32 protein-coding genes, 2 tRNA genes, 1 rRNA gene and 3 CRISPR repeat arrays are annotated in these 43,445 nt (G+C 63.7%); of the genes, 32 read left to right on the top strand and 3 right to left on the bottom strand.

Annotated features, from left to right (window positions below; all coding sequences use genetic code 11):
• Nucleotides 1–41: 41 nt before the first annotated feature.
• Nucleotides 42–461: direct repeats of the CRISPR family, unit length 36 nt; unit sequence CAAGTCTATCAGGAAGGGAAGAAGCTAATTTCCAGC.
• Between the two features lie 211 nt (nucleotides 462–672).
• The 27 genes from B1400_RS08400 to B1400_RS08275 all read left to right on the top strand — a co-directional run bounded on the left by B1400_RS08400 (nucleotide 673) and on the right by B1400_RS08275 (nucleotide 35,234).
• Nucleotides 673–981 carry a hypothetical protein gene (locus B1400_RS08400; protein ID WP_095613955.1) on the top strand — a complete coding sequence of 103 codons (309 nt, stop codon included), beginning with the start codon at nucleotides 673–675 and terminating at the stop codon, nucleotides 979–981.
• Nucleotides 978–2,183, top strand: coding sequence for a HipA domain-containing protein (locus B1400_RS08395; RefSeq protein WP_095613954.1), 1,206 nt, complete (start codon nucleotides 978–980; stop codon nucleotides 2,181–2,183). The genes B1400_RS08400 and B1400_RS08395 overlap by 4 nt, the downstream gene beginning before the upstream one ends.
• A gap of 334 nt (nucleotides 2,184–2,517) precedes the next feature.
• Nucleotides 2,518–5,583 (top strand): CRISPR-associated helicase Cas3', encoded by a 3,066-nt coding sequence (gene cas3 / locus B1400_RS08390; protein WP_157909660.1) that lies wholly within the window; start codon nucleotides 2,518–2,520, stop codon nucleotides 5,581–5,583.
• Nucleotides 5,584–5,617: 34 nt separating this feature from the next.
• Nucleotides 5,618–7,342 carry a type I-E CRISPR-associated protein Cse1/CasA gene (gene casA / locus B1400_RS08385; RefSeq protein WP_095613953.1) on the top strand — a complete coding sequence of 575 codons (1,725 nt, stop codon included), beginning with the start codon at nucleotides 5,618–5,620 and terminating at the stop codon, nucleotides 7,340–7,342.
• On the top strand, nucleotides 7,332–7,961 hold the full coding sequence (gene casB, locus B1400_RS08380; RefSeq protein WP_095613952.1) for a type I-E CRISPR-associated protein Cse2/CasB: 630 nt from the start codon (nucleotides 7,332–7,334) through the stop codon (nucleotides 7,959–7,961). The genes casA and casB overlap by 11 nt, the downstream gene beginning before the upstream one ends.
• Nucleotides 7,962–8,016: 55 nt before the next feature.
• Nucleotides 8,017–9,147 (top strand): type I-E CRISPR-associated protein Cas7/Cse4/CasC, encoded by a 1,131-nt coding sequence (gene cas7e / locus B1400_RS08375; RefSeq protein WP_095613951.1) that lies wholly within the window; start codon nucleotides 8,017–8,019, stop codon nucleotides 9,145–9,147.
• 7 nt (nucleotides 9,148–9,154) lie between these two features.
• Nucleotides 9,155–9,883 carry a type I-E CRISPR-associated protein Cas5/CasD gene (cas5e, locus tag B1400_RS08370; protein ID WP_095613950.1) on the top strand — a complete coding sequence of 243 codons (729 nt, stop codon included), beginning with the start codon at nucleotides 9,155–9,157 and terminating at the stop codon, nucleotides 9,881–9,883.
• 11 nt (nucleotides 9,884–9,894) lie between these two features.
• A complete protein-coding gene (gene cas6e / locus B1400_RS08365) occupies nucleotides 9,895–10,602 on the top strand; it encodes a type I-E CRISPR-associated protein Cas6/Cse3/CasE (protein ID WP_095613949.1) in 708 nt (235 codons plus the stop codon).
• Between the two features lie 19 nt (nucleotides 10,603–10,621).
• Nucleotides 10,622–11,623: a type I-E CRISPR-associated endonuclease Cas1e gene (gene cas1e / locus B1400_RS08360; RefSeq protein WP_095613948.1), complete on the top strand. Its 1,002-nt coding sequence runs from the start codon at nucleotides 10,622–10,624 to the stop codon at nucleotides 11,621–11,623.
• A 15-nt stretch (nucleotides 11,624–11,638) separates the two neighbouring features.
• Nucleotides 11,639–12,022 carry a type I-E CRISPR-associated endoribonuclease Cas2e gene (cas2e, locus tag B1400_RS08355; RefSeq protein ID WP_081664144.1) on the top strand — a complete coding sequence of 128 codons (384 nt, stop codon included), beginning with the start codon at nucleotides 11,639–11,641 and terminating at the stop codon, nucleotides 12,020–12,022.
• A 96-nt stretch (nucleotides 12,023–12,118) separates the two neighbouring features.
• Nucleotides 12,119–12,513: a CRISPR direct-repeat array (repeat unit 29 nt; unit sequence GTGCTCCCCGCAAGCGCGGGGATGATCCC).
• Between the two features lie 93 nt (nucleotides 12,514–12,606).
• Nucleotides 12,607–14,100: direct repeats of the CRISPR family, unit length 29 nt; unit sequence GTGCTCCCCGCAAGCGCGGGGATGATCCC.
• A gap of 112 nt (nucleotides 14,101–14,212) precedes the next feature.
• Entirely contained in the window at nucleotides 14,213–14,713 is a 501-nt protein-coding gene (locus B1400_RS08350; RefSeq protein ID WP_162288204.1) for a hypothetical protein, read from the top strand.
• 315 nt (nucleotides 14,714–15,028) lie between these two features.
• Nucleotides 15,029–15,976 (top strand): peptide-methionine (R)-S-oxide reductase MsrB, encoded by a 948-nt coding sequence (msrB, locus tag B1400_RS08345; protein ID WP_095613946.1) that lies wholly within the window; start codon nucleotides 15,029–15,031, stop codon nucleotides 15,974–15,976.
• A 181-nt stretch (nucleotides 15,977–16,157) separates the two neighbouring features.
• The gene (locus B1400_RS08340; RefSeq protein WP_026645593.1) at nucleotides 16,158–16,724 is read left to right on the top strand and encodes an NADPH-dependent FMN reductase; all 567 of its coding nucleotides are present in this window, start codon (nucleotides 16,158–16,160) and stop codon (nucleotides 16,722–16,724) included.
• Nucleotides 16,725–17,208: 484 nt separating this feature from the next.
• Nucleotides 17,209–17,895: a MarR family winged helix-turn-helix transcriptional regulator gene (locus B1400_RS08335; protein WP_235607398.1), complete on the top strand. Its 687-nt coding sequence runs from the start codon at nucleotides 17,209–17,211 to the stop codon at nucleotides 17,893–17,895.
• 110 nt (nucleotides 17,896–18,005) lie between these two features.
• The gene (locus tag B1400_RS08330; protein ID WP_095613957.1) at nucleotides 18,006–19,934 is read left to right on the top strand and encodes an ABC transporter ATP-binding protein; all 1,929 of its coding nucleotides are present in this window, start codon (nucleotides 18,006–18,008) and stop codon (nucleotides 19,932–19,934) included.
• Nucleotides 19,935–20,020: 86 nt separating this feature from the next.
• Nucleotides 20,021–22,009 carry an ABC transporter ATP-binding protein gene (locus tag B1400_RS08325; RefSeq protein ID WP_201260214.1) on the top strand — a complete coding sequence of 663 codons (1,989 nt, stop codon included), beginning with the start codon at nucleotides 20,021–20,023 and terminating at the stop codon, nucleotides 22,007–22,009.
• Nucleotides 22,010–22,155: 146 nt separating this feature from the next.
• Nucleotides 22,156–23,010: a tyrosine-protein phosphatase gene (locus B1400_RS08320; protein ID WP_095613944.1), complete on the top strand. Its 855-nt coding sequence runs from the start codon at nucleotides 22,156–22,158 to the stop codon at nucleotides 23,008–23,010.
• Nucleotides 23,011–23,120: 110 nt separating this feature from the next.
• Entirely contained in the window at nucleotides 23,121–23,333 is a 213-nt protein-coding gene (locus B1400_RS08315) for a hypothetical protein (RefSeq protein WP_095613943.1), read from the top strand.
• Between the two features lie 309 nt (nucleotides 23,334–23,642).
• The gene (locus B1400_RS08310; RefSeq protein WP_095613942.1) at nucleotides 23,643–24,731 is read left to right on the top strand and encodes a glycoside hydrolase family 5 protein; all 1,089 of its coding nucleotides are present in this window, start codon (nucleotides 23,643–23,645) and stop codon (nucleotides 24,729–24,731) included.
• 181 nt (nucleotides 24,732–24,912) lie between these two features.
• Entirely contained in the window at nucleotides 24,913–25,188 is a 276-nt protein-coding gene (locus tag B1400_RS08305) for a hypothetical protein (RefSeq protein ID WP_095613941.1), read from the top strand.
• 94 nt (nucleotides 25,189–25,282) lie between these two features.
• A complete protein-coding gene (locus B1400_RS09535; protein WP_133064666.1) occupies nucleotides 25,283–25,495 on the top strand; it encodes a hypothetical protein in 213 nt (70 codons plus the stop codon).
• Between the two features lie 54 nt (nucleotides 25,496–25,549).
• Nucleotides 25,550–25,840, top strand: a complete 291-nt coding sequence (locus tag B1400_RS08300) for a hypothetical protein (protein ID WP_095613940.1) — start codon at nucleotides 25,550–25,552, stop codon at nucleotides 25,838–25,840.
• 256 nt (nucleotides 25,841–26,096) lie between these two features.
• Nucleotides 26,097–27,338: a hypothetical protein gene (locus B1400_RS08295; protein WP_095613939.1), complete on the top strand. Its 1,242-nt coding sequence runs from the start codon at nucleotides 26,097–26,099 to the stop codon at nucleotides 27,336–27,338.
• Nucleotides 27,338–28,021: a PspA/IM30 family protein gene (locus tag B1400_RS08290; protein WP_095613938.1), complete on the top strand. Its 684-nt coding sequence runs from the start codon at nucleotides 27,338–27,340 to the stop codon at nucleotides 28,019–28,021. Before B1400_RS08295 ends, B1400_RS08290 begins: the two co-directional genes overlap by 1 nt.
• A 361-nt stretch (nucleotides 28,022–28,382) precedes the next feature.
• A complete protein-coding gene (ileS, locus tag B1400_RS08285) occupies nucleotides 28,383–31,703 on the top strand; it encodes a mupirocin-resistant isoleucine--tRNA ligase (protein WP_095613937.1) in 3,321 nt (1,106 codons plus the stop codon).
• 443 nt (nucleotides 31,704–32,146) lie between these two features.
• Nucleotides 32,147–34,090: a SpaA isopeptide-forming pilin-related protein gene (locus tag B1400_RS08280; protein WP_162288205.1), complete on the top strand. Its 1,944-nt coding sequence runs from the start codon at nucleotides 32,147–32,149 to the stop codon at nucleotides 34,088–34,090.
• Between the two features lie 172 nt (nucleotides 34,091–34,262).
• On the top strand, nucleotides 34,263–35,234 hold the full coding sequence (locus tag B1400_RS08275) for a class C sortase (protein ID WP_095613935.1): 972 nt from the start codon (nucleotides 34,263–34,265) through the stop codon (nucleotides 35,232–35,234).
• On the opposite strand, the gene B1400_RS08270 is transcribed toward B1400_RS08275, so the two are convergent.
• Nucleotides 35,185–36,777 carry an MFS transporter gene (locus tag B1400_RS08270; RefSeq protein WP_095613956.1) on the bottom strand — a complete coding sequence of 531 codons (1,593 nt, stop codon included), beginning with the start codon at nucleotides 36,775–36,777 and terminating at the stop codon, nucleotides 35,185–35,187. The genes B1400_RS08275 and B1400_RS08270 overlap by 50 nt on opposite strands.
• 408 nt (nucleotides 36,778–37,185) lie before the next feature.
• Here B1400_RS08270 and B1400_RS08265 point away from each other — a divergent pair, with 408 nt between their 5' ends.
• From B1400_RS08265 to B1400_RS08250, 4 genes are all read left to right on the top strand, one after another.
• The gene (locus B1400_RS08265) at nucleotides 37,186–37,683 is read left to right on the top strand and encodes a hypothetical protein (RefSeq protein WP_133064663.1); all 498 of its coding nucleotides are present in this window, start codon (nucleotides 37,186–37,188) and stop codon (nucleotides 37,681–37,683) included.
• Between the two features lie 104 nt (nucleotides 37,684–37,787).
• Complete coding sequence (locus tag B1400_RS08260) at nucleotides 37,788–39,299, top strand: basic amino acid/polyamine antiporter (RefSeq protein ID WP_095613933.1); 1,512 nt, start codon at nucleotides 37,788–37,790, stop codon at nucleotides 39,297–39,299.
• An 83-nt stretch (nucleotides 39,300–39,382) separates the two neighbouring features.
• Complete coding sequence (locus B1400_RS08255) at nucleotides 39,383–41,494, top strand: elongation factor G (RefSeq protein ID WP_095613932.1); 2,112 nt, start codon at nucleotides 39,383–39,385, stop codon at nucleotides 41,492–41,494.
• A 132-nt stretch (nucleotides 41,495–41,626) separates the two neighbouring features.
• Entirely contained in the window at nucleotides 41,627–41,845 is a 219-nt protein-coding gene (locus B1400_RS08250; protein WP_095613931.1) for a hypothetical protein, read from the top strand.
• A 63-nt stretch (nucleotides 41,846–41,908) separates the two neighbouring features.
• Here the strand turns inward: B1400_RS08250 and B1400_RS08245 are convergent.
• Nucleotides 41,909–41,984: transfer RNA gene (locus tag B1400_RS08245), tRNA-Gly, on the bottom strand.
• 24 nt (nucleotides 41,985–42,008) lie between these two features.
• A tRNA-Val gene (locus B1400_RS08240) sits at nucleotides 42,009–42,080 on the bottom strand.
• Between the two features lie 951 nt (nucleotides 42,081–43,031).
• Between B1400_RS08240 and B1400_RS08235 the strand changes: the two genes are divergently transcribed.
• Nucleotides 43,032–43,445: ribosomal RNA gene (locus B1400_RS08235) — 16S ribosomal RNA — on the top strand; the annotation flags it as partial.

Genomic DNA, 43,445 nt, shown 5'->3' with positions numbered 1-43,445 from the left:
TCCTAGGAAATGTTGAAATTCTCCCCTTCCTGAGCGGCTATCAAGTCTATCAGGAAGGGAAGAAGCTAATTTCCAGCCGTAAGTGGATCGCCCCATTTGTGAAGGCAAGTCTATCAGGAAGGGAAGAAGCTAATTTCCAGCGCTTTTCGAGCTTGGCTTCGACCTTGGTCAAGTCTATCAGGAAGGGAAGAAGCTAATTTCCAGCTTCGCGGTTTTGATGGCGTCGGTGAGCTCAAGTCTATCAGGAAGGGAAGAAGCTAATTTCCAGCGTCGCCTGAGTGCGCTAGTCCGGTTATGCAAGTCTATCAGGAAGGGAAGAAGCTAATTTCCAGCTTCGTCATTATCCAATGGCGGAGTGCTTCAAGTCTATCAGGAAGGGAAGAAGCTAATTTCCAGCTTGAGCCTGGGCGATGCCGACCTGTTCGCAAGTCTATCAGGAAGGGAAGAAGCTAATTTCTGGTAAAGCTATCACGACCAAGGTGAATAAGAAATAAAGTGGTCGGAAGAATCTAAAACAGAATTCGCAAGGAGATGCATCTGACGCTGACGGAGGGGATTCCAATGATGTAGAGCTAACCAATGGGTAGAGGTTCGATACCGTACACGACGCATGTCATGAGATAGGATTGTAGCGGATAATGTGCTCGATCGGGCTGAGGAAGGAAGCAGACGATGCATACGACGTTGGACCTGAGCCGGTATGACGCTGTAACGGCGTATGACGATCTGCCTCGTTCATCGGTGGCTCAGGTAGATTATCTGCCGACTCCGCAGGCCGTAGCATGTCGCGTGCGTGAGATAATCGATAGCCGCCGTTTGGATGAGGAGCAGGTGGCCGAGGAAGCGCATGTCAACGTACGGGTAGTGCGCTCATTGTATGAGCATGGGTTGGCGAACCTGCGTGATGCGCGCCGCGTGTTCGCTGTGTTGGGCATTCATGTGCATGAATACCCGATCGAGATGGTGGCGATGTCACTATGACCGATATCCTGCATGTGTGGATGAGCGACCGCCGTCATGTGGGCGTGTTCTCTCGCGATGATGGCGGCCGAGTGGTGTTCCAGTATGATTCCGATACCGATGTGCCGATTAGTGTGAGCCTGCCGTTGGACGGTAGCTGGAGCACAGGTGCACCGGAGGCGTTTCTGGACAATCTGCTTCCCGATGAGGAAACCGCTCGTTATGCCATGATGCATCGTCTGGGGGCGGCGTCGACCGACGTGTTCGATTTGTTGGATGGCGTGGATTCCACCGGCGGTCTTGTGTTCACCCGATACGAAGACGAAGATGTTTCCGCGCAAATGATTGAGCCTGCTGAAGAGAACATGTTGGCTGATCAGATTGCTCTGATAGAACGACGGCCTCATTCGTGGTGGAACGAGGAAGGGGTGCATGAGCGATTCTCTCTGGCCGGGGCACAGGGCAAGTTTTCGCTGGCCCGGATTCAAGACGAATGGTATTGGCCAAATTCCGCCGTGCCTTCGACGCATATCGTCAAACCGCAGCCACAGAATCTGCGCGATTTGCGTGATATCGAACTCGCGACGATGCAATTGGCCCAGTTGTGTGGTCTCCCAGTGCCTGCATGCGGGGTGTTGTCGGTACGTGGGCATGACGCGTATATCGTGGAACGTTTCGATCGTGCAGTGAGCAACGGGCGTATCACCCGTTTGCGTCAGGAGGATCTGCTGCAGGCTATGGGACGGCCGGGACGCCTGAAATATGATGTAGGCGTCGATGATGTTCTTGAGCTGCTGCATCGTGTGGATGCGAGTGATGAGCTGTCATATGCATGGCTTGAGCGGTATGCGTTTAACGTTTCGAGCGCAAATAGCGACGCCCATGCGAAGAACTATTCACTGATGCTGGACGACGATGCCGTGCGGTTGGCTCCGGTGTACGACGCGGTGGCTACGCGATTCTGGCCTGAGTTCGTGCAGGAATACGCGATGCCGATGGATGAGGACGCGCCGTTTGCCGAATGGGTGACGCCGGGGCAATGGGCTGATCTGGCTCGCCGACATCATTTGGATGAGGATCGGGTGGTGCTGTGCGCTCGAGTCATGGCTGCTCATGTGCTGACGCAAGCGGAATCACTGTCGCCGATGCTTGCGCCGTCTGCGTTCGACCGACTTATGGTTTGCCTCCGCAAGGTCAATGAAGCGATTGAGCCGCTGTTTTGATGACCGGTACCGTGCGAGCATGTGGTGGTTGGTACACACTCATGTGCACGTACTGGCTTGGCCAGATTGAAGAGAAACCCCGCGTTTGCGGGGAACACTGTCGCGCAATCCGCTTTAGTGGATCATCCCCTGAGGCGATTGGGTTGGAGGGGAAAGATGCGGACATGAATGAGCGTACCAGAAATGTGGATGCTTGTGTCTCGTGACTTAGTAAGAACCTAAAACGTATAGCGCATATATTGTCCACATTATGAGATGGTTTCAATCTACTCGGTATTTATCGCCTATGCTTGGTGACCATCATAGGCGATGACAACAAAAAGGGGTGGGGACGATGAGAGAAGGACATCATTCAAGGGCAGCCGGCATGCGGCTTTCGCAAGCGGCGTGCTCCGTCTGGGGGAAAACGGACCGAGGCGACGGAGAGGAATGGCTGCCGCTCTACGTGCACATGTCGGATTCGGCGCGCGTAGCCGCACATATCTGGGATGATTGGCTTCCTGAGGGAACGCGCGAGATCATCGCATGTGACGTGGAAGGGCATGAGGATGTCGCGAAGAAGGTCGTCATGTTTCTCGTCGGCGTTCATGACCTAGGCAAAGCGACGCCCGTATTTCAGGACAAGCCGATTCGCTACGGCGATGGGGCATCGATGTCGTGGATTGCGCAGGAGGCGGGACTTGCGATTCCGGTGATAACTGATCATGCCACGCCGACGCATCCCGAAGCCGGCGCATTCCTCTTGGATCGCTATCTGGCCACCCGTCATCATTGGAAGGCGCGCGTAAGCGAAGGATACGCAGGCGTCGTGGGTTCGCACCACGGCAAACCGTTGACGCACCATGCGCTTCAGGATGCGCGTTGCAGCGGCATCACCAGACGCCGCATCGGCGCGGACGACGCCGCATGGTCCGACGTGCAGCATGAGCTCATCGCTTATGTCGCCGATATCGCCGGCATCGACGATGCGTTGTTCGCATGGCTTGGACGCCATCCGCTCAGTGCGCAGTCGCAGGTGCTGATCACCGCGATTGTCATCATGGCCGATTGGATCGCCAGCAACAGCGATGACGATCTATTCCCGTTGGTTCCCGTGCTGCCTTCTGAGGGGAGCGCCCAAACGGACATCACCACGGAAGGGGGACTGATCCGGCGTGCCGAGCGCGGATGGCGCCAGGTGCATCTGCCGTCAGCATGGACGAGCGACGGGAGTACGCTGCGGGACGCCGCCGATGCCAACGCGTTCTACGCAGCGCGTTTCCGTCTTCCGGAAGGTGCGCATCCGCGACCCGTCCAGCGGGACATCGTCCGCCTGTGCGCGGAAACAAAGGACCCCTGTCTGTTCATCATCGAAGCTCCGATGGGTGAAGGCAAGACCGAAGCCGCGCTCGCCGCCGCCGAAATTCTGGGAGTGCGTACCGGCAGAGGCGGCGTATGCGTCGCGCTGCCGACGATGGCGACGACCGACGCGATGTTCGGCCGCGTGCGTGCATGGCTCGACGCGCTCCCGCAGGAGCGGGGAGAGACCGAAAAGAACATCTGGCTCTCACACGGCAAAGCGCAGCTCAATGACGAATTCTCCGACATCATCCGCACGTCGAGCATGCGCCTGTCCTCCATCGACGACGGTGACGGCGGCAACGGATTCGAGGAGCGCGTCGCAGCGGAGACGGTGGTGTCCGAATGGCTGCAAGGGCGCAAAAAGGGAGTCCTTGCGAACTTCCTCGTATGCACGGTGGATCAGGTGCTGATGGGCGCGCTCCGCGTCAAGCATGTGATGCTCAGGCAGTTGGCGCTCGCGAACAAGGTCGTCGTCATCGACGAATGCCACGCCTATGACTCGTACATGCGGGAATACCTCAAGCGTGTGCTCGAATGGCTGGGCGGCTTCCATGTGCCGGTCGTCATGCTGTCGGCGACGTTGCCGCGCGCCATTCGCGATTCCTTCGTCGATGCCTATATGCAGGGGCGTGACGGTGCTGCTCGTACCACCGTCATGGACGACGACAATATGGGGGAGAGCGTCGTCGATGAGTCCTATCCGCTGATCACCTATACCGATTCCGGCACGGTCCGTCATAAGGACGTGCATCCGTCGGCGCGGCGAGTCGATATGGAGTTCCGCCTCGTCGACGATGACGACGAATCCATCATGGCATTGCTCGACCGTTTGCTCGTTGATGGCGGATGTGCGGGCGTGGTCTGCGACACCGTGGACAGGGCGCAGGCGCTCGCGAGATGCGCGTGCACCCGTTTCGGCGCGGATGACGTCATCCTCACCCATTCGAGGTTCGTCGACGAGGACCGGATGGACAATGAGGAACGCCTGCGCCGACTGCTGGGACCTCGGGCGACGAAAGCGAACGGCAAACGTCCGAAACGGTTGATCGTCGTCGGCACGCAGGTGCTCGAACAATCACTGGACATCGACTTCGATGTCATGGTCAGCGACATCGCGCCAATCGATCTATTGATGCAGCGCATAGGACGCGTGCATCGACATATGCGTGGCGACGGCCAATGCGACCGTCCCGAACGGATGCGCCAGGCGGTCTGCTATGTGCGTGGCATCGAGGAATGGACGTCGGACGGTCCCTCTTTCGCGCGCAACGTCGATCGGGTATACGAAGGCGCGTCGTTGATGGATGCGCTCGCCGTGTTGGGATTGACAAGAGCGGGAACGAGCTGCGTCGCGCATCTGCCGGAGGACATCGTGCGCACCGTGCGTACCGCCTACGATTCCGATTCGATGCGAGGGCTTATTCCGGAGCGGTGGGTCGATACCTACGATGAGCTGGCCGTCGAACGCGACCATAAGGAGTCCGATCAAAGGGAACGAGCACAGGCCTATCTGATGAAGTCGTTGAGCGCGATGCGTGGCAGACGCGCGTCGCTGCTCGATTTCTTCGACATGAAGATAGACGATGCGCATTCGCTCAGCGACGACGCGGGCAACCGGGCCGTACGCGACACCCAGGAGACCATCGAAGTCATGCTGGTGTGCCGACAGGGGGACGTCATCCACTTGCTGCCTTGGATCGGTGACGCGGCGCATGGCGTCGACCAAGGCGCATCCATACCGATCCAATCGACGCCTAGAGCCGCGCTCGCGAAAACGGTAAGTCGCTCCTCGGTACGCTTGCCGGCGAAAATGTGCCGACAATGGGACATTGATGCGTTGATCGACGCGTTGGAGAAGCAATGCGAGGACATCGTCGCGCAATGGCAGGAATCCCCGTGGCTTGCCGGACGTCTTGCGCTTGTGTTGACACAGGATGGGGCATCCGATGAAGCGCTCGCCGAGGATGTGTCGTATTCGGCTTGCATCAATCAATGGAACGTCGTCTATTCAAGGAGGGAGGGGCTGAGCGTCATATCGAGAGACGATAAATCTCAATGAGGAAACAATTCGATGAAACAAGAAAGGAGAAGTTGTGTGCCATTTCAATTTGATCCGAGAACCTTGGATTCCATGCGTGGCCGCCGACGGTGAACCAATCGAACTGTCATTGCGCGAGTTGTTCGCGCAAGCTACGACCATCCGAGGTATCACCGGCGATATTCCGCAGCAGGTCATGCCGATGCTGCGCATCGCCTTGGTGGTGCTGTACGGCGCGTATGCGGATCGTCGGGGAGACTGCGACGAGATGTGCGAGCTGTGGATGGAAGTATGGGAGAGCGACGGATTCGACATGGCGCGTATTGATGCCTATCTGTCCCGATATGAAGACCGTTTCGATCTGCTTGACGAACGCAGGCCGTTCTTCCAGACGCCTGATTTGCAGTACACGGCGAAGGATGTCGATCCGCTCGCGGCGATCATCGCCGATGTGCCGAAGGCCGATCGCACGCTGTTCTCGATGAGGTCGGGCAGCGGCGTCGCTTCCGTGTCGTTCGCCGAAGCGGCGCGCTGGCTGGCGTTTGTGCAAGCGTACGACACGGCGGGCATCAAATCGCCGGTCGTGGGCAACACGCATGTGACGAACAGCAAGGTCTACGCACCGAAAGGAGCCGTAGGCACCGGATGGCTCGGAGCCATCGGCGGCATCTTCGTGGAAGGGGACAACCTCTTCCAGACTCTCGTGCTCAACTGGGTGCTGTATGATCCGTCGACTGGCGACGACGCGGATGTGCTGCTGGGCAGGGACGGCGATGAGGCACCTTGGCAAAAGGACGATGCGCCGACGACCGACATGGTGCTGCAGGGGTCTTTCCACGGCGTAGTCGATGCCTTGACGCTGCAGGCGCGTCGCGTACGACTCGTCGTTGACGAGGAGCACGGTCGCGTCACAGGATGCGTGGTCTGCTACGGCGATATCGTGCGCGCCTATGACAACAACAGGAGCGAGCAGATGACCGCATGGTATCTGAGCGCGAACCAGGGGAAGAAGCTGGGACGTAACGACGGCAACGAACCGATGATGCCTCGGACCCATATTGCGAGCAGGAACTTGTGGCGGGGATTGGCCCCGGTGCTGCAGGCGTCCGGAGGACGGCACCGTGAATTGCGTCCCGGCGTTATCGGCTGGCTTGAGGAGATGCAGCGGTATGCGGGTTGGCGTTCCGATGAGCATTTGCTGGGACGGGTGACCTTGCACGCCCAAGGCATGACCTATGGCACGCAGAGTTCGATATTCGATGCAAGCGTCGATGATTCCCTGCGGATTGACTCGGTGATGTTCCGCCATGACTACGACGGTGTGAAAGTGCTGCTCGAAGTCATCGATAAAACAGAGGAATCCGTCAGGGCGCTTGCCGATTTCGTGAGGAATCTGCATATCGCGTCCGGTCAATGTACGAACTCCCAAGCGGCCCGAGATGATGTGGTCGAAATGGCCTACGCCCAGATGGACGCGATGTTCCGTGACCGCATCGCACGGTTCACCGAGGACCGGGATGCGGAACTCTATGGAAAACGGTGGCAGGATGATGTGCACCGGTCATTGCTGGCGATGGCGCAGCGATATCTTGACCAATCGCCGGTGCAGGCTTTCGGAGTGCACATACCGGACAACAGAGGCGGCAAAGACAGCCCTATGACGTCAGGCAGGGCCCTCCTCGAACTCAGGGGAGCGCTGAACGGCATCCTTGGCGCCATCGCCGTTCCCGAAACGGTATCGGACGACAACAAACTGGAAGGAGACGACAATGGCCAGTGACATGGTCGCCGCAATCGGTCGCTACGTCAACGGGAAAATCATGCCGCTGCAACGGGGCGTCCTCGCGGAAAACCCTGCCGCGAAAGCGACATTGGCGCGGCTGCGTGCCGATATCGACGGCAGGGGGACAAATTGGATGGACATCGGCAATGATTTGTACGGCGACTGGCCGACTGAATCGTTGGGCGATCCCGATCGCAACCCGCGCGCGGTCGCGGCCGTAAGTACGGCGTTGGGGCTGTACGCGTTGCACCAGCAATCGAAGACGACCGCGGTCGCGCAGGTCGATACGCTGGAAACGCGCTCCATCTCGTTCGGCGCCGCATGCAGGCAAATCGTGACGGACCCCGATAGCGGCATGAACGACGACGCGGCCAAAGGCGTCGTGCGACGTCTCAGCGCGGCGGAAAGCGCGCCGACCTTCGAAGGCATCGTGTGGTTCCTCAGAGCGCTCATCATGCTCATGCGCGCGTCCGGCCGCGACATCAGCCTCGACTATCGGCGTTTTGCGCAGGATCTGTATCTGCTGCAGTTCCCCGAATACGCCAATCAGGTGTTCCAACGCTGGAGCTGCGATTTCTACTATCGGCCAGCATCCACGCGCAACACAAGTAAATAACACAGTCAAACAATAGATAACAATCAAATAATCAAGAAAAGAGGAATTAATCACCATGTCCTATCTCGATGTGCACATCATTCAGAACGTGCCTGCAAGCAATATCAACCGCGATGACACCGGCAATCCGAAGGTGGGCCACTACGGCGGCAAGCTGCGCGCACGCGTCTCCAGCCAGTCCTGGAAGCGCGCGATGCGCGAGATGTTCCCCACGATGCTCAAGTCGGATGAACTCGGCGTACGCACCAAGATGGCCGCATCGCTTATCGCAGAGGCTATCGGCGAGAAACGCCCCGATCTGGCATCCGATGCGGCAACGCTCGCAAAGGCCGTGCTGGGCTCCATCGGTGTGGAAATCAAGGAATCCAAGCGTAGCGGCGCGGACGCGGGACGTGATGCGACGAGCTACCTCATTTTCATCGCCCATTCGGAAATTCAGGCGCTCGCCGATCTCGCAATACAGTGGGCGGACGACGGGCAGCCGATCGGTAAACCCACGAAGGAGATGAAGGCTGAATCGCAAGCGGCGTTCTATGGCAAGCAGGCCATCGACATCGCCTTGTTCGGCCGTATGCTCGCCGATGCGCCGGCACTGAACACCGATGCGTCCTCGCAGGTCGCGCATGCGATCTCGGTGGATCAGATCACTCCGGAATACGACTATTACACGGCAATCGACGATTGCGCGTCGAAAGATAACGCGGGCGCGGCGATGCTTGATACGGTGGGGTTCAACTCGTCGACGCTGTACCGCTACGCCAACGTCAACATCGACTCGCTGCGCAAGCAGCTGGGGGACGATGCTGCGGCGGTGCAGGGCATCGTTGCATTCGTCGAGGCATTCGTTCGCTCAATGCCCACAGGTAAGCAGAACACATTCGCGAACCGGACGTTGCCGAGCGTATGCGTGGCGATGATCCGTGACGACCAGCCGATCAACGCCGTCAACGCTTTTGAAAAGCCTGTGTATCCGAAGGACGATGCCTCGATTACCGAACAGGCGGCCGTCAGGCTGGGCGCCCATCTGCGTGACCTGCAGGACACCTATGGGGAAACGCCGGAACGCAGCTGGGTCATGGGAGTCGGTGATCTTGCGGACAAGGTCGGCGATCTGGGGGAGGCTGTCACGCTTCCAGAACTCCATGATCGCCTTGAGCGGTATCTCACCGAGATGTTTGAAGGATGAGATTGCCATGAGCTCTGGAGTGTTGTTGCTTCGCCTCGCGGGGCCGATGCAATCATGGGGCGACGCCTCGCGATTCAACCGGCGCGAGACGCGAACGGAACCTACGAAAAGCGCGGTAATAGGGTTGCTGGCCAGCGCTCAGGGACGGACAAGGGAAGATCCGATCGAGGATCTGCTCCAACTGTCCTTCGGCGTGCGCATCGAGCAAAAAGGACTCGTCATGAGGGATTATCAGACCGAGAAGTCCCTCGATCGCAAACGCAACTCGACAAGCTTCGCGAAGGTGCTACCGGTGACGAATCGGTTCTATCTTGCCGATGCGATGTTTCTGGTGGCGGTCGGTGCGCCGAGGGACACATTGGATGCGCTCGACGATGCGCTGCGGCATCCCCGCTGGCCGTTGTATCTCGGACGCCGGTCGTGCCCGCCCGCATACCCATTCAACCTTGGCGTGCACGATGAATACGAGAGCATTGAAGATGCGCTCGAACGGCATCCATGGCAGGCATCCGATTGGTATCGCAGAAGCCACTTCGGCGAGCGATTGGAAATCGTGCGTGATGCGCTTGCCGGAGAGTCCGGCGACGTGCAGAATGATCTGCCGGTGACCTTCAGCCAGCGTCATCGTGAATACAGCGGACGTCCTGTGCATCGGTACTACATCGATAATCCAAGTGCCGCAATGCATGACGTTGACGCGGATGTGTTGGACGCGCATGATCCGATGTTCTTCTAAAGGAGAAGGATATGTACCTATCACGAATGCAGTTGAATCTGGCGCGGTTCGAGGCGAAGCAGCTCATCGCCTCGCCGTACCGCATGCATGCGGCCGTAGAACATGCGTTCCCGCCGGATGCGGTCAGAAACGACGAGTGGGGACGTGTGCTGTGGCGCATCGACCATAACGAGCAGAGTCATAGTACGGTGCTGTACGTGGTTAGTCCCGAGACGCCTGATTTCACGCATCTCGTCGAACAGGCGGGATGGCCCAGCCGATGCAAATGGGAAACACGGGAGTACTCCAAGCTGCTTGACCGACTTACCGTTGGACAGCAATGGAATTTCCGTCTGCGTGCGAATCCGGTGCGCAAAGCCGCCCATGATCGCGCGGAACACAGCCGAAGGACGCCTGAACAGATCATCGGGAAACGACAGGGATATGTGACGGTCAGCCAACAAATCGATTGGTTGTTGCGCCGCGCCGAAGCCAACGGATTCGAAGTGTTGGAGGAGGAGAGCGGACCTGCGCTGCGAGTGACGCAACGCAAACGCGAACAGTTCAATCGGGGTGGCTCCAAAGTCACGCTGTCGACGGCAGTGTTCGATGGTTGTCTGCGAATCACGGACGCAGACCGGTTCCGCCATGCGCTGTGTCACGGAATCGGCCCGGCAAAAGGCTTCGGCTGCGGTCTGATGACGATAGCGCCGATGATCGTATCGGCGGCAGAGGAATAGCAAGAGAGGAGTGTCTCGCATGAATGAGGTCTCATCGGGTTCGGGGGCAAAGCTCCGCTCTCGGAATGCAGGAAGGCCAGGAAAGGGTGCCAAAGCACCCGAACTCGGTGAGCTCGTTCGCTTCGAGGACCGAATATCATTCGCGTACTTCGAGCACTGCGTGATCAATCGGAAAGACAACGCGATCACCGTTACGGATCGTACGGGGACGGTCTTCGTGCCTGCGGCGTCGCTCAGCGTGCTCATGCTCGGTCCGGGGACGAATGTGACGCATCAGGCGATGACCGTCATCGGGGAGAACGGGGCGACGGTCATATGGGTAGGTGAGCGCGGCGTGCGGACGTATGCATTCGGGAAGCCGCTCACCCATTCATCGAGATTGCTGCAGCAGCAGGCGAGACTTGTCAGCAACACGAGGTCGAGGCTTGCCGTGGCACGGGAGATGTATCAGATGCGCTTCCCGGGGGAGGACGTGAGCGCGCTGACGATGCAGCAGCTGCGTGGCCGTGAGGGAGCGCGCATCCGCAAGGTCTACCGCACATTGTCGCAGGAAACCGGAGTCGTATGGGACAAGCGAACGTACAATCCGGATGATTATGACGCGGGAAACGAAATCAACAAGGCTTTGTCGGCCGCGCACACATGCTTGTATGCGTTGGCGCATGCGGCGATTGTGTCATTGGGATGTTCGCCGGGATTGGGGTTCGTGCATGTGGGGCATGAACGTTCGTTCGTCTATGATGTCGCCGATTTGTATAAGGCGGAATCATCGATACCGATTGCTTTTCGAACCGCGGCGGATGAGCCGGAGGACATTGGTTCCGCAGTGAGGAAGGCGATGCGGGATGCGGTGTATGATTTCTCGATTCTGGATCGGATGGTGAAGGACATCCGCATACTGCTCGACGTTGGCGGCGAAGACGGCGAAGACGAAGAGCCGAGGGATCATGTAGGACTGTGGGATGAGAAACTGCAGGAAGTGGAAGCGGGGAAGGCGTATGGCGTCATCGATGATGAGTGAGTGGGGAGGGCCGCAATGGTAGTTATCGTGTTGACCGCTTGCCCGACCGGTTTACGCGGCGATGTGAGCAGATGGCTGTTGGAAATCGCGCCGGGCGTGTTCGTGGGACATGTCACTGCTCGTGTTCGTGATCGGTTATGGGAACGCATAGTGGACACACTGAAGGATGGACGAGCCATCATGGTCTTCTCTGCGCGCAACGAACAGCATATGGATTTTCGCGTGTTCAGATCGGATTGGCAGCCGGTCGACTGTGACGGTCTGCAGCTGATCAAGCATCCTAATGAGTCTGATGAGCAGGAGTCCCTCGAGACATTTGCCGGCAAACCGCGACGCGGCTGGAGCAATGCTGCGAAATACCGACGTGCGCGACGATATGGGAAGAGACCGGGAGAATGATACAGCGGAGGAGGAGATGCGAAGTGCGCCGTGAAAAGTGAACGAAAATGCTTCTCGCTGATCAATGATATGTTGGAAACACAGGGATTTCTTAGTGTGCTCCCCGCAAGCGCGGGGATGATCCCACGCCCCGCACACCGGGCGTCGTTCGCCGACGGTGCTCCCCGCAAGCGCGGGGATGATCCCCGCGACGCGCTTCAAGGCCACCGGCGTCCAGCGTGCTCCCCGCAAGCGCGGGGATGATCCCTCGATCCACGATTGCTCGATGTTGCTGTAGGTGTGCTCCCCGCAAGCGCGGGGATGATCCCTCTACGAACAATTCGTGAAGAAAACCATGAGCGTGCTCCCCGCAAGCGCGGGGATGATCCCAGAAGCGCGGTCAAGGTCGCTTCACTTGGCCGGTGCTCCCCGCAAGCGCGGGGATGATCCCGCAAGACGGCTAGGGGAGGCAAACGCCGTGGTGTGCTCCCCGCAAGCGCGGGGATGATCCCTCGCGCGGAAGTCCACAAGCTGCGGCTTGTACGTGCTCCCCGCAAGCGCGGGGGATGATCCCTGGTCACGGCTCAGCGTGCTCGTTGACATCGTGTGCTCCCCGCAAGCGCGGGGATGATCCCAGCGTGCGGCAGGACCGCGTGCTATCCGGGTAGTGCTCCCCGCAAGCGCGGGGATGATCCCTCGGCATCGGGCATCGCGTACTTCTGGGCGTAGTGCTCCCCGCAAGCGCGGGGATGATCCCTGTCCACGCTGGGCGGCGTCATCGGACAGACCGTGCTCCCCGCAAGCGCGGGGATGATCCCGTACAATTGCATGCTCTCATTGTTCTGCAAACGTGCTCCCCGCAAGCGCGGGGATGATCCCAACTCGACACGCCGTAAACGTTAATCAGGTTGGTGCTCCCCGCAAGCGCGGGGATGATCCCGTGTAGCCCATCGCGCCCGCGCTCTTGTCGGAGTGCTCCCCGCAAGCGCGGGGATGATCCCGAAACGCGGCCGTTTCGATTTCATTGCAACCGGTGCTCCCCGCAAGCGCGGGGATGATCCCACGTACTCGCCGGACGGAGTGTCCAGCAGATGGTGCTCCCCGCAAGCGCGGGGATGATCCCACGGGGGCGATGTGGACACGCCAGCGCGCGGAGTGCTCCCCGCAAGCGCGGGGATGATCCCACCGCCGAGACGGCCATCAGCGCCGGCGACTGGTGCTCCCCGCAAGCGCGGGGATGATCCCGCCCCACGTTCTCACCCAATTGCGCGGGCACTGTGCTCCCCGCAAGCGCGGGGATGATCCCCAGTCGATCACAAACAATTTCGCGTCGAGTGGGTGCTCCCCGCAAGCGCGGGGATGATCCCGCCGCCGCCGACCGCGCCATGGTACTGTTCGCGTGCTCCCCGCAAGCGCAGGGATGATCCCCGTTCCAGCTGGGCACGGGCCGCCGCCATATCGTGCTCCCCACAAGCGCGGGGATGATCCCAGATGGTCCGCGCAGTTGTTGATGGGGGTGATGTGCTCCCCGCAAGCGCGGGGATGATCCTAGGCGCCGTGCTCGCGGATGCTTGGGAGCACGGTGCTCCCCGCAAGCGCGGGGATGATCCCAGCGGCGTGTACGGTTCATCGTGCGGGATGCTGTGCTCCCCGCAAGCGCGGGGATGATCCCTCCTTGCGTGTGGCGCGCGGGATGACGAAACGGTGCTCCCCGCAAGCGCGGGGATGATCCCGCGCCGTGTTCGCTGCCGGCGACGGACATGAGGTGCTCCCCGCAAGCGCGGGGATGATCCCGAGTACGCGGAGGCACACGGACTCAAGGTCTCGTGCTCCCCGCAAGTGCGGGGATGATCCCGGTTGGCGGGGGACGGGGCGCATGACGTGCAGGTGCTCCCCGCAAGCGCGGGGATGATCCCATTTTCTCGAAACTACCGCCGAGCTGCTCGAGGTGCTCCCCGCAAGCGCGGGGATGATCCCCCAACAATGGATTTTCGCAAGTGCGCGCCGATGTGCTCCCCGCAAGCGCGGGGATGATCCCGCCCCAGCGATACCCGGCCGGCGCCCCAGCCCGTGCTCCCCGCAAGCGCGGGGATGATCCGAACAGACGTCGCTTGTTTGAGTTAGCCACGTCGTTTGCCCCCCCGCAAGCGCGGGGTGATCCCCTGAGCGGGTTCATGAAGGCGTTCACCGATTTGTGCTCCTCGCAAGCGCGTGGACAACCCAGGTGCGGTTGCCGAAACGGCGGGGCGGATGCAGGAGTCGGCTCAAGTCGTCTCTGTCGAAGAGAGGAGCATACCCGTTTCCGATGCATTCGCAAATACGGAAGAGGATGACGGGAACCATGGTGGGCAGAATCCGACCGTGGTTTCGGTCCCTGCTGTCCAAACCGGGCCCGTTGCCGCCGCGGTCGCGCCGGCCGGACCTTCGACGCCCGCTGCGCAGCCCGCTGTGCAGGTTGATGGGAAGGTCGCGTTGACCCGTCTCCTGCAACCTCTTCATGATGAAGGTCTTCTGGACAAATCCATGACCGCGCAGAAGGCCAATCCGATTCTGGCCGCCAAAGGGCTGATCATCCATACGGAGCAGGGCTACTGGATTCCCACTGACTACGGCAGGAATCTGGGCGTCGAGGCCAGAAGCAATGAACGAGGCGCCACTTGGCCGGTCTATCCACCCGAGCTGGGCATCCTGGTCCTCGGCATGCTGCTATAGGGACCTGTTGTGGATGCCGACGAAGCCGACGACGGCATCCACGCTTCGTATCGTGAAGCGTATGCGCGACGCTGATTTGTGCCGTCGGCGTCTTGCATCGCGCGTGCGTACGCTGTGTATGGCAATTCGTAATTGTGGATAGCGTCGAAGGAGCGGATGATGACGGAGGAGCAGTACATCGATCCCATACGTGGCACGGCTTATGGTTCGCAGGATGTCGCCGGCGCGCCGCACGCGGCCGCGGGAGAGAGAGGGCCGGTGGGCCGCGCTAGGCAAGAGGAGGCTACGCCGCGAGTCGGAACGCAGACGGCGTACATGGCCGGAGGATGCTTCTGGGGGCTTGAGCGCGCCATGCAGAACGTCGATGGGGTCGTCGACACGGCGGTGGGATATGCGCAGTCGCGCACGCCGAACCCCACCTACCGTCAGGTGTGCTCCGGGGCGACCGATGCCGTCGAGACCGTGCGCATCGATTTCGATCCGACCCGGGTGAGCTTGCGGACGCTGACGCTGTTGTTCCTTGACGTCATCGATCCGTTCAGCGTCGACCGTCAGGGCAATGACGTCGGCCGGCAGTACCGTTCTGGCCTGTATCCATCCGGCGAAGACGCGGACGAACAGCGTACGGTGTATGAACAGGCGCTGAAGGACCTCGAGCGGCGTGTGGGGGAGACCCCAGCCGTGGAGATCGAGGAGCTGCGCGATTTCACGCCTGCGGAGCCCGAGCATCAGGACTATCTGCTCGTCAATCCAAATGGATATTGCCATATCCCGATGGATGCGATCAACCATATGCGGGAGCGTCAGCGTTACATCGAGCGCATCTGGGAACTCACGCCGGAGCAATACGCCGTCACGCAGCGCTCCGCCACCGAACCGCCGTTCGCCAACGCATACGACCGCCTGTTCGATCCCGGCATCTATGTGGACCGCGTCAGCGGCGAGCCGCTGTTCTTCTCCACCGACAAAATCGATTCCGGATGCGGCTGGCCGTCGTTCAGCGCGCCGATCAGTCAGGATGCGGTGCGCGGCGTCAGGGATGACAGTCTGCCGCTGCATCCACGCGTCGAAGTGCGGGCCGTGCACTCCAACAGCCATTTGGGACATGTGTTCACGGATGGTCCACGTGAGCGCGGCGGCCTGCGGTATTGCATGAATTCTGCGGCGTTGCGGTTCGTGCCGCGCGGGAGGATGGCCGAGGAGGGCTACGGGGATCTCGTGGCGGCGCTCGACGAACGTTTGCGTGACCCCTCGAGCGACTGATGCGCGGTGCGTGAGCGTGCGTAGCGCCCACCTTCCGCATACCGTGCGCCGCATTTGTTCACCGGTGGCTATTTCCGGTTCCCTGACGCCTCCCGTGGCACGAAGATGGTAGTCAGCAAGACGGATTGCGGCGGCGCACGGTCGTCTCGGTCCGTGTCTGAACCACCAATAGGAGGACACCATGGCAGATAAGCCAACCATTGCATTCGTCGAGACTTCGCTCACCGACGGTTCGTTCGAGGCGGACCTCGCCAAGGAGATCATGAGCATCGTCGGCGACCGCGCCGAGACGATCACCCTCGACTACGAGGACCTGCCGCTCGCCGGCGAATCCCCGGAGTACCCGCTGCCGGAGGCCGCGCTCGCCGTGCGTGACAAGCTCGGCAACGCGGATGCCGTCTGGGTCGTCGTCTCCGAGTACAAGAAGACGATCCCGGATTCGCTGCGCAACCTCTTCGACTGGCTGTCGCTGCCGTCCACGAAGGACGAGGAAGGCGAGAACGTGCTCAACCAGAAGCCGGTCGCGATCTCCGGTGTCGGCGGCTTCGAGGAGCTCCACCCGCGCATCATGGTCGGCGACCTGCTTGAGGATGCCGGCATGCGTCTCTTCCCGGTCGAGGTCGGCCTGTCCGTTCCGGCTGAGGCCGTGCAGACCGGCGATTGGGCGATGACCTCCGCCGATCAGGAGGCGCTGCGCACGCAGGCCGAGGACTTCCTGACCTTCATCTCCGAAAACGAAGTGAAGTGAGCCTCCCGTCCGCGCACCGCTGCGGATGAGCTGTTCTGATGACGACCCGCGCATCTCCCGCCGAGCTGCGCGGGTCGTCCCATATTCTGCCGATGCTCTGCGTCCCGTCCCGTCGGCTATGTCGACGAACCCACCCGTAAACAGGTCGGTTTGCGTCCTGGCTTGTCGGGGAGTTCGATGGTCCGTCCCGTTGTGTCCCGACCTGTCGGCCGTGTCGATGGTTCGTCCCACAAACAGGCCGGTTTCCGTCTCGCTTCGTCGGCTCCATCGATGAACCCACCCGCAATGGGGCCAGCCAAACCGCCATCCGACTCGCCGGCCGCGCCGACCCCTCCGCCTTACGCCGTGAGCATACAACAATTGCATCTGCAACAGTTGTATGCTGGACGTTCTAGACTGGCCGGGCGACGGACCGATGCATGCGACAATGCGCAGCGACGGTCGGTTGCACCATCGGCAATCGACGCAGGGAAGGAAGCGGATCGTGGTCATCGGGAACACGGGCGGCGCACACGCGGAGACGTGGCTCAAACCGAGTCTGGAGATCCGCGCCGTGCATCATCTCATCGCGCGCTACTGGAACGTCGTCACGCCGCCGGAGTCCACTGGCTCAGGCACGAACATGCCGATCATCCTGTATCTGCACGACCACCGCAATGAGGACGTGTTCCAATACGACATCGAACGCGCGTTCTCGATCACACGTTCCACGGCGTCGCGTGTGCTCGCGCTGATGGAGAAGAAGGGACTCATCACCCGTACGAGCGTCCAATGGGACGCGCGCGTGCGCAAGATCGAGCTCACACCTGCCGCCGGCGGCATCGTCGAGGAGCTGCAACGCCGTTCGCGGCAGCTCGAACGCACGCTGTTCGAAGGCTTCTCCGATGATGAGCAGCGGCGTTTCCTCACCGACCTCGAACGAATGAAGGCCAACCTGTATGCCACCGGATTGGTCGGCAAGGAGACGCCGGGCTGCCCGTCCGCGCAGCCGCAGGGCGAAGGCGAGCGCCGGGAGGGCGACGACCGGCGGTCCGACGGCGGCCTCGCATCCGCGCCAACGTCTCCCCAGCCGTCCGTCCATCCGCGACGGGCCGACGGGCCGGACGAGCCGGTCCGATCGTCCCGACCACATCAATCCCAGTCACCGAAGAAGAAAGGAGCAAAGCAGTGAGCGCAACCACCACCACGGCCGACGCCGGCGCGAAGCGGCCGGACGCACGGCCGTCCTCGTCGCGGCAGCCGCGGCCGTCTCAACCATCGCAGCCGCCGAGCAAGAAGCATGTGATACGCACGCTCGGCAAGTCGCTGCGGGAATACAAGAAGGCGAGCCTCCTCTCGCCGCTGTTCGTCATCGTCGAGGCCGTCATCGAGATCCTGATCCCGTCGGTCATCGCCGTGCTCATCGACAAGGGCATCACCGGCAAATCGATGCCGGACATCTGGAAGTACGGCCTGATCCTGATCGGCTGCGCCGCCGTCTCGCTGTGCGCGGGCTTCCTGTCCGGCCGGTACGCGGCGGTCGCGTCCTCCGGTTTCGCGAAGAACCTGCGGCATGACGAGTTCCACAAGGTGCAGGGATTCAGTTTCGCGAACATCGACCGTTTCTCGACCGGCTCGATCATCACGAGGCTGACGACCGACGTGACGAACGTGCAGAACGCCTACCAGATGCTGATCCGCGTCGGCATGCGCGCGCCCGTCATGCTCGTCGTCGCCTGGATCTTCGCGTTCCGCATCAGCCCGCAGATCTCGATGGTGTTCCTCGCGTGCATCCCGGTGCTCGCGGTCGGCCTGTTCGGTCTGATCATCGTCGTCCACCCGATCTTCGAACGCGTCTTCCACACCTATGACGAGCTCAACAACGTCGTCGACGAGAACCTGCAGGGCATCCGCGTCGTCAAGTCCTTCAACCGCGAGGACTTCGAGGACAGGAAGTTCGGCCGCATCTCGCTCAAGATCTACGAGCAGTTCTGCAAGGCAGAGAAGCTGCTGTCGATCAATTCGCCGCTGTTCAACATCTGCATGTACGCGTCGCTGATCACGATCGCGTGGATCGGCGCCCGCCAGATCGTCGCCTCCGGCAACAACGCCGCGCTCGGTCTGACGACCGGCGACCTGACCGCGCTCGTCACCTATGCGATGCAGATAATGATGGCGATGATGATGCTGTCGATGATCTTCGTCATGGTCATCATCTCGCGTGCGTCCGCCGAACGCATCTGCGGCGTCCTGACCGAGGAGAGCACGATCCGCGAGTCGGCCGAGCCCGTCACGGCCGTCGCCGACGGCTCGATCGACTTCGACCATGTGAGCTTCCGCTATTCCGAGCATTCGGAGCGTCCGGTGCTCGACGACATCGACCTGCACATCCGCTCCGGCCAGACGATCGGCATCGTCGGCGGCACCGGCTCGGCGAAGTCGTCGCTCGTGCAGCTCATCCCGCGCCTGTACGACGTCACGTCCGGCACGCTCAAGGTCGGCGGCGTCGACGTGCGCGGCTACGAGCTCGAGTCGCTGCGCGACGAGGTCGCGATGGTGCTGCAGAAGAACGTGCTGTTCGCCGGCACGATCGCCGAGAACCTGCGCTGGGGCAACCCGTACGCGACCGACGAGGAACTGCGCCACGCCTGCGAACTCGCGCAGGCCGACGGCTTCATCCAGGAGTTCCCGGACAAATACGACACGTACATCGAGCAGGGTGGTACGAACGTCTCCGGCGGTCAGCGCCAGCGTCTGTGCATCGCCCGCGCGCTGCTCAAGAAGCCGAAGATCCTGATCCTCGACGATTCGACGTCGGCCGTGGACACGAAGACCGACAAGCTGATCCGCGAGGCGTTCCACCATGAGATCCCGAACACGACGAAGATCATCATCGCGCAGCGCGTGGCGTCGGTCGAGGAATCGGACAAGATCGTCGTCATGCACGAAGGCCGCATACTCGATCAGGGCACGAACGACGAGCTGCTCGCGCGCTGCGAGGAGTACCGCAGCATCTACGAATCGCAGACGCAGCAGCACACACAGCGCGACCTCGGCAAGGAATCGCAAGACCTGCACGAGGAGGAGGCCGAGGCGAGCGGCTACCGCGTCGACTACGACGAGGACACATCGACCGCCGACGTCATCGCGCGCCAGCGGGAACGCGAACGGGTGCGCGAGGAGCGCCTCCGCAACGACATCGCACAGATCAAGGGAGGTGAGGAACGATGAGCGCAGCAGCAGCGACGACCGCGCGCACTGAGGTCACCGACAAGGAGACACTCAACGACGACGCGCGCAAGCCGAACGTGAACGGCATGCAGGGCATGCCGCGTCAGAAGGCGAAGAAGGGCACGCTCAAGCGACTGCTCAAATACGTGTTCGCATACCGGGCGCGCATGGTCTTCATCATCATCGCGATCATCGTGTCCGCGATCTCACAGGCTGGGTCGGCACTGTTCTTGCAGGCGCTGATCGACCGCTACATCATGCCGCTCGTCGGCGAAAGCAATCCGGCGTGGGCGCCGCTCATCGAGGCGTTGCTGTTCATGGGCGTCCTCTATGTGCTCGGCACCTTCAGCTCGTGGCTGTACTCGTATCTGCTCGTCGGCGTCGAACAGGGCGTCATGAAGCAGATCCGCGACGAGATGTTCGAGCACATGCAGACGCTGCCGATCTCCTACTTCGACACGCATGAGCACGGCGACGTCATGAGCCGCTACACGAACGACACCGACACGCTGCGCCAGGCGATCAGCCAGTCGCTGCCGCAGATGTTCGCATCCGGCGTCTCGGCGCTCGCGGCGCTCGTCTCGATGCTGTACCTGTCGATCCCCTACACAGTCTTCGTGCTTGTGTTCACGGCGCTGCTGCTGCTGCTGATCCGCGTGATCGTCAGCCGCTCCGGACGCTATTTCGTCGTGCAGCAGCAGGAACTCGGCGACGTGAACGCCTTCGTCGAGGAATCGGTCAACGGGCAGAAGGTCATCAAGGTCTTCAACCACGAGGACGCGACGCAGGCGGACTTCGACGAGCGCAACGAGCGGCTCTTCCAGGCGAGCGCGAGCGCGAACACCTACGGCAACGTGCTGATGCCGGTCGTCGGCAACATGGGATACCTGCTCTATGTGCTCTCGGCGATCTTCGGCGGTCTGGCGGCGCTCGGCGGCTGGGGCAACCTCAGCTTCTCCGGCGCGACGTTCACGATCGGCACGATCATCTCGCTGCTGACGTTGTCGAGGTCCTTCGTCAACCCGATCGGCCAGGTCTCGCAGCAGATGACGATGGTCATGATGGCGCTGGCGGGCGCGTCGCGCATCTTCGCGCTGATGGACGAGCCTTCGGAGAAGGACAACGGCACGGTGACGCTCGTCAACGTCGAGCTCGGCCCGGACGGCCGCACGATGACGGAGACGTCGCGCAAGACCGGCCATTGGGCGTGGAAGCGCGAGGCGAGCGACGACGGCACGCGTTCGCGCGAGGTCGCGAAGCGGCTCAGCGATCGTGCCTACGAGGTCTGGCGGAAGGCGCATGAGGAGGCGGTGACGTCCCCGGACGGCAGGTTGACGTTGCTGCGCGGCGACGTGCGCTTCACCGATGTGACCTTCGGCTACGACCCGAACAAGCCGGTGCTGCACGACATCACATGGTTCGCCAAGCCGGGCCAGAAGATCGCGCTCGTCGGCGCGACCGGCGCCGGCAAGACGACGATCACGAATCTGATCAACCGCTTCTACGACGTGCAGGAGGGCATGATCCTCTACGACGGCATCAACGTCAAGGGCATCAGGAAGCCGGATCTGCGCCGTTCGCTCGGAATCGTGCTGCAGGACGTGAACCTGTTCACCGGCACGGTGATGGACAACATCCGCTACGGCAAGCTCGACGCGACCGATGAGGAGTGCGTTGCCGCGGCGAAGCTCGTCAACGCGGACTCGTTCATCCGCATGCTGCCCGACGGTTACCAGACGGTGCTGTCCGGCGACGGCTCCGGACTGTCGCAAGGCCAGCGCCAGCTCATCTCGATCGCGCGCGCCGCGGTCGCGGATCCGCCGGCACTTATCCTCGACGAGGCGACGTCGTCGATCGACACGCGCACCGAGGAAGTGGTCCAGGCCGGCATGGACAACCTGATGAAGGGGCGCACGGTGTTCGTCATCGCCCACCGTCTGTCCACGGTCAGGAACTCGGACGTCATCATGGTGCTCGACCACGGCCGCATCATCGAGCGCGGCTCGCATGACGAGCTAATGGCGGAGAAGGGCGAGTACTACCAGCTGTACACCGGTTCGCTCGAGCTCGAGTGAGCCCCGGTGCGAAGCCGCTTCGCCGAAGGCGGCCGCCCCGTGCGACGCGCGGGTGCGGCCGCCTTTTCTCGTTCGGGGGAGGGGCGCGCTTCCCTCTCGGATCAGCATCGGCGTCGCCCCGGAGCGGAGGCGTAGGATGGTGCGGTATGCATGAGAACGAAGCACGCATCATCCGGCAGATCAACCACGTCGAATCCGAGAACGAGCACGGCGACGGCGATTGGCGGATCGTCTCGAAGCCGCTCGGGCTCGAAGGAGTGGACAACATCCGCGACATGGGCGGCATCCCGACGCAGGACGGCCGCCGGATCCGTTCCGGCATGCTGCTGCGATCGGCGAATCTGCACAAGGCGAGCGACGCCGACCTCGCGACGCTCGATCGGCTCGGCGTACGCAACATCATCGATCTGCGCACGCGACAGGAACGCCATATGGAGGAGGACCGACTGCTGCCCGACTGGCGCTATCTGCCGATCCCGGTCTTCGACGAGGGCGCGGAGCTCGGCAAGCAGCTCAGGGGGCTCATCACCGATCCGGGCATGTTCATAGAGAGCCTGTACCCGCAGATGATCGCCTCGCCGATGGCGGTCGACTGCTGGAAGGACTGCTTCGGCCGTCTGATCGACGAGGACGGCGGCACGCTGTGGCACTGCACGCAGGGCAAGGACCGCACCGGCGCGCTCGCCGCGCTCATCCTAGCCTCGCTCGGCGTCGACGAGACGCTCATCGTCGAAGACTACCTCGAGACGAACCGTTTCATGCCGCATGTCTCGTCGAAGCTCGCGCAGAAGCTCGAAGCGGTCCTTGGCGCGAGCTTCGATGGCGACGTCAACCAGTTCCTGACGGCGGCCCCCGCCTACATCCACGCGTTCATCGGCGCGACGACGCGCTACGGGGGCCTCGTCGGCTTCCTGCGCATGAAGGTGGGGTTGACCGCCGCCGATTTCGCGCGGTTGCGCGAACGCTACACCTGTGAGGCCACCTCCGCGCCGCAGGCCTGACGCCGCAGGGAAAGTCTGATTCGCCTAACTGCGCAATCGCGCGGAAGGGCCGCCGAACGTGCTGTAATGGAATACAGCAATATTCAACCGTGGAACGAAGGATGGTTACCATGACCGACATGACCGAGCAGATGAAGAAGAACTTCGAGCAGATCAAGGAGCGCATCGACGAGCACAAGGACGACTTCGAGGCCATCCAGAACTCCGTCTCGCAGCTGAACGACAAGCTCAAGGACGCCAAGGAGGGCTGGGAGTCCGCTCGCGCCGAGAAGGGCGACAAGAACGAGATCGCCAAGGACGAGGAGACCCACCAGACCCACTGATCCGTCTCGAACCGCCGGCGGCGCTTCGGCCGGCGGACCTTTGCATGGGACAGGACAGGGCGCGTCGCACGGTGTTCCGTGCGACGCGCCCTGTCGTATGTCAGCCGTGGGCTGAAAACGCGGCGCTGCATACGCGCTCGCTTGTTAGCGTAGCGCGTATACGGCCGCACGGGCATCGGGGAAGCGGTGCGCCGTGCCATCCGCCATCCGCCATCCGCCACGCCGCCCGGGAGGACGGCCGCGGCGACGGGGTGTCCCTGCGGGCGGCGCGCATCGAGTGAAGAGCAGAAGAGAAGAGAGGAGAGGACGATGATGAAGAAGTGGGTGTCGGCCGTCATGACGATCGTGGCGTGCATGGCGCTGCTCGCCGGTTGCGGCGTTGCGGCGCAGACGGAACCGCGGCCGAGCGGCGACGCGGAGATCACGACGGCGCCGAGCGGCGAGGGCGGCGCGGCGTCCGCGTCGCCCGGGGAATCGGCGAGCGTCGGCGAAGTGGAGACGACGACGGTCTCGCCGCTGCACGTGGAGGGGACGAAGCTGCTCGACTCGGCGGGCAAACCGATCCAGCTGCGCGGCGTGTCGACGCACGGCATCGCCTGGTATCCGCAGTACGTGAACGCCGACCTGTTCGCGAACCTCAAGCATGACTGGGGCATCAACGCGGTGCGCATCGCGATGTACTGCGCGGAAAGCGGCGGCTACTGCACCGACGGCGACAAGGAGCAGCTCAAGAAGACGGTGCGCGACGGCATCGACGCGGCCGTCGAGGACGACATGTACGTCATCGTCGACTGGCATACGCTGTCGGACAACGATCCGAACATGCACATCGACGAGGCGAAGGAGTTCTTCGGGGAGATTGCCGACGAGTACGCCGGCGTGCCGAACGTGCTGTATGAGATCTGCAACGAGCCCAACGGCGGCACGACGTGGGCGCAGGTCAAACGCTACGCCGAACAGGTGATCCCGGTCGTGCGCTCGCGGGCGCACGACGCCGTCGTGCTCGTCGGCACGCCGAACTGGTGTCAGGACATCGAGGCGGCGACGGCCGATCCGCTCGACGTCGACAACGTCATGTACACCGTGCATTTCTATGCGGCCGAGCATGGGCGGTGGCTGCGCGACAAGGTCGTGGCCGCCGTCAAGGCGGGTACGCCGGTGTTCGTCAGCGAATTCGGCGCGACGGCTGCGGACGGCGACGGGGCCGTGGACGCCCGAGCCGCCGACGCGTGGCTCGACATGCTCGACGAGTACGGCATCTCGTACATCATCTGGAACCTGTCGGACAAGCATGAGGGCAGCGCCCTGTTCGCGACGAACGAGGCGCGCGACCCGATCGAATCCGACCTGTCGGCCGAAGGCAAATGGTATCGGCAGTATCTGCGCGAGCATCGTTAGGCGGCTCGCGCATGGTGCCGACGCGGCGCGGAAGCGGTTGCCGGAACCCATGGTACTGAAGCGCTTATGCTTTTGGAATTATTGGGAAAAGATGCTTTCGCTACGCGCGTCGGAAGCCGAATCCGCCTATGATGGACGGTACCGTCGTCGAAGACGGACCACCAACAGGAAGGAGCCCCATATGGCAGATGAAGAAAAGAAAGAGGGCCTCGAGGCTCTGGACGCCGCACAGATCAACGAGCTCAAGGAGATCGTCGACGAGACCGACCATCCGCACGTCGACCCGGTGAGCGGCAAATCGGACGGCAACGCCGACGACGGCTTCGACAAGCACGTCGAGGACGACGAGGACGCCAAGGAGATCAAGGAAGAGAAGAAGGAACGCACCGACGCCGAGGAATCGCTGCTGTTCAACACGGCGAACACATGGGAGAACATGGACGAGGTGCCTCGCTGAGGTGCTCCGGCGCGGCGCGTCCAGTGCGGGAGGCCCGCGAAAACGCCGTCGTCCCGACATGTGCGCGGCGCGACGGACAACGAACGGATGACAGGTGAAGGCCATGTGCCTTCACCTGTTTTCTTTGACGTTTCATTTCATTGATGTTTCCATGGGCGCGGCCATCGCCTCGCCCGCAGCCGCAGGCCGGAGCATGGCGCTGGCGTCCGCCGCGCGCGATGAAAACGCGGCATGTGCAATGAAACGAGAATCATTCGCCCGATGGGGGAAAACCGCGGCGCGGCGCGATGGCGAACGGTTATATTGAGGGTAGCGGTTGCGGCGAAGGACGCCGCACGGAAGACCCACGAATGGAGACGACATGGCACAGGACAAGAAGAACGTCGGCGACGATCTGGACAACATGAGCACGAGCGAGCTCGACGATCTCGAGAACATCGTGCGCGACACCGATCATCCGTACGCCGACCCGGTCACCGGCAAGCCGAACGAGGACGTGCCGCATGAGGATCTGGGCGTCGCGCTCAAGTCCGCCGAGAAGAAGGCCGAGGACGACGCCAGGATCGAGCGTGCCGCCGAAGTCGCCGAGGAACCGGTGGACGCGAACCAGTGGGAGGACCCGGAACTCGAGGACCGTGACGCCACCCGCTGAACGGCGGTCCGATGGATGCGACGGGTGTGGGCCGTGCGCCGAGGCGCACGGCCCGCACCCGTCGCGCGTTCACGGCCATGGGCCCGCGGCCGCCGTGCTCGGCGCGGATGTCCGCCCATGGTCTCAAAAAGACATGATCGCGGCGCAGGATGCGGGAATCTGACGTATATTGGTACGCAATGCGGCCGGCCGGCGGCGTCGAGGAAGGCGCGCGGCGGGGGCGGCCGGACGAGGACAAGGCAACAAGGAGGCGGCCATGCCAAGACCGGGAAGCGGCGACGGTCCGGGACCGTCGTCGAGCAGCCACGACGACGGACTGCGCGCCAGTTCGCACGGCCCACGCGGCACGGGGCGGCGTCCGGGCATGGACTCGGGCGGCGGTTTCGGCGGCTTCGGCGGTTTCGGCGGCTTCGGCGGTTTCGGTGGTCCGCCCCCGCGCCGGCATTCCGGCCAGCCAAGGTATCGTTCGGGCATCGATCTGGGAGACCTGATCAACTTCGGCATCGGCGTCGCCTACGGCAAGGAACAGGAGCGCCGCTCGCGACAGCGCACGCACATCGAGGTGCCGCGCATGAGCGAGGACAGCATGCGCGTGCCGCAGCAGCCGACCGGCGCCCCCTATGGGGACCCTTACGGGGGCGCCGCGTCCGGCGGCGTCTACGGCGGCGGCTCGGGGCCGTTCCCGCCCACCGGCGGCGGCCGGAACCCGAACCCGGGATCGGGAAGGCTGGCGGCGATCGGCATCGTCGTCGCGATCATCTGCGTCATCCTGCTCGGCTTCCTGAGCTGCTCGGGCGACAAGTCGGCCGGCGGCGACGGGTCGATACCGGCGAGCACCTACAACCGCGAGAAGATCGAATCCGGCGCCCCCTACGACAGCGACGACGTCGTCGACGAACTCGGATGGATCGAGGACGTGCGCGCGACCGAACGCGGGCTCAAGTCGTTCTATGACAAGACCGGCATCCAGCCCTATGTGCTGCTCGCGAAGTACAACGCGCAGACGACGACCGACGCCGAACGCGAGGACTGGGCGCGCGACTGGTACACGAAGCACATCGACAACCAGGACACGCTGCTGCTCGTGTACTTCGCCGACAAGGACTCCGAGAACGTCATGGGCCACAGCGTGCTCATCAACGGACGGAACATCTCGACGGTGATGGACGCCCAGGCGGTCGACATCTTCTGGGCGTACTACGACCAGTACTGGTACTCCAAGCTGAGCACCGACGACGCGATCGTCAAGACCTTCGACTCGACGGCGGACCGCATCATGACGAAGACGACGACGACCAACGACGTGCTCAAATGGGTCGTCATCGCCGTCATCGTCATCGGCGTGCTCGTCATCATCGGCGTCATCGTCTGGATGGTCATCAAACGCCGCCGCGAACACGAACGGTACGTGGAACGCATGGTCAACACCCCGCTCGAGGAGGCGGAGGACCCGATTTTGAAAAAATATAGTCAGGACGACCAGAAAGGACAACGATAATGGCTATCCTGAAACGATTCGGCGACATCATGCGCGCCAACATCAACGCTTTGCTCGACAAGGCGGAGGATCCGGCGAAGATGGTCGATCAGATGCTGATCGACCTCAACGAGGACCTCGCCGCCGTCAAGAAGGAGACCGCCGGAGTCATGGCCGCGGCCACGAGCGCGCGCCAGCAGGTCAACGAGTGCAAGGCCGACATCGCGAAGTACGAGGCGGCGGCGAAGGCGGCAGTCAAGGCCGGCGCCGACGACGACGCGCGCCAGCTCATCACGCGCAAGCAGCAGTACGAGAGCACGTTGCCGTCGCTCGAACAGGCCGCGCAGGTCGCCGAGGACAACGCCGCGAAGATGCGCCAGATGCACGACAAGCTCGTCAACGACATCAACGGCCTGCAGGCGCGCCGCGCCGCCGTGCACGCGAAGGTCGCCGTCGCGAAGGCGCAGAACACCGTCAACAAGGCCACCGAGTCCACGGCGAAGAGCTCTCGCAACCAGGCCGCCTTCGATCGTATGGAGGCGAAGGCCGACCAGATGCTCAACGAGGCGAACGCGACGGCCGAGCTCAACACGCAGGCGAGCGAGGAGGAGCTCGCGGACAAGTACCTCGCCGGCGGCAGCGCGTCGGTCGACGACGAGCTGGCGCGCCTCAAGGCGGAGGTCAACGGCGACGGCCAGCAGTGACGTGCGCCCCGCCGCCCGGGCCGGATGGGATCCGGGCGGCGCAAGCGGCTGACATCGGCGCGGAATACATCATTCCGCGCCGGTGTTATAGTGGCACACGACAGGCGACGATCCGTCATCAGCGGGGAGCCTTCGGAAGAACGGTCGGGCGCGCATGCGCGCGCCGGACTCAGTAGAACCGACGGGACCGGCCCGACACAGCCGGATCAAGCGGTCGCATGCACGGCGTGGAACGCGGCGCATGCGGCAAGCGAGGTGGTACCGCGGTGGCGTCCCCGCGGGCGTGCGCAGGCAGCGCACGGCCGTGCAGGCGTCCATCGTCCTCGCAGGCAACCGAAGTCTGCAAGAACGAGGAGCAACGGTGAGCGAAACACCAAAGCATGTGTACCCCAAGGCGGCCGCCGGTGAACAGAGCGCCAACGTGGCGCCGAACCCGGATTTCCCCAAGCTCGAAGAGGATGTGCTGCAGTATTGGGATACGAACGACACCTTCCAGAAATCCATCGATGAGAACCCCTCCGGCGAGAACAGCGACAACGAGTTCGTGTTCTTCGACGGACCGCCCTTCGCGAACGGCCTGCCGCACTACGGCCATCTGCTGACCGGCTACGCGAAGGACGTCGTGCCGCGCTACCAGACGATGAAGGGGCACCGCGTCAACCGCGTCTTCGGCTGGGACACGCATGGGCTTCCCGCCGAGCTCGAGGCGCAGAAGGAGCTCGGCATCGACTCGGTCGACCAGATCGAGAAGATGGGCATCGACAAATTCAACGACGCCTGCCGCGCCTCCGTGCTCAAATACGTGAACGAATGGCGCGACTACGTGCACCGTCAGGCGCGCTGGGTCGACTTCGAGCACGGCTACAAGACGCTCGACATCCCGTACATGGAGTCGGTGATGTGGGCGTTCAAGACGCTCTACGACAAGGGGCTGGCCTACAAGGGCTACCGCGTGCTGCCGTACTGCCCGAAGGACCAGACGCCGCTTTCGGCGCACGAGCTGCGCATGGACGCCGACGTCTACCAGGACCGCCAGGACACGACTGTCTCGGTCGCGCTCAAGCTGCGCGACGAGGACGACGCCTACGCCGTCATCTGGACGACGACGCCGTGGACGCTGCCGACCAACTTCGCCGTCGTCGTCGGCGACGACATCGACTACGTCGAGGTGCGCCCGACGCAAGGCAGGTTCGCCGGCAAGAAGTTCTATTTCGCGAAGGCGCTGCTGAACTCCTACAACAAGGAGCTCGGCGAGGACTACGAAATCGTGCGCGAGCTCAAGGGCCGCGACATGGTCGGCTGGCGCTACCATCCGATCTTCCCGTACTTCGCCGGCGAGGCCGCGACGGCCGAGGACGGCACGCCGGGGCCGAACGCGTACCGGATCCTCACCGCCGACTACGTCGACACGGCCGAGGGCACCGGCCTCGTGCATCAGGCGCCGTACGGCGAGGACGACATGAACACGCTCAACGCGCACGACATCAGGAGCGTCGACGTGCTCGACGCCGCTTGCCGCTTCACGTCGCTGTGCCCGGACTACGAGGGGCTCTTCGTCTTCGATGCGAACCTGCCGATTCTGCGCAACCTGCGCGCCGGCGACGGACCGCTCGCCGAGCGTCCCGAGGCCGAACGCGCGCTGCTGTTCCAGGAGAAGAGCTACGTGCACTCGTACCCGCACTGCTGGCGCTGCGGGACGCCCCTCATCTACAAGCCCGTCTCGAGCTGGTTCGTCTCGGTCACGAAGATCAAGCCGCGTCTGCTCGAACTCAACCAGCAGATCAACTGGATCCCGGAGAACGTCAAGGACGGCCAATTCGGCAAGTGGCTCTCGAACGCGCGCGACTGGTCGATCTCGCGCAACCGCTTCTGGGGTTCGCCGATCCCGGTGTGGGTGAGCGACGACCCGAAGTATCCGCGCGTCGACGTCTACGGTTCGCTCGACGAGCTCAAGCACGACTTCGGCGACTATCCGCGCGACGCCGACGGCAACATCAACATGCACCGTCCTTGGATCGACAACCTGACGCGTCCGAATCCGGACGACCCGACCGGCAAGTCGACGATGCGCCGCATCACCGACGTGCTCGACTGCTGGTTCGAATCCGGTTCGATGCCGTTCGCGCAGTACCACTACCCGTTCGAGAACAAGGAGTACTTCGAGCACCACTTCCCGAGCGACTTCATCGTCGAGTACATCGGCCAGACGCGCGGCTGGTTCTATCTGCTGCACGTCATGGCGACGGCGCTCTTCGACAAGCCGGCGTTCAAGAACGTCATCTGCCATGGCATCGTGCTCGGCGACGACGGCCAGAAGATGAGCAAGCACCTGCGCAACTATCCGGACGTCAACGGCGTGTTCGACCAGTACGGATCCGACGCGATGCGCTGGTTCCTGATGAGCTCGCCGATCCTGCGCGGCGGCAACCTCATCGTGACCTCCGAGGGCATCCGCGACACGGTCCGCCAGATCATGCTGCCGGTGTGGAGCTCGTACTACTTCTTCACGCTGTATGCGAACGCCGCGAACGACGGCAACGGATACGACGCGCGCCGTGTGCGCGCCGACGAGATCGGCGGCCTCGCGCAGATGGACCGCTACCTGCTCGCCCGCACCCGTCAGCTCATCGCCGACGTGACCCGCGACATGGACGCCTTCGCGATCTCCGAGGCCTGCGATGCGGTCGCCGACTACATCGACATGCTGACGAACTGGTACATCCGCAACTCGCGCGACCGGTTCTGGAACGAGGACGAGAACGCGTTCAACACGCTGTACACTGCGCTCGAGGCGTTCATGCGCGTGCTCGCGCCGCTCGCCCCGATGGAGGCCGAGGCCGTGTGGCGCGGCCTGACCGGCGGCGAATCGGTGCATCTGGGCGACTGGCCGTATCTGACCGATCCGGCCACCGGCGCCGACACCGAGCTGGGACGCGTGCTTCAGGAGAATGGCGCGCTCGTCGCCGCGATGGACAAGGTGCGTGAGATCGTCTCGTCGACGCTCTCGCTGCGCAAGGCCAGCAGGATGCGCGTGCGGCAGCCGCTCGCGAAGCTGACCGTCGTCGTCGACGAACCGTCGCAGGTCGACGTCTACGACGCGCTGCTCAAGAGCGAGCTCAACATCAAGGCGATTGACTACCTGATGCTCGACGAGGCCGCGGAACACGGCCTCAAGATCGTCGAGGAGCTCAAGGTCAACGCGCGCGCCGCCGGACCGCGTCTGGGCAAGCGGGTGCAGTTCGCGATCAAGGCGTCGAAGAGCGGCGCATGGCATGCCGACCCGAAGACCGGCGACCCGGTCATCGAGACGCCGGACGGCGAGATCACGCTGCAGGGCGGCGAATACGACATCACGCGCCGCGTCGAGGAGGCGGACGCGGGCGAACGCGCCAACTCGGCGTCGTCGATCCTGCCGTCGGGCGGATTCGTCATCCTCGACCTCGCGCTCGACGACGCGCTCATCGCCGAAGGCTATGCGCGCGACGTCATCCGCGCCGTGCAGGACGCGCGCAAGGCCGCCGATCTGGACGTGACCGACCGCATCGACCTGACGCTGGCCGTGCCGAAGGACGACATGGCGAAGGTCGAGCGCTTCGAGGACCTCATCAAGTCCGAGACGCTCGCCACGTCGATGACGCTCGAGGAGGGCGACGAGCTCAAGGCCGAGGTCGCCAAGGCCTGACCGCCGGCCGGTATGGGGTCCGGGCGCGGGCGCCGCGGCGTTCCTCGTACCGGCCTTGAGCACGACGGCGCTTGCCTCGTGGCGATATTCGCAATATGCGTATTTTCCTCCGGGGACGCGCGCGGACACGGCGCGATGATATTGGTCGCCGAGTTCCGCTTCGCCCGGATAAAACCCGCAGACTTCACCAATAGGGAAGAAAAAAGGCGGAAAACTATCGTTTCCCGCAGGAATCAACGGGATTGTCCTCCCGGAGCAAGTTTCCCACGCCGCCGAGAACCTCCATACGATGGGGGCAACGATGGAAATCCATCGGGAACACCGTGGGAATCACCGGAAGGTGTGCGTTGCAGGGTTACGCGGACGTTCAAGGCCCGCGCGGACGAGTGGCCAGCATTTGCCGTGGAGACCCTCCGATGACATGGAAAGAAAGTCGATACACGATGAACACTCGTTCAATAGCAAAGACGGCGGCCGCCATGCTTGCGTCGGCCGCGATGATCGGTGTCGGGGCGGTGACGGCATCCGGCGCCTACGCCGTGGACGGCGCGGGAGCCGGGTCGCCCGCGCAGATCGTCATTCATTCACCGCAGGCGGTCAACGACGACGCCTCGATCGCGCCATCCCTCGACGGCCGCTCCTTCAGCGCCTATCTGTTGGGCACCTACGAGGACGTGACGGTCAACGCGGACGGCTCCGCGATCACCGGATACAGCATCAGGAAGGCCGACGGCATCGACCCCAATCAGGTCATGGGCTGGATCAACAAGGCCGCCGGCGGCACCACGCCGGCAGGGCTCAGCGACGTCATGACCTGCAACGGCACGGGCTGCAGCTTCAAGGGCGCCGCCGAGAACCTGACGCCGCTGCAGTTCGTCTCGCGTTACTTCTACGGCAGCGGCACCGACGCCTACGGCAACGAACACGCCGACCAGCCGCTGATGCGCAAGTTCGCGCAGGCGGCCGCGCAATCCGGCAGCCTGAAGACGCCCAGCGCGACCGCGACCGGCGCGGACGGCGAGGCCGTCTTCTCCACGCTGCCCGCCGAAGGCCTCTATCTGGTCACAGAGAACCCCGCCGACGCGACCTCGCTGACGGACGCCGTCATCGCGCGCGCGATGGTCACCGGCACGGCGTACACGCAGGACGGCAAGACCTATGACACCGTCGCCGACACGTCGACGGACCCTGCGACGACATTCACGCTCGGCGAGCTCTACCTCAAGGCCGAGAAGGTCATCGTCAGCAAGAACGTCACCGATGCCGACGGCACGACGGTCGCCGACCAGCTCGCGCAGACGTCCTCGTCGCGAACGTTCACGATCGCGGCGAACGTGCCGCTCTACGACGAATACTCGAACTGGACGTCGCCGAAGTTCTCGATCTCCGATGCGCCGGCGAACCTGACGCTCAACGCCAAGTCGATCGTCGTGAGATCCACCGACCCCGACGCCCCGTCCACGCCGACGACGCTGACGGCCGGCTCCGACTACACGGTGACGACGACGGACGGCGGCTTCACCGTCACCTTGAACAATCCGGGCGCGCTGAGCGGCGCCACGGTCCGCGTCACCTATACGGGCACCGTCACCGACGCCTCCGTCGACACGACGGCGAACACGACGACGGTCCGCTTCTCGAACAGCCCGTCGGACGACTCCGCTCTCGGCAACGGCCACGTCGAGGCCACGAAGAACGTCTACACGGCGGCGATCCCGCTGCAGAAGATCAAGTACAATGCGCAGGCCACCGTGCTGCCAGGCGCCGAATTCACGGTGACCGACGCGAACGGCAACCCGGTGTGCTTCGACAAGAACGCCGACGGCACCGTCTATACGATGCGCAAGCGCAACGGCACGGACACGAACCCGGGCACCGCCACGATCACGTCGAACGGTTCGTCGATCCTGCTCGCCGGCCTCGGCGCGGACACGACGGACCCGACGACCTACACCTTCACCGAAACAAAGGCGCCGACCGGCTACATACTCGGCAAGACGCCGGTGACCTTCACGCTCACCGTCACGCCGCAGTACGGCACGGACAAGAACGCGATCAGCGCCGTCGCCTACGAGATCAACGGCAACCCGGCGAAGGCCGCGGCGGACTTCTCGAACTTCGTGGACCTCTCGGACGCCGCGGTGATCGACGGCACGCCGGTGACCGCGCCGACGACGAAGACGGTCACGGGAACGGACGGCGCGAAGACGACGGTGAACACGACCGAATACCGCGGCGGCATGATCCGCGTCGAGAACACGACGAACGCGAACGACTTCGCGAAGACCGGCGGCCAGATCACGCTCGTGCTTGCCGTCGTCGCGGCGCTCGCGGTCGTCGGCGCGGCCTGCCTCGTCGTGGCGCGTGCGCGCCGCAACCGGGCATGAGCTGACGGGCGCCGGCGGCGCGGCGACCCGATACCGGCACGATGCGGCCTTCCGGCTTCCGACGACGGACCGGAAGGCCGCATCGTGCCATATGCGCCCCGGCGGGGCGTCGGCAATCGACCACAGTGGGAACGGATCCGCGGGTGACGGCGGACGGTGCAGGAGCGAGGACATGGGGCAACAGAGGACGACGGGACATGCAGGCGGCATGCGGCGGCGCGGGTTCGCGCCGAAGATACGCGGGGACCTCGACCGGCGCGACCCGGTGACGGCCGTGTTCGCGATCGTGGGATGGACGTGCTACCTCGCCGCGGCGCTGCTGCTCGCCTGGGTCGTCGGTGCGCTCGTTCACAACGACATGCTCGCGCGCGAGGCGGCCTCCCATATCGCGTCAGCGCCGGCGGAATGGCCTGACGCGCAGCGCAGGGCGGTCTACCGGCGCGCGCAGCGCTACAACGCCGATCTCGAGCGGCGTTTCGGCGGCCGCATCCCCGCCGACGCCGAGAACGACGACGGCGCCGCCGAGGAGATCGTCGACACCGACTACCGGGGCACGCTCGACGTCGACGGCGCCGGCGGCATGGCGAGTCTGATCATCCCGAAGATCTCGGTGGACGTCCCCGTCTACCATACGACGCTCGACGATGTGCTCGACAAAGGGGCGGGACATATCTACGGCACGGCGATGCCGGTCGGCGACGACCACACCTATGCGGTGCTCGCCGCGCATTCGGGAGGGGTGCAGGGGATGCTGTTCACCCGCCTCGACGAACTGCGCGAAGGAGGCGTCTTCTATCTGCGGGTGCTCGGCGCGGAGCAGGGCTACCGTGTCAAGGACATCCGCACGATCAAGCCGGAGGCCATGGAACGGACGTTGCGCGAACTGCGGAAGCGATACGAAGACGGCCCGGCGACGATCACGCTCGTCACCTGCACGCCGGTGGGCGTCAACTCGCACCGTCTGCTCGTGACCGGTGTGCGCGAGCCGATCCCGGCGAAGATCGCCCCCGCCTCGACCCAGCGCGACGGCCGTCTCATCGCCGCCGGCTCCGCGCTCGCCGTGTTCGCCACACTGATCGTCGCGGCGATCGCGTTCAGTCGGATCCGCGCGAAACGCCGCGGACGCCGGTTGAGGATGAAGTAGCGGGCGCACCGTCCGGAAGCGCGGCCGTCGATGAGGCTGGGGCGATGCTGGACATCGTCGCGGCCGGCGTGATGCGGTTGCGTCCGTGACGCACCATCTGCCGCGAATACCACAGCGACACGGCGAGCATGACGGCCTCGATGACCGCGCCGACGAGCACCGCATGCTGGAAGCCGTCGGCGTAGGCGAGGTGGCGGCCCACGCCGGCATGCGTCTGGCGCAGCACGTCGGCGGACAGGATGCCGACGAACAGCGCCGAGCCGAGCGAACCCGCGATCTGCGAGCCGGTCGAGAAGATCGAGGACGCATCGGGCACCTGCGCGTCGGGCAGCGATTCGAAGACGACGTCCTTGTCGGGCACGTTGACGAAGGAATCGCCGACGATGGCGAACGCGCTGATCGCCACGACGAGCCACGCGGCACGCAGCGGCGCGACGCCGAAGATCGCGAAGAGACCCACCGTCAGCAGCGCGAAGCCGACCGAGACGATCGGCCACATGCCATGACGGTCGACGCGCTTGCCCGCATAGAGCACGGCGCCCGCGTAGGCGAGCGTGAGCGCCAGCAGGAAGGAGCCGGCGACGAACGGCGTGTAGGCGCAGGCGCGTTCCAGATACAGCGGCAGCAACAGCAGGATGGCCTGCTGTCCCATGCCCGCGGCGAGGAACAGCAGTACGCCGACGGACACGTAGGCGTGGCGCAGCGGCCGCAGATCGAGCAGCGGAGTCCTCAGTCGCGTCTGCCGCCGCACGAAGACGGCGAGCACGGCGACACCGGCGAGGAGCATCGCCGCGGCGAGCGGCGGGCGATCGGTGAGCTCGGAGAAGCCGAGCATGACCATCGCGAGCCCGACGAACGCGAGCGCGACGGAGAACACGTCGATCGGCATGTTGCGGCGCGCTTCGACGTCGAAGGCGTAACGGCAGCCCATGATCAGCGAGACGACGCCGATAAGGAGCGGCACGACGTACATCGACGTCAGGCTCACGTAGGTCAGGAACACGCCCGACAGCAGCGGCGCGACGGCGATGCCGACGCCGATGATCGAGCTGTTCAGCGAGACGATGCGGCCGGAGCGCTCGGGCGGCACGACGCGGATGATGACGGTGTTGATCGTCGGGAACATGAGCCCCGCGCCGACCGCCTGGATCAGACGGCTCGCCAGCATCATCGGGAAATCGAGCGAGCACAGGCCTATCGCGGAACTGACGATGAGCAGGATGCGGCTCCAGAAGAACAGGCGTTTGAGGCCGATGCGCGCAAGCGCGCTCGCGGCGGTCATGACGGCCGTCGCGGCGACGATCGCGTAGCCGACCGTCACCCAGTTCGCCGTTGCGAGGCTCACATGGTAGGTCTCGGAGATGTTCGGCAGCGCGACCGACATCATGACCGAGCAGAAACCGTCGCCGAGCGTGCTGATGATGAGCGTCGCGAGCAGCAGTTTGATCGACCGCCATGAATGCCGCTGGCCGTCCTTCGCGACGACCATCGTGTCGTCGGTCAGCTTGGGCGGCCTGCCCGATCCGTCGGTCCGATGCGCCATGGCCGTTTCGCGTGCCGTGGCCGGCTTGGCCGATTCGTTCGTCCCGGTCGTTTCGTTTGCACTGCGCGCGCCCATCGACGCCCCCTCGTCCTTTTCGTCGTCGTCTTTCGTAGTTCCCGCCGGCGTCGAGGCGTGTGCGGCGGGAGGAACGGTCCATCCCCTCCAACGTAGCGCGCCCGGCCGCGGCCGTCGGCGGTGTTCATCGGTCGCCGAACCGCGCCGCGGCGTTCAACATGAGGACGGCCGATGCCCAAGCGGTGGACCATGCGTGCGCGGCCCCGACGTGGTGCCGTACTGTGGCACGATGTCGGGCCGCGGGCGCCACGGAGCGTGGCACCGATGAGCGCGGCCCGACGGCGAGGACACGCCGACGCCGTCATGTCGGCGATGAGGAAAGGAATGACACGGATGCGTATCAGGGGCGGAGCCATGATCAGGAGGGCCGCGGCGTTCGCGGCGGCGACGGCGGTCGTCGTCTCGATGGGCGCGTGCGGCGTCAAGGCACATGCGAGCAAGTCGTACACGTTCAACGTCGACACCGGCGACGCGATCAAGGTCACGCTCGACGTCACCGGCGGCTACGACATCACCGGCAAGGTGCCCTTCGAGGTCACGAAGGACGGCGAGGAGGTCTTCGAGGGCTCGTTCCTGCACGAGGAGGGCTATGAGCTCTATCGTGAGCAGATCGACGGCGATGACACGGCCGAGATCCTCAACGAAGGCGAACGCAACGGCAACGACTTCATCTTCTGGCAGGAGGCGGTCGACGACGCGACCGAGCACAACTACGTCGTCAAAGTCAAGGACAGCAGCACCGTCGTGCTGCTCGAGGGCAACGCCACCGAGGACGCGGCGAAGGCTGCCTTCGACCGGCTCTCGATCAGCCTCGACGGCGAATCCGAATAGACGGCGCCGGGGGTCCGTTGCGCCCTGTCGGCGTAACCGCGGCGTATGCATTACGATGACGGCGTAACGAAAACGGTCGTCGAACGAAAACGCGGGGCGCGGATATGCACAGGGACACGCACACTACCGACCATGCCGACGGATCGGTGGGATTCCCCGGTCTGTTCGCGATCGTCGTATCCGCGATGGTCGGCGGCGGCGTGTTCAGCCTCCCGCAGAACATGGCCGTGCACGCGGCCGCCGGCGGACAGCTGCTCGCATGGGCCGTCACCGGCGTCGGCATGTGGTGCATCGTCAACACGTTCCGCACGCTCACCGAGGTCAAGCCGCAGCTCAAGGACGGCCTGTACACCTATGCGCGCCAGGGATTCGGCAGATTCGTCGGATTCCTCGTCGCCTACGGGTACTGGCTGTGCAACTGCTTCTCGATCATCGCGTACGGCGTGCTCATCATGTCGACGCTCGACACGTTCTTCCCCGGAACGTTCAGCGACGGCAACAACGTGGCCTCGGTCGTCGCGGCGTCGGCGCTGCTGTGGACGATGACGGCGATCGCGATGCTCGGCACGCGCACCGGCGCCGTCATCAACATCGTCGGCACCGTGTGCAAGATCGTGCCGGTCGCCGTGTTCATCGTCGCGTTGTGCCTGGTGTTCCGCCCCGGGGTGATGCTCGGCGACTTCTGGGGACAGACGGCAGACGGGCGCCCGCTTGCCTTCCACGCAGGCGACCTGTTCGGGCAGATGCGCGACTCGATGCTCGTGACGCTGTGGCTGTTCATCGGCATGGAGGGCGCCGTCGTCGTCTCCGGCAGCGCGCGCTCGCCGAAGGCCGTGTCGCGCGCGACGGTGAGCGGATACGTCGCCGTGCTCGCGCTGTACCTGCTCGTCTCGCTGCTGCCGCTCGGCGTCTACGGGCAGCGGCGCATCGCTGCGATGGCGAATCCGTCGATGTCGGTCATCATGGAGCAGCGCTTCGGCCTGTGGGGCGCCGTCATGGTCAACGTCGGCGTCATCGTCAGCGTGCTGTTCTCGTGGCTCGTATGGATGCTGATGATCAGCCAGATGCCGCTGTTCGCGGCCCGCGACGGCATCTGGCCGCGCGCCTTCCTCGCCACGAACCGTCACGGCGCGCCGAAGGCCGGGATCCTGCTGACGGCGGCCACCTGCCAGCTGCTGTTCATCCTGTGCCACTTCGTACGCGGCGACGCCTGGAACGTGATGATCTCGATCACGTCGGTCATGTCGATGCCCTGCTACCTGCTGTGCTGCCTGTATCTGTGGAAGGTGGCCGCGCGTGAGCCCGGCGCGTTCACCGCGCATGGGCGCGCCACACGCGCCGTGAGCCGCCGGCGCGCGCTCGCGACCGGCGTGTTGGGGTCGCTGTTCTCGCTGTTCCTCGTCTACGCCGCCGGGCTGCGGTATCTGATGGTGGCCTGCGTGCTGTTCGCGATCGGCCTGCCGATCTTCGCGATCGCGCGGCGCCAGAGCGCGCCGGACAAGCCGTTCCTCGCGTCGTTCAGCATGAAGGAGCGCGTGCTGTTCGCGGCGATCGTCCTGTGCGGGGTGTGCGGGCTGGTTTATACGGTGCGCGGTGGCCTGTTCGCCGCGATGTAGCGGCGTGCGCCGTCGGCGCCCGTCCTTCGTACAATCAGTGGATGGTTGCGGCGTCGGCCGCGCATGTCGTGGAAGGAACATCGATGAAGCGGATCGTGGCGGGCGTCGTGGCCCATGTGGACGCGGGCAAGACGACGTTGTCGGAGGCGCTGCTGTACGCGGCAGGCGCGACGCGCCGGCTCGGCCGCGTCGACCACGGCGACGCGTTCCTCGACACGAACGCGATCGAACGCGCGCGCGGCATCACGATCTTCACCGAACCGGCGATCATCGACGTCGACGATCTCGAACTCACGTTGCTTGATACGCCGGGGCACGTCGACTTCAGCGCCGAGACCGAACGCACGTTGCAGGTGCTCGACTACGCGGTCCTCGTCGTTTCCGCCGTCGACGGCATCCAAGGGCACACGCAGACGTTGTTCCGTCTGCTCGGACAGTACGGGGTGCCGACCTTCGTCTTCATCAACAAGACCGATGCGGCCGGCGCCGACGAACGTCGCGTGCTCGCACAGCTGCAGCGCCGGTTCGGCGACGGCTGCATCGACTTCACGCCCGTGCCCGGCGCGGACGGCGGCATGACGTTGTCTGACGAGTCGATGGAGGCGGTTGCGATGCAGAGCGAGCGCGCGATGGACGAATACCTCGACGCCGGCGCCGTCGGCGACGGGCTCATCCGGGAACTCGTCGCCGCGCGTCGCGTGTTCCCGGTCTACTGCGGCGCCGCGCTGCGCATGCAGGGCGTCGACGATTTCCTGCGCGGTTTTGCGCGCTTCGTGCGGCAGCCGCGATATCCGCAGGACTTCGGCGCGCGCGTGTTCAAGATCTCCCACGACGCGCAAGGCAACCGGCTGAGCTGGATGAAAGTGACTGGCGGCGAGCTGCGCGCGAAAATGGTGCTGCCGGCGAAGGACGGCGGCGTCGGCGAGAAGATCGATCAGGTGCGCAGCGTCTCCGGAGCGACGAGCACGACGACGACGCTAGCCCAGGCCGGCACCGTATGCGCCGTCAGCGGACCCGAGCATACGTTCCCGGGGGAGGGGTTCGGCATCGAATCCGATGCCGGAGACCCGACGTTGCAGCCGGTGCTCACCTATACGCTGCTGCCGGGGCGGCATGACATCCACAAGTGTCTGCTTGCGTTGCGCGAGCTCGAGGATGAGGAGCCGCTGCTGCACGTCGTCTGGCAGGAGCGGCTGCAGGAGGCGCATGTGCAGCTGATGGGCGCCGTGCAGCTCGAGGTCGTCGAACAGCTCATGCACGACCGCTTCGGACTCGACGTTGGGTTCGGCGCGGGGTCGATCCTCTACAAGGAGACGATCGCGGCCCCTGTCGAAGGCGTCGGGCATTTCGAACCGCTGCGCCACTACGCCGAGGTGCACCTGCTGCTCGAGCCGCTCGACGAAGGCGCCGGACTCGAATTCGTCAGCGATGTGGACGAGAACGAGCTCGACCGCAACTGGCGGCGGCTCATCCTGCAGCATCTGCGCGAACGCGAACATCTCGGCGTGCTCGTCGGCGCGCCGATCACCGACATGCGCGTCTCGCTCATCGCCGGCCGCGGGCATCTCAAACACACCGAAGGCGGTGACTTCCGGCAGGCGACGTACCGTGCGCTGCGCATGGGGCTGATGGAGGCGCGCGCCGGCGTACCGACCGACTGCACCGAGCTCGACGTGGCGCGCCGATTCGCCGGCGGCGCGCGCGACGATGCGGCGGCCGATGGCGGCACGGATGCCGAGGAGGCCGAAGCGGGCGCGGCGGAGGAACGCGGCGCGCGCATCGAGGGCGTCGGCAACTGCCGCCTGCTCGAACCGTGGTACCGGTTCCGGCTCGAGCTGCCGCAGGAATCGCTCGGACGTGCGATGAGCGACGTGCAGCGGATGTGTGGCGAGAGCGACGCGCCGCAGGTGGATGACGGCTATGCGGTATTGGAAGGCGTGGCGCCGGTCAGCGGTATGCGTGACTATGCGATGGAGGTGAACGCCTACTCCCATGGGCGCGGAAGGCTGTCGCTGACCTTCGCCGGATACCGCCGCTGCCATGACGAGGCCGCCGTCGTGGCGGCGGCAGGCTATGATCCCGAAGCCGATCTGGAGCATACGCCGGATTCGGTGTTCTGCGCCCATGGCGCCGGCTATCCGGTGAAATGGTACAAGGTGCCGGAGTTCTGCCATGTGGCGATGCGCGAGGAGTGATGCGCACGCTAACGGTGTAGCAGCATATCGCGCCTATGCCCACAGCGGTGCGTCGCGCGCCGTCCCGGCAAACGAGGTGTAATGGTGGGACCCATAAGGGTTTGCGACACCGTACAACGAAAGGATGTTGCCATGGCAGACGAAACGAAGGCCCATGAGACGCTCAAGGAGAGGTTCGACGACTTCAAGGCCGATGTCGACGAGCGCAAAGCCGAGCATCAGGACAAGGACGCCTGGAAGGACGTGGACCGTGCCGCCAAGCATGAGGTGAAGTCCGACGTCGATCTCGACAAGGCCGCCGCGGATGTGGACAAAGCGGCCGAGCGCGAGGAGGAGGCCCGGGAGGGCTGACGCCGCCGGCGCCATCGTCTAAGGATGATACGAAAACAGCTCCCTTTCGGGAGCTGTTTTCTTTGGAGCGGACAACGGGACTCGAACCCGCGGTCTCGACCTTGGCAAGGTCGCGCTTTACCAACTAAGCTATGTCCGCAAAGTCAACCGGAAACCGGTTTCGTGGGCGATACAAGATTCGAACTTGTGACCCCTTCCGTGTCAGGGAAGTGCGCTACCACTGCGCCAACCGCCCGGGCCGAGAAGTAAACTTACCCGATGGGCGTCGATTTGCCAAATCCGATCGACGCTTCGGCGTGTCGCATGCGGTTTCCGGTGCTTCGACGCCGATGCCGGGCACCGTCCGATGCGTCCCGACGCGGTTCGCGCCGGTGATGCTCGCTGGGGTCGGGTCTCCGACCGCGTGAGTGTGGTTCGTCCAGGATTCCGGGCGGCCCCTCCACCGGCGTTCCGATTACCCAGGCGGTTCGGTGACGGTGATGATCGCGGGAGGCCGCCGGTCCGATGCGCTCGGGTGCGGTTCGTGGGTGGGGTTCGCCTGGGCGGGTTTGCGCGATCGCGGGTGGTCCGCCTCGTGTCGGTGGTGTTCGCTGGTGTGGGGTCTGGCGATCGCATGGGAGCGGTTTGCGTCGGTGGTGTTCGCGCGTGTGGGGCTTGGCGATGACGGCTGGCGCGGCTCTCCCCAATGTTCACTCGGCCGTTCGATGTGATGGTGAGCGATGCATTTCGCTCCGGTGGTGTGGTTGGAGGCTGGGTTGTTCGGATGTGTGGGGGCTGGGTGATGACGAGGTGTGGTTTTGGGTGTGGTTGGTGTTGGTGTTGGGTGGTTGCGACACGCCGTGGAGGGGTTGTGGTTGTTGGGTTTTGGGGGTGGGGGTTGCGTTTGTGGTTGGGGTGGTGTAAGTTTTCTTCTTGCTGCCGCTCACGGCTTGCTGGTCTGGTTGACTGGTGTGGTTGTGGGTGTGTGTGGTGGTTTGAGAACTCAATAGTGTGTACTGTACTACTTCATCATATGGCCGACGTTTGTTGGTTGTGTGGTGGTCTTTGATTGCCAGTCCGATGCCCGCCCGTGTGGTACCCGAGGGGGTTTGATGGGTGTCGGGGTTTTTGTGTGACCGTCCTTCCTTATTGGATGGTCCGTCTTTTTCTTTTGTGAGTCATCTGTTGGATGTCTCCATGAATGTTTTTTGTGGAGGGTTCGATTCTGGCTCAGGATGAACGCTGGCGGCGTGCTTAACACATGCAAGTCGAACGGGATCCGGCCAAGCTTGCTTGGCTGGTGAGAGTGGCGAACGGGTGAGTAATGCGTGACCAACCTGCCCCATGCACCGGAATAGCTCCTGGAAACGGGTGGTAATGCCGGATGCTCCGCGCCCTCCGCATGGGGGTGTGGGAAAGGCTTTTGCGGCATGGGATGGGGTCGCGTCCTATCAGCTTGTTGGCGGGGTGACGGCCCACCAAGGCGTTGACGGGTAGCCGGCCTGAGAGGGTGACCGGCCACATTGGGACTGAGATACGGCCCAGACTCCTACGGGAGGCAGCAGTGGGGAATATTGCACAATGGGCGCAAGCCTGATGCAGCGACGCCGCGTGCGGGATG

The organism is Bifidobacterium italicum (assembly GCF_002286915.1).
Taxonomy (GTDB): Bacteria; Actinomycetota; Actinomycetes; order Actinomycetales; family Bifidobacteriaceae; genus Bifidobacterium; species Bifidobacterium italicum.
Note: the sequence above shows the minus strand (reverse complement) of the source record. Positions and strands in the feature narration are given on the sequence as shown.

Excerpts from the sequence above, each read along its gene's own strand:
- B1400_RS08400 (WP_095613955.1), top strand. The coding sequence starts at position 673 with ATGCATACGACGTTGGACCTGAGCCGGTATGACGCTGTAACGGCGTAT.
- B1400_RS08395 (WP_095613954.1), top strand. The coding sequence starts at position 978 with ATGACCGATATCCTGCATGTGTGGATGAGCGACCGCCGTCATGTGGGC.
- cas3 (WP_157909660.1), top strand. The coding sequence starts at position 2,518 with ATGAGAGAAGGACATCATTCAAGGGCAGCCGGCATGCGGCTTTCGCAA.
- casB (WP_095613952.1), top strand. The coding sequence starts at position 7,332 with ATGGCCAGTGACATGGTCGCCGCAATCGGTCGCTACGTCAACGGGAAA.
- cas7e (WP_095613951.1), top strand. The coding sequence starts at position 8,017 with ATGTCCTATCTCGATGTGCACATCATTCAGAACGTGCCTGCAAGCAAT.
- cas5e (WP_095613950.1), top strand. The coding sequence starts at position 9,155 with ATGAGCTCTGGAGTGTTGTTGCTTCGCCTCGCGGGGCCGATGCAATCA.
- cas6e (WP_095613949.1), top strand. The coding sequence starts at position 9,895 with ATGTACCTATCACGAATGCAGTTGAATCTGGCGCGGTTCGAGGCGAAG.
- cas1e (WP_095613948.1), top strand. The coding sequence starts at position 10,622 with ATGAATGAGGTCTCATCGGGTTCGGGGGCAAAGCTCCGCTCTCGGAAT.
- cas2e (WP_081664144.1), top strand. The coding sequence starts at position 11,639 with ATGGTAGTTATCGTGTTGACCGCTTGCCCGACCGGTTTACGCGGCGAT.
- msrB (WP_095613946.1), top strand. The coding sequence starts at position 15,029 with ATGGCCGGAGGATGCTTCTGGGGGCTTGAGCGCGCCATGCAGAACGTC.
- B1400_RS08340 (WP_026645593.1), top strand. The coding sequence starts at position 16,158 with ATGGCAGATAAGCCAACCATTGCATTCGTCGAGACTTCGCTCACCGAC.
- B1400_RS08325 (WP_201260214.1), top strand. The coding sequence starts at position 20,021 with ATGCAGGGCATGCCGCGTCAGAAGGCGAAGAAGGGCACGCTCAAGCGA.
- B1400_RS08320 (WP_095613944.1), top strand. The coding sequence starts at position 22,156 with ATGCATGAGAACGAAGCACGCATCATCCGGCAGATCAACCACGTCGAA.
- B1400_RS08315 (WP_095613943.1), top strand. The coding sequence starts at position 23,121 with ATGACCGACATGACCGAGCAGATGAAGAAGAACTTCGAGCAGATCAAG.
- B1400_RS08310 (WP_095613942.1), top strand. The coding sequence starts at position 23,643 with ATGATGAAGAAGTGGGTGTCGGCCGTCATGACGATCGTGGCGTGCATG.
- B1400_RS08305 (WP_095613941.1), top strand. The coding sequence starts at position 24,913 with ATGGCAGATGAAGAAAAGAAAGAGGGCCTCGAGGCTCTGGACGCCGCA.
- B1400_RS08300 (WP_095613940.1), top strand. The coding sequence starts at position 25,550 with ATGGCACAGGACAAGAAGAACGTCGGCGACGATCTGGACAACATGAGC.
- B1400_RS08295 (WP_095613939.1), top strand. The coding sequence starts at position 26,097 with ATGCCAAGACCGGGAAGCGGCGACGGTCCGGGACCGTCGTCGAGCAGC.
- B1400_RS08290 (WP_095613938.1), top strand. The coding sequence starts at position 27,338 with ATGGCTATCCTGAAACGATTCGGCGACATCATGCGCGCCAACATCAAC.
- B1400_RS08280 (WP_162288205.1), top strand. The coding sequence starts at position 32,147 with ATGAACACTCGTTCAATAGCAAAGACGGCGGCCGCCATGCTTGCGTCG.
- B1400_RS08275 (WP_095613935.1), top strand. The coding sequence starts at position 34,263 with ATGGGGCAACAGAGGACGACGGGACATGCAGGCGGCATGCGGCGGCGC.
- B1400_RS08270 (WP_095613956.1), bottom strand. The coding sequence starts at position 36,777 with ATGGCGCATCGGACCGACGGATCGGGCAGGCCGCCCAAGCTGACCGAC.
- B1400_RS08265 (WP_133064663.1), top strand. The coding sequence starts at position 37,186 with ATGCGTATCAGGGGCGGAGCCATGATCAGGAGGGCCGCGGCGTTCGCG.
- B1400_RS08260 (WP_095613933.1), top strand. The coding sequence starts at position 37,788 with ATGCACAGGGACACGCACACTACCGACCATGCCGACGGATCGGTGGGA.
- B1400_RS08255 (WP_095613932.1), top strand. The coding sequence starts at position 39,383 with ATGAAGCGGATCGTGGCGGGCGTCGTGGCCCATGTGGACGCGGGCAAG.
- B1400_RS08250 (WP_095613931.1), top strand. The coding sequence starts at position 41,627 with ATGGCAGACGAAACGAAGGCCCATGAGACGCTCAAGGAGAGGTTCGAC.